Annotated in this window: 49 protein-coding genes, 1 other RNA gene, 2 pseudogenes and 1 riboswitch (1 of these 53 only partly in view); of the genes and pseudogenes, 21 read left to right on the forward strand and 31 right to left on the reverse strand. The window is 51.8% G+C overall.

What is annotated here, in order from left to right; genetic code table 11:
- Positions 1-168 precede the first annotated feature (168 nt).
- The 16 genes and pseudogenes from ACHHV8_RS31365 to rpoE all read right to left on the reverse strand — a co-directional run bounded on the left by ACHHV8_RS31365 (position 169) and on the right by rpoE (position 14,483).
- Entirely contained in the window at positions 169-438 is a 270-nt protein-coding gene (locus ACHHV8_RS31365; RefSeq protein WP_395163122.1) for a pro-sigmaK processing inhibitor BofA family protein, read from the reverse strand.
- Complete coding sequence (locus tag ACHHV8_RS31370; RefSeq protein WP_395163123.1) at positions 438-713, reverse strand: DUF2508 family protein; 276 nt, start codon at positions 711-713, stop codon at positions 438-440. The genes ACHHV8_RS31365 and ACHHV8_RS31370 overlap by 1 nt, the downstream gene beginning before the upstream one ends.
- A gap of 274 nt (positions 714-987) precedes the next feature.
- The gene (recR, locus tag ACHHV8_RS31375) at positions 988-1,584 is read right to left on the reverse strand and encodes a recombination mediator RecR (RefSeq protein ID WP_395163124.1); all 597 of its coding nucleotides are present in this window, start codon (positions 1,582-1,584) and stop codon (positions 988-990) included.
- A gap of 25 nt (positions 1,585-1,609) precedes the next feature.
- Positions 1,610-1,921, reverse strand: a complete 312-nt coding sequence (locus ACHHV8_RS31380) for a YbaB/EbfC family nucleoid-associated protein (protein ID WP_094017951.1) — start codon at positions 1,919-1,921, stop codon at positions 1,610-1,612.
- 20 nt (positions 1,922-1,941) lie between these two features.
- Positions 1,942-3,696, reverse strand: a complete 1,755-nt coding sequence (gene dnaX / locus ACHHV8_RS31385) for a DNA polymerase III subunit gamma/tau (protein WP_395163125.1) — start codon at positions 3,694-3,696, stop codon at positions 1,942-1,944.
- 66 nt (positions 3,697-3,762) lie between these two features.
- A pseudogene (locus tag ACHHV8_RS31390) lies at positions 3,763-4,825 on the reverse strand (ATP-binding protein).
- Between the two features lie 169 nt (positions 4,826-4,994).
- Positions 4,995-5,258: signal recognition particle sRNA large type (ffs, locus tag ACHHV8_RS31395), an RNA gene on the reverse strand.
- Positions 5,259-5,304: 46 nt separating this feature from the next.
- Positions 5,305-5,700 carry a hypothetical protein gene (locus ACHHV8_RS31400; RefSeq protein WP_395163126.1) on the reverse strand — a complete coding sequence of 132 codons (396 nt, stop codon included), beginning with the start codon at positions 5,698-5,700 and terminating at the stop codon, positions 5,305-5,307.
- 145 nt (positions 5,701-5,845) lie between these two features.
- Complete coding sequence (rpmE, locus tag ACHHV8_RS31405; RefSeq protein ID WP_094017955.1) at positions 5,846-6,043, reverse strand: 50S ribosomal protein L31; 198 nt, start codon at positions 6,041-6,043, stop codon at positions 5,846-5,848.
- 72 nt (positions 6,044-6,115) lie between these two features.
- Positions 6,116-7,402 carry a radical SAM family protein gene (locus ACHHV8_RS31410; protein ID WP_395163127.1) on the reverse strand — a complete coding sequence of 429 codons (1,287 nt, stop codon included), beginning with the start codon at positions 7,400-7,402 and terminating at the stop codon, positions 6,116-6,118.
- Positions 7,403-7,435: 33 nt separating this feature from the next.
- Entirely contained in the window at positions 7,436-8,782 is a 1,347-nt protein-coding gene (rho, locus tag ACHHV8_RS31415) for a transcription termination factor Rho (protein WP_395163128.1), read from the reverse strand.
- A gap of 88 nt (positions 8,783-8,870) precedes the next feature.
- On the reverse strand, positions 8,871-10,124 hold the full coding sequence (locus tag ACHHV8_RS31420) for a UDP-N-acetylglucosamine 1-carboxyvinyltransferase (protein ID WP_395163129.1): 1,254 nt from the start codon (positions 10,122-10,124) through the stop codon (positions 8,871-8,873).
- Between the two features lie 144 nt (positions 10,125-10,268).
- Positions 10,269-11,123 (reverse strand): class II fructose-1,6-bisphosphate aldolase, encoded by an 855-nt coding sequence (gene fba / locus ACHHV8_RS31425; protein WP_395163130.1) that lies wholly within the window; start codon positions 11,121-11,123, stop codon positions 10,269-10,271.
- A gap of 173 nt (positions 11,124-11,296) precedes the next feature.
- Complete coding sequence (locus ACHHV8_RS31430) at positions 11,297-11,689, reverse strand: response regulator (RefSeq protein WP_094018010.1); 393 nt, start codon at positions 11,687-11,689, stop codon at positions 11,297-11,299.
- A gap of 205 nt (positions 11,690-11,894) precedes the next feature.
- On the reverse strand, positions 11,895-13,499 hold the full coding sequence (locus ACHHV8_RS31435; protein ID WP_395163131.1) for a CTP synthase: 1,605 nt from the start codon (positions 13,497-13,499) through the stop codon (positions 11,895-11,897).
- Between the two features lie 402 nt (positions 13,500-13,901).
- Complete coding sequence (gene rpoE, locus ACHHV8_RS31440; RefSeq protein ID WP_395163132.1) at positions 13,902-14,483, reverse strand: DNA-directed RNA polymerase subunit delta; 582 nt, start codon at positions 14,481-14,483, stop codon at positions 13,902-13,904.
- A gap of 332 nt (positions 14,484-14,815) precedes the next feature.
- On the opposite strand from rpoE, the gene ACHHV8_RS31445 reads away from it, so the two are divergent.
- Complete coding sequence (locus ACHHV8_RS31445) at positions 14,816-16,021, forward strand: S8 family peptidase (RefSeq protein ID WP_395163133.1); 1,206 nt, start codon at positions 14,816-14,818, stop codon at positions 16,019-16,021.
- Positions 16,022-16,192: 171 nt separating this feature from the next.
- Here the strand turns inward: ACHHV8_RS31445 and ACHHV8_RS31450 are convergent, their stop codons facing one another.
- Positions 16,193-16,597: a YwiB family protein gene (locus ACHHV8_RS31450; RefSeq protein ID WP_395163135.1), complete on the reverse strand. Its 405-nt coding sequence runs from the start codon at positions 16,595-16,597 to the stop codon at positions 16,193-16,195.
- 169 nt (positions 16,598-16,766) lie between these two features.
- On the reverse strand, positions 16,767-18,800 hold the full coding sequence (locus ACHHV8_RS31455; RefSeq protein ID WP_395163136.1) for a beta-galactosidase: 2,034 nt from the start codon (positions 18,798-18,800) through the stop codon (positions 16,767-16,769).
- Positions 18,801-18,940: 140 nt separating this feature from the next.
- Between ACHHV8_RS31455 and ACHHV8_RS31460 the strand changes: the two genes are divergently transcribed.
- Together ACHHV8_RS31460 and ACHHV8_RS31465 are read left to right on the forward strand one after the other, a co-directional pair.
- Positions 18,941-19,771 carry a helix-turn-helix domain-containing protein gene (locus ACHHV8_RS31460; protein ID WP_395163137.1) on the forward strand — a complete coding sequence of 277 codons (831 nt, stop codon included), beginning with the start codon at positions 18,941-18,943 and terminating at the stop codon, positions 19,769-19,771.
- A 125-nt stretch (positions 19,772-19,896) separates the two neighbouring features.
- Positions 19,897-20,760 carry a metallophosphoesterase gene (locus ACHHV8_RS31465; RefSeq protein WP_395163138.1) on the forward strand — a complete coding sequence of 288 codons (864 nt, stop codon included), beginning with the start codon at positions 19,897-19,899 and terminating at the stop codon, positions 20,758-20,760.
- Positions 20,761-20,871: 111 nt separating this feature from the next.
- On the opposite strand, the gene ACHHV8_RS31470 is transcribed toward ACHHV8_RS31465, so the two are convergent.
- From ACHHV8_RS31470 to speE, 3 genes are all read right to left on the reverse strand, one after another.
- The gene (locus ACHHV8_RS31470) at positions 20,872-21,678 is read right to left on the reverse strand and encodes a YhfC family intramembrane metalloprotease (RefSeq protein WP_395163139.1); all 807 of its coding nucleotides are present in this window, start codon (positions 21,676-21,678) and stop codon (positions 20,872-20,874) included.
- Between the two features lie 125 nt (positions 21,679-21,803).
- Positions 21,804-22,673, reverse strand: a complete 870-nt coding sequence (gene speB / locus ACHHV8_RS31475; protein ID WP_395163140.1) for an agmatinase — start codon at positions 22,671-22,673, stop codon at positions 21,804-21,806.
- 21 nt (positions 22,674-22,694) lie between these two features.
- Positions 22,695-23,522, reverse strand: a complete 828-nt coding sequence (gene speE, locus ACHHV8_RS31480) for a polyamine aminopropyltransferase (RefSeq protein ID WP_395163141.1) — start codon at positions 23,520-23,522, stop codon at positions 22,695-22,697.
- A 400-nt stretch (positions 23,523-23,922) separates the two neighbouring features.
- On the opposite strand from speE, the pseudogene ACHHV8_RS31485 reads away from it, so the two are divergent.
- From ACHHV8_RS31485 to ACHHV8_RS31510, 6 genes and pseudogenes are all read left to right on the forward strand, one after another.
- A pseudogene (locus tag ACHHV8_RS31485) lies at positions 23,923-25,930 on the forward strand (transglycosylase domain-containing protein).
- A 172-nt stretch (positions 25,931-26,102) separates the two neighbouring features.
- Positions 26,103-26,666 (forward strand): hypothetical protein, encoded by a 564-nt coding sequence (locus ACHHV8_RS31490; protein WP_395163142.1) that lies wholly within the window; start codon positions 26,103-26,105, stop codon positions 26,664-26,666.
- Positions 26,667-26,806: 140 nt separating this feature from the next.
- Positions 26,807-27,481, forward strand: a complete 675-nt coding sequence (locus tag ACHHV8_RS31495) for a SanA/YdcF family protein (protein WP_395163143.1) — start codon at positions 26,807-26,809, stop codon at positions 27,479-27,481.
- A 103-nt stretch (positions 27,482-27,584) separates the two neighbouring features.
- Positions 27,585-28,163, forward strand: a complete 579-nt coding sequence (locus ACHHV8_RS31500) for a GNAT family N-acetyltransferase (RefSeq protein ID WP_395163144.1) — start codon at positions 27,585-27,587, stop codon at positions 28,161-28,163.
- 16 nt (positions 28,164-28,179) lie between these two features.
- Positions 28,180-28,548: a hypothetical protein gene (locus ACHHV8_RS31505; protein ID WP_395163145.1), complete on the forward strand. Its 369-nt coding sequence runs from the start codon at positions 28,180-28,182 to the stop codon at positions 28,546-28,548.
- 56 nt (positions 28,549-28,604) lie between these two features.
- Positions 28,605-29,363, forward strand: a complete 759-nt coding sequence (locus ACHHV8_RS31510; protein WP_395163675.1) for a metallophosphoesterase family protein — start codon at positions 28,605-28,607, stop codon at positions 29,361-29,363.
- Between the two features lie 235 nt (positions 29,364-29,598).
- Here ACHHV8_RS31510 and ACHHV8_RS31515 read toward each other — a convergent pair whose 3' ends face one another.
- Positions 29,599-30,114 (reverse strand): YwhD family protein, encoded by a 516-nt coding sequence (locus tag ACHHV8_RS31515; protein ID WP_395163146.1) that lies wholly within the window; start codon positions 30,112-30,114, stop codon positions 29,599-29,601.
- A 203-nt stretch (positions 30,115-30,317) separates the two neighbouring features.
- Between ACHHV8_RS31515 and ACHHV8_RS31520 the strand changes: the two genes are divergently transcribed.
- Both ACHHV8_RS31520 and ACHHV8_RS31525 read left to right on the forward strand, forming a co-directional pair.
- A complete protein-coding gene (locus tag ACHHV8_RS31520; protein WP_395163147.1) occupies positions 30,318-32,501 on the forward strand; it encodes a M1 family metallopeptidase in 2,184 nt (727 codons plus the stop codon).
- A 16-nt stretch (positions 32,502-32,517) separates the two neighbouring features.
- A complete protein-coding gene (locus tag ACHHV8_RS31525; RefSeq protein ID WP_395163148.1) occupies positions 32,518-33,333 on the forward strand; it encodes a hypothetical protein in 816 nt (271 codons plus the stop codon).
- 169 nt (positions 33,334-33,502) lie between these two features.
- Here ACHHV8_RS31525 and ACHHV8_RS31530 read toward each other — a convergent pair whose 3' ends face one another.
- Entirely contained in the window at positions 33,503-33,757 is a 255-nt protein-coding gene (locus tag ACHHV8_RS31530; protein WP_395163149.1) for a hypothetical protein, read from the reverse strand.
- 386 nt (positions 33,758-34,143) lie between these two features.
- Positions 34,144-34,282: riboswitch (cyclic di-AMP (ydaO/yuaA leader) on the forward strand.
- 4 nt (positions 34,283-34,286) lie between these two features.
- Between ACHHV8_RS31530 and ACHHV8_RS31535 the strand changes: the two genes are divergently transcribed.
- Entirely contained in the window at positions 34,287-34,757 is a 471-nt protein-coding gene (locus ACHHV8_RS31535) for a C40 family peptidase (RefSeq protein ID WP_395163150.1), read from the forward strand.
- 279 nt (positions 34,758-35,036) lie between these two features.
- Here the strand turns inward: ACHHV8_RS31535 and ACHHV8_RS31540 are convergent, their stop codons facing one another.
- Positions 35,037-36,809, reverse strand: coding sequence for a methyl-accepting chemotaxis protein (locus ACHHV8_RS31540; RefSeq protein WP_395163151.1), 1,773 nt, complete (start codon positions 36,807-36,809; stop codon positions 35,037-35,039).
- A gap of 249 nt (positions 36,810-37,058) precedes the next feature.
- Between ACHHV8_RS31540 and ACHHV8_RS31545 the strand changes: the two genes are divergently transcribed.
- Positions 37,059-37,391 (forward strand): antibiotic biosynthesis monooxygenase, encoded by a 333-nt coding sequence (locus ACHHV8_RS31545; RefSeq protein WP_395163152.1) that lies wholly within the window; start codon positions 37,059-37,061, stop codon positions 37,389-37,391.
- A gap of 149 nt (positions 37,392-37,540) precedes the next feature.
- On the opposite strand, the gene ACHHV8_RS31550 is transcribed toward ACHHV8_RS31545, so the two are convergent.
- From ACHHV8_RS31550 to ACHHV8_RS31565, 4 genes are all read right to left on the reverse strand, one after another.
- Positions 37,541-37,990 carry an SRPBCC family protein gene (locus tag ACHHV8_RS31550; protein ID WP_395163153.1) on the reverse strand — a complete coding sequence of 150 codons (450 nt, stop codon included), beginning with the start codon at positions 37,988-37,990 and terminating at the stop codon, positions 37,541-37,543.
- Between the two features lie 239 nt (positions 37,991-38,229).
- Entirely contained in the window at positions 38,230-38,766 is a 537-nt protein-coding gene (locus tag ACHHV8_RS31555; protein WP_395163154.1) for an S-layer homology domain-containing protein, read from the reverse strand.
- An 8-nt stretch (positions 38,767-38,774) separates the two neighbouring features.
- A complete protein-coding gene (locus ACHHV8_RS31560) occupies positions 38,775-42,731 on the reverse strand; it encodes an Ig-like domain-containing protein (protein ID WP_395163155.1) in 3,957 nt (1,318 codons plus the stop codon).
- Positions 42,640-43,914, reverse strand: a complete 1,275-nt coding sequence (locus ACHHV8_RS31565) for a hypothetical protein (RefSeq protein ID WP_395163156.1) — start codon at positions 43,912-43,914, stop codon at positions 42,640-42,642. Before ACHHV8_RS31565 ends, ACHHV8_RS31560 begins: the two co-directional genes overlap by 92 nt.
- Before the next feature lie 582 nt (positions 43,915-44,496).
- On the opposite strand from ACHHV8_RS31565, the gene ACHHV8_RS31570 reads away from it, so the two are divergent.
- From ACHHV8_RS31570 to ACHHV8_RS31595, 6 genes are all read left to right on the forward strand, one after another.
- Complete coding sequence (locus tag ACHHV8_RS31570; protein ID WP_395163157.1) at positions 44,497-45,774, forward strand: sensor histidine kinase; 1,278 nt, start codon at positions 44,497-44,499, stop codon at positions 45,772-45,774.
- Complete coding sequence (locus ACHHV8_RS31575) at positions 45,735-46,337, forward strand: response regulator (RefSeq protein WP_395163158.1); 603 nt, start codon at positions 45,735-45,737, stop codon at positions 46,335-46,337. Before ACHHV8_RS31570 ends, ACHHV8_RS31575 begins: the two co-directional genes overlap by 40 nt.
- A gap of 129 nt (positions 46,338-46,466) precedes the next feature.
- Entirely contained in the window at positions 46,467-47,918 is a 1,452-nt protein-coding gene (locus ACHHV8_RS31580) for an IS1182 family transposase (RefSeq protein ID WP_395163159.1), read from the forward strand.
- Positions 47,919-48,230: 312 nt separating this feature from the next.
- On the forward strand, positions 48,231-49,070 hold the full coding sequence (locus ACHHV8_RS31585; RefSeq protein WP_395163160.1) for an ion transporter: 840 nt from the start codon (positions 48,231-48,233) through the stop codon (positions 49,068-49,070).
- Between the two features lie 197 nt (positions 49,071-49,267).
- Complete coding sequence (locus ACHHV8_RS31590; protein ID WP_395163161.1) at positions 49,268-49,450, forward strand: hypothetical protein; 183 nt, start codon at positions 49,268-49,270, stop codon at positions 49,448-49,450.
- Between the two features lie 627 nt (positions 49,451-50,077).
- On the forward strand, positions 50,078-53,941 hold the full coding sequence (locus tag ACHHV8_RS31595; RefSeq protein ID WP_395163162.1) for an S-layer homology domain-containing protein: 3,864 nt from the start codon (positions 50,078-50,080) through the stop codon (positions 53,939-53,941).
- 176 nt (positions 53,942-54,117) lie between these two features.
- Here the strand turns inward: ACHHV8_RS31595 and ACHHV8_RS31600 are convergent, their stop codons facing one another.
- A complete protein-coding gene (locus ACHHV8_RS31600; RefSeq protein WP_395163676.1) occupies positions 54,118-54,960 on the reverse strand; it encodes a sulfurtransferase in 843 nt (280 codons plus the stop codon).
- Between the two features lie 172 nt (positions 54,961-55,132).
- Here ACHHV8_RS31600 and ACHHV8_RS31605 point away from each other — a divergent pair, with 172 nt between their 5' ends.
- Positions 55,133-55,615 carry a GNAT family N-acetyltransferase gene (locus ACHHV8_RS31605; RefSeq protein WP_395163163.1) on the forward strand — a complete coding sequence of 161 codons (483 nt, stop codon included), beginning with the start codon at positions 55,133-55,135 and terminating at the stop codon, positions 55,613-55,615.
- A gap of 269 nt (positions 55,616-55,884) precedes the next feature.
- Here the strand turns inward: ACHHV8_RS31605 and ACHHV8_RS31610 are convergent, their stop codons facing one another.
- Positions 55,885-56,205, reverse strand: a complete 321-nt coding sequence (locus tag ACHHV8_RS31610; protein WP_395163164.1) for a 4a-hydroxytetrahydrobiopterin dehydratase — start codon at positions 56,203-56,205, stop codon at positions 55,885-55,887.
- A gap of 13 nt (positions 56,206-56,218) precedes the next feature.
- Positions 56,219-56,512: a hypothetical protein gene (locus tag ACHHV8_RS31615; protein ID WP_395163165.1), complete on the reverse strand. Its 294-nt coding sequence runs from the start codon at positions 56,510-56,512 to the stop codon at positions 56,219-56,221.
- 357 nt (positions 56,513-56,869) lie between these two features.
- Here ACHHV8_RS31615 and ACHHV8_RS31620 point away from each other — a divergent pair, with 357 nt between their 5' ends.
- Positions 56,870-57,671, forward strand: the 5' portion of a protein-coding gene (locus tag ACHHV8_RS31620; RefSeq protein ID WP_395163166.1) for a hypothetical protein. It continues 800 nt past the right edge of the window; the window shows 802 of its 1,602 coding nt (coding positions 1-802); it begins with the start codon at positions 56,870-56,872; its stop codon lies beyond the right edge, outside the window.

The following is a 57,671-nucleotide window of genomic DNA, read 5'->3' on the forward strand; positions in this document are numbered from 1 at the left end:
TGCTAGCGAGAATTTGCATTCTCTTTATTTCACTCACTCGTTGTTCAGTTTTCAAAGGGCAATCATTTAATTGTTGTCGCTTAAAGCTTTAGGCCCCAGTGGCGACTTGATTAATATATCACAGCCCGCTATAAGATTGCAAGTTTTTTTTCAAAGTTATTTTCAACCCTAAATGACCCAAAGCTTCAAAGCGGCAAGCATCACAAGTCCGGGAATCCCCAATATGCTGACGGTCCCTACCGTGGTCGCATTCAGCGGCACCTCCACATGGGTGTAAGGAACAAACAGGTTTAAAAGGTAGAGCAGGAAAGCAGCAAAGGCAACGTTCAAGCACCAATACCCCATCCACTGAAAAGCGAATCGATGCCGCAGCAGCGTAATAATAAGAAGTAACGTTGAGAAGCCCAGCACGCCCCATAAGATATACGACTTGAGCATTATCCTTCCAAGGCCCTCCTTTTTGAAATATCGACTGCCGAAAGCTCCATTTGCTTGGCTTGTTTGATTAGCATTTCAAAGCGCTTCTCCGCCGCCTCCATCGCATAGACCGCGTAGTCGATCTGCTCTTTCTCCAATACATAATCCAGTCGGTGCTGTGCCGTCACCCATTCGGAATGGGCTTTATCGATTTCTTGCAGCAGCTGCAATCGTTCATTCTTCATTTCCTGCTGCCGTTTTTTGGACGAACGTTTTAGTTTATGCCACAGCTTCATTGCATTCCCTCCCCGTTAGCCGTTCTATACAGAAGTTTGTCCTACAGTACATTCATATGGAGCAACTGTCCGTAATAGAACCAAACTACTAGAGAGGACAAAAAAAAGAAGCCGCACGGTTCACGTGAGGCCACTAAAAAAGTCATCGCTACGCGTACGGAACATTCTTCTGATCAACGCTTTCGCCTCTACAGAACGTTTTCGTACTCTTCGCAAGTTTTCCAGCGGCCTCCGGGTCGTGTCGGCTTCATCTTATTTTGCATTAAGTCTGCTTTTATAGCTCTCGGCGCCCTTCAAGCGCCTTGGTCAAGGTTACTTCATCCGCATACTCCAAGTCCCCGCCTACCGGGAGACCGTGAGCGATTCGGGTCACCTTCAAGCCGAAGGGGCGGACCAGTCTGGACAAATACATGGCTGTCGCTTCCCCCTCGATATTCGGGTTCGTCGCCAAAATCAGCTCCTGTACCTGTTCGTCACCGAGCCGCTTTAACAGATCCGCAATCCGGATTTCATCCGGTCCAATGCCCTCCATAGGCGAGATAGCCCCATGCAGCACATGATAATAACCGTTAAATTCCTTGGTCCGCTCCATAGCAACCAGATCCTTGGGCTCCTGGACAACACAGATCACCGAGCGGTCCCTGGTTTTATCCTGACAAATCCGGCACGGATCGGTATCGGTGATATTGCAGCAGACCGAACAGTAATGCAAATTACGCTTGACATTAACTAGCGCTTTGGCAAAATCAATGCAATCGTCTTCCTTCATTCGAAGGACATGAAAAGCGAGTCGTGCCGCCGTTTTCGGTCCAATACCGGGCAAACGAGAGAACGAATCGATCAGTTTAGCTAACGGTTCGGGATAAAACAAAAGGGCAGCTCCTCAATATTAAAAGTTAAAACAAGCCGGGAATGTTCATTCCGCCGGTCAAACGGGACATTTCTTTATTGGCAAGCTCTTCGGCTTTGGTCATGGCATCGTTGATAGCTGTCAGAATCAAGTCCTGCAGCATTTCTACATCTTCCGGATCAACCGCTTCAGGCTTGATCGTGATGGCCGTTACTTTCTTTTGTCCGTTCACGCTGACGGTAACAACGCCGCCGCCCGCGGAGCCTTCAACGGATTTCTGCGCAAGCTCCTCTTGCGTTTTGAGCATTTGCTCCTGCATCTTTTTCACTTGCTTCATCATTTGGTTCATGTTGTTCATTACGAATCCACTCCTTGTCGTCAATCTTCTTTTATTTTCACCAAGTCTTCTCCAAACATTTGGATCGCTTCATGAATCCATTCTTCCTTCGGCGCTCCCGGTTCATCCTCCGGAACCAGCTTGAGCTCTTCAGGTCTGGATTCGACAGACGGCTTAGCCTGATCCGCCGCCGCTTTCCAGTCGCGCAGCATCATCGTCACAAGCCGAAGCGGTTTGCCGATGACCTCGGACATCACCTGCTCAATGAGCTGCTTGTTGACCGGTTTTTCCGTCGTTTCCCGGTGCATGGAGCTTTTGAAGGCAACCAGCAGGGCGCCGTCATACAAGGATACCGGTTCTCCGTCCACCAGCCAGGCATGAATCGTGATCTTCTGCTCCTTGACTCTCCCAAGCACCTGACTCCAACGCTGCAGCGCAGCCTTGAAGTCCGCTTCTTCCCGTGCCTGAAGATAAGCTTCCAGCTTCTCAATCTTCTTGATAGGCACCGAGGCGGAAGAGCTGGGCCGCGTGCTGGAGGAAGCCCTGGCGGAGCCTCCTCCGCCGTTATCGCCCGCAGGCGCAACGCCGTTTTTCAACAGCTGGGCGAGCTGCTCTTCCAGACGCTGGATGCGCCCGTTCAATTGAGCGACCAGTCCGTCCGGCGCACGCTCTGCGCTGCGCACTGCCTCAGGGGCTGAAGAGCCCGCCGCGTCTCCTCCGGAGCACAGCTTCATCAGAGCCACTTCCAGTAACGTTTGCGGCTGCATCGAATACTTCATTTCGGTCTGATAGTAATTCAATGTATCCATCATTGAAATCAGCTCTTGCGTCGTGAATGCCTCGGCCACTTCGGCAAACGGCTTGATATCGATAATCCGTTCGGTAACGGCCAGCGAACCGGGAACCATTTTGACCATAAGCAGATCACGGAAATAATACATCAAGCTTTCCATGCATTTATCCGCGCTCTTGCCTTCCTGCATGAACGAGTCGATCAGCTGGAGAACGGCGCTGACATCACGATCCCTCACAGCCCGGACCAGCTTCTCAAACTGCTCCGACGCCATCCCGCCGGTGATCGACACGACATCCTCATAGGTGACATGCTTACCCGAGAAAGCCATGATCTGATCCAGCAGGCTCAAGGCGTCCCGCATCCCGCCGTCGGACAGCCGCGCAATGAAGCGAATAGCATCCTCGTCGGCCTCAATCTGTTCCTCACGGCATACTTCCCGCAGCCGCTCGACCTGTTCATCCAGCGACACTCTGCGGAAATCGAACCGTTGGCAGCGGGAAATAATCGTAGCCGGCAGCCGGTGCGGCTCCGTCGTCGCGAGAATGAACATCACATGCGCCGGAGGCTCCTCCAGCGTCTTCAGCAGCGCGTTGAAGGCTTCCGTTGTCAGCATATGAACTTCATCGATAATATAAACCTTATGCCGAACCTCCGTTGGAGCATATTTCACTTTATCGCGAATATCGCGGATTTCTTCCACTCCGCGGTTGGACGCAGCATCAATCTCCACGACATCCATGACCGCGCCCGCCGTGATCCGCCGGCAGTTGTCGCACTCGTTGCACGGCTCTTCCGCCGGGCCCTTCAGGCAGTTGACGGCCTTGGCCAAAATTTTGGCAGCGCTCGTTTTCCCGGTTCCCCGGGGACCGCTAAATAAATAAGCATGCGTAAAACGCCCTTCACGGAGCGAATTTTGCAAAGTTTGAACGATATGTTTCTGACCCACAATTTCTTGGAAGGCCTGCGGTCTCCACGTACGGTATAAGGCGATATGTGACAATGGCATCCTCTCCAACAATTGTTTATCCCGTCTATTATACTATACATTGAGGTCCGAATGAAGTGCTTACGGGAAAGGGATGCTGACGGTAAACGTCGTGCCGAAGCCTTTGGACGAGACGCGGATATGACCTCCGATATCATGGATAATTCGCTGGCATACCGAAAGCCCAAGACCGGTTCCTTCCTCCTTGGTCGTAAAAAACGGATCGAATATTTTATCTACTACAAAGGTGGGAATGCCCGGTCACCGTATCATGGATCTCGATATTCACCCTGCGTTCATCCATATCCATGCGTTCCACCAAAGTCAAATGGCCGCCGTCCCCCATCGCTTCAATCCCGTTCTTACAAATGTTCAAAAACACCTGCTTCAACAGCTCCCGATCCGCTATAACCCGCGGCAGCTCAAAGGCGGCCTCATATTGGACAATGACCCCGTGAAGGATGGCCTCGTTATTTATAATCGGCAAAATTTCGCGTACGACCTGCGTAATATCGACTGCGTCATAAGATACGTTCTTGGGCTTGCCCAGCAAAAGAAATTCATTAACCAGCTCGTTGATCCGATTCATCTCGGTCAGCATAACATCGGTATATCCGCACTCGCGTTCCATCCCTTGCTCCTGCAGCGTCTTACGGAGTACCTGGAGAAAGCCTTTGATCGAGGTTAGAGGATTGCGAATTTCATGAGCCGTACCGGCTGCGATCTGCCCGATCATGGCTAACCGGTCACTGCGCTGCACCTGTTCCTCCAATGAACGAAGATTCGTGACATCCTTGAAGATGATATACGCTCCGACAATCTGAAAGTCTTCGTCCCTAAGCACGTTCGTATCTACTAGAAGCTCATACCGTTCTTTGTTGTTGGTCCAAGAGAGTGCGTGATTACGAACGACCATTCCGTCCAAAATGTTGCGCTGCACCAGTTGATGTTGGGCCGGGAGCTTGGCAAAAATCTGCTCCATCGACTGATTCACCGCATCTTCCTTGACAAGTCCGAGCACCCGGCACGCCATGTCGCTAATATCCATTAGCTTGAACTCCGTGTCGATTAACAGTACACCCAAGTTCACATCTTTTAAAAATGTACCGGCGAATTGCTGCAGCAAATTGAGACCACGTTGCACCGCGCCACCTCCTTAACCTTGCATGACCTTTTCACCTCATTAACTTTAGTATACAATTCTCCTAAATTTTTCATTTTCCTTCTCTAATACGCAAAAAAACACCGTCAGCTCTGCACTTTAGGCAAAGAGAACGATGTTCACGTGTTCATTGTTGTCAAAAAAAATTGTACCGTGCGCCTACCTTGATATTACGATCCAAGCGGAATTTTTAGCCCCAACTCAAGTTAGGCAACCCTCCGGCACATGGAACATCCTGCTTACGGCTGCTTCCTTCCGGACCTGACCGGATTCACAGGCATCCATTGCGGAGGACCCGACTCTCAACATCGGGACTAAAACCCAGACCTTACATCGTAATACCGCGAATAGGTGTTCAACCCCGCTACAGCGGATTGCGGGTTACAGGGCACCGCTACCTCCCCGTCTAGCACGGTAAGCATAAGTATAGACGATTCATAGCAAAATAGCAACCCGCGGAATTATTTGCGTTTAACGGCAACTTTCACCTTGTAACGCGGGACGGCTTTGGATATTTTGTCATAAGCATCCTGCCTTACCGCTTCGGCCTGCTGGTCCGTCAGTGCCGCCGGAACGGTAATGGTGACCGAGGCAACGGGACCATTCGTCGTAATCGTAGAGGACGTAACTTGCGGGACTTGCTTGATCGCTTCCTTCATCACATTGGTATCATCGCTGTAATGATGATAAGTGGGACTTAGCGGCATATTAGGGTTCACATCGGAAACCCCGAGCATGCCATCTTTGGAATAAGACTTGACTTGGTTCTGCTGTTTTTGACACGCGGAAGTGAATCCAACGGCTAAAGAACAGGCGATCAGAACCGAAACCCATTTGCGTTTAACTGTAAGGCTCATAACAAAAACACCTCCTGCAGCTAGACTAAGAAGCCGATTGCTGATTGAACCGATGACCCAAGGGATCAGCAGAGCAATTGCAAGTTGTTCTTAGGATAGCCACAGGAGGCTGCATTATGCGATAAGACGATTGGAAATCGACAAATTAGATGCCGTATTTCTTTTTAAACTTATCAACACGACCGCCAGCATCGATAAACTTCTGTTTACCAGTGAAGAACGGGTGGCATGCGGAGCAAATCTCAACGCGAAGATTTTGCTTCAGGGAACCTGTTTCAAAGGTATTACCGCAAGCGCATGTAACTGTTGTGTTGTGGTAAGTAGGATGAATTCCTTGTTTCATTACTTTCACCTCTTTTGCCCTGAAACACCATGTGAATCAGAGTTATCAATTCAAACACATAGCGAGATTATATCATGTTGTCCGCTGCAGTTGCAAGTCCTTTTCTCTTCTGCGCAGCAGCGAGTCCGGGGTATGAGTGTAGGAACCCAGCACCACGCCTGGGAGCTCTTGCCGGAAGATTTCCAGCATTTGCTTCATGCCGAGCAGCTCGCCCTGCGGCTTCGGAATCAGCTGCAGATAGCTTTCCGGATCGATATTCAAATTGCGCAGCTGAATCAGCTTCAAGTCGGTGCGGCGCACAAATTCGATCATGGCTTCGATTTCCTCCTCACGGTCGGTAACACCCGGGAAAATCAAATAGTTGATCGAAGTGACAACACCTTTATCCGCCGCATAGCGCAGCGATTTCTCGACATTCTTCAGCGTGTACCCGCGGGGCTTATAGTATGCATTGTAATGATCGTCCAGCGCACTGATGGTGCTTACCCGCATCAAATTCAACCCGGCATCCACGATCCCGCGGATGTGGTCGGTCAAGCCGGCATTGGTATTGATATTGATATAGCCGACATCCGTCTGCTCGCGTACCCGCCGAATCGCTTGAATGATGGTCGTAGCCTGCGTGGACGGCTCGCCTTCACAACCCTGGCCGAAGCTGATAATGCTGTCCGGCGTCTTCAGATGCTCCAGCATAACCTGCACAACTTCATCCACCGTCGGCTTGAAATTCATCCGCGTCTGCGGCGCAGGAAAGCCGCTGTCATCCGGCTGCTCGGAAATACAGCCGAAGCAGCCTGCATTACAGGAGAAAGAAACCGGAACCGCACCTTCCCACCGGTTCAAAAAGGTATTCGATGCCGTCAGGCATTCATATTCCAGCGCACAGTTGGACAGATGCTGATACAAGCGGTTATCGCTGTATTCGTTCAGCAAATGTTTAACCTGAAGCTCCAGCTCGTCGGGATTGCAGTTGCGCGGATTCCACAGTTCCGGATCGTCGCACTGCTCCGCGGCCACATAAAATGCGTCGTCCTTCCAGACGACCGCCGTGTAACCGAACAACGGCAGAAGCTTCGTTTTGTCCGCTTTGGCATAGCTCGGAATCAGCAGACGCGTAAAGCCTTGCGGCAGAAGCGCTCCGACCGCGCTGACTTCGCCGGGCACTACGCGCATTTCTCCCGTCTTGGCATGAATCCCGATCGGACGGGTGTCCGGCAGACTTACCAGAGTCGCGCCTTCCGGAAGCGGAATAAGCTCCTCTTCCATAATTTCCATCACCATATCGCCATTGCGACCGAGAGCCATATAATCCGGATGATCAAACAAATTACCGTCGCGGTCTGCATATACCAGATTCATTATATTCAAAGCTCCTAACTTGTTCGTTCTCTATTAAGATGCGGAATTCTTTACCCGCTTCGAAGTTGTCGGCGAAGAAGACGAGGCGGTGGAAGCAGACGAGCCATTGCCTCCGTTATTGCTGCCTTTGGCCACCCCGGTTTTCTCCAAAATGTCCAAAAACTCCTGGTTCGTCTTGGAATCCGCCAGCTTTTTAAGGAACGCCTCCACATACTCATGGGAATCGTTCATACTCTTGCGGATCGCCCACACTTTATCCAGCTCTTCCTTGGTCAGCAGCATTTCCTCGCGGCGCGTTCCGGACCGGCGAATATCGATAGCGGGGAAAATACGGCGCTCCGCCAATTTGCGGTCCAGATGCAGCTCCAGGTTCCCCGTTCCTTTAAATTCCTCATAAATGACATCATCCATCCGAGACCCCGTCTCGATCAGCGCCGTAGCAAGAATGGTCAGGCTTCCGCCTTCTTCAATATTGCGCGCCGCGCCAAAAAACCGCTTCGGCCGGTGAAACGCCCCAGGGTCGATACCGCCGGACAAGGTGCGTCCGGACGGCGGCACCACCAGGTTGTATGCACGTGCCAGCCGTGTAATGCTGTCCAGCAAAATAACGACATCCTTCTTATGCTCAACCAGACGCTGCGCCCTTTCCAAAACAAGCTCAGCTACCTTGATATGATTCTCCGGCAGCTCGTCGAAGGTGGAAGCCACCACTTCTCCTTTGACGGAACGCTGCATGTCGGTTACTTCTTCAGGACGCTCGTCGATCAGCAGAACAAACAATTCGATCTCGGGATAATTGGTAGAGATACTGTTAGCGATTTCCTTGAGCAGCAGCGTTTTACCCGCTTTCGGAGGTGCCACGATCAAACCGCGCTGGCCTAAGCCTACAGGAGCCAATAAATCCATGAGCCGGGTGGAATAGTGCTTTGGGGATGTTTCCAGAACGAGTTTCTTTTGCGGATAAAGAGGAGTCAGGGCCGGAAAATGAAGTCTTTCTGCAGCCGTTACAGGATCCAATCCATTGACGGCTTCCACATGAAGCAGTCCGAAGTACCTTTCGTTCTCTTTCGGAGGCCGGCACTTACCTGAAACCAAATCCCCGGAACGCAAGTCGAACTTGCGAATTTGCGAAGCGGAAATGTAAATATCCTCGGAGCTTGGCAGGTAATTAATCGGCCGAAGGAAGCCGAAGCCGTCCTGGAGAATTTCCAGAACGCCTTCCATAAACATCAGTCCGCTTTTTTCAGCCTGGGCCCGTAAAATGGCAAAAATAAGTTCTTTCTTTTTAAGCTGGCCGTAATAAGGAATTTGATGCTTCTTGGCCATCTGGTACAGCTCGGTTAATTTTAGCGCCTCTAGCTGAGCTAGTTGCATATCCATAATTTCGACCACCAAACTATTAAATTTTCAAGTCTGTGAAATATACTCTAGCATTACCCAATTCTGGCGCATCTATACCAGCGTTCAGTTACGTATCCTCACGCCACACTTCGGCTCCGAGATTTGATAGATTCATGACCAAATGATCATAGCCGCGGTCGATATATTCGACACCGGTAATTTCGGTTACGCCCTCAAGAACGGTAAGCCCCGCAATAACGAGCGCCGCTCCGGCACGCAGGTCGGTAGCCTTCACCTTAGCCGCACTCAGCGTGCTTCCCTCGATAATAGCGGAACGGCCTTCCACCTTGATTTTGGCGCCCATGCGCACAAGCTCCGGTATATGCTTGAAACGGTTGCTGTATACGTAATCGGTCAGAATGCTGACTCCCTTGCTCTGCGTCAGCAGGCTCGACATCGGCGACTGCAAGTCGGTTGCGAAGCCCGGATACACGAGCGCTTTCACATCGACGCTTTCGTAAAAAGGCTGTCCGACTACGCGGATCGATTCGTCCATCTCATAGATGTGGACACCCATCTCCTGCAGCTTGGCGGTAAGCGCCTCTAAATGCTTCGGAATGACATTATCCACTACAACGTCGCCGCGCGTTGCCGCTGCCGCGATCATGTAGGTCCCAGCCTGAATCCGGTCGGGAATAATCGAATGCCGGCAGCCGTGCATGGAATCGACACCTTCGATCCGAATCGTTTCCGTGCCTGCCCCTTTAATTTTGGCTCCCATGGAGTTCAATAATGTTGCTACATCTATGATTTCAGGCTCTTTGGCCGCATTTTCAATCAAAGTGACACCTTTGGCGCGAGAGGCTGCCAACATAATATTGATCGTTGCCCCTACACTAACGACATCCAAATAAATTTTGGCTCCGCGCAGCTCCTTGGCTTGGATGTGCAGCGAGCCGTTCTCCGTGCTTACACGGGCCCCCAGGGCTTCAAAGCCTTTAATATGCTGGTCGATCGGTCTCGGCTCAAAGTTACAGCCGCCCGGCAGCCCTATAACGGCTTCCCCGAAACGTCCCAGCAGCGCTCCCATCAGGTAATAGGAAGCTCTTAATTTTTTTACGTTGCCATTCGGCATCGGCTTGGAGCGAAGCTGACTCGGATCGATGATCATCTGGTCTTCTTTCCACTCGACGACAGCCCCTAATTCCTCTAACAACTCGGTATAAATAGCAACATCGCTCAAAATCGGCAAGTTATCCAGCGTTACCGTCGTTTCCGACAAAATGGCCGCTGGAATCAAAGCAATCGCACTATTCTTGGCACCGCTAATCTGAACTGTCCCCCGAAGCGGACGACCGCCGGCGACCATCAATTTCTCCATTCGTCACTCTTCCTCCCACATCACCACTTTAAAGCAATAAACAATTTATTGCAGAGCAAACTAACGTTACCCTTCCAGGCACTAAACGGAAATAAAAAGAATAGAAGGGAAATACATCTTATCGATGCATTTCCCATAAACCAATTAAGCTTGGTTGGCACTTCCGAACAATTGAATTTTGGATTTAACTACTTCAACCATGGCTTTGCGGGCAGGAGTGAGGTATTTACGGGGATCATACACTTTAGCATCTTTGTTCAATACTTCGCGAATCGCTTCCGTACACGCCACTTGGTTCTCCGTGTTCACGTTGATTTTGCCAACGCCTGCAGCGATCGACAGCTTGATCATTTCATCAGGTACGCCGGATCCGCCGTGAAGCACGACAGGCACTGGAATCGCCTTGGATACTTCTTCGATGATTTCATAACGAATGTTAGGCTCGCCTGCGTACATGCCGTGAGCTGTACCTACAGCGATCGCCAAGCAGTCTACGCCGGTTTCTTCGTAGAAGCGGATGGCTTCTTCCGGTTTCGCCAAGCTTGCGTTAGCTTCGTCTACGCTGATATCGTCTTCCACGCCGCCGATAGTTCCAAGCTCGCCTTCAACGGAAACGCCCATAGCATGAGCCGCTTTAACCACTTCTTTCGTCAAACGGATGTTTTCCTCGAAAGAATAGTGGGAGCCGTCGAACATTACGGAGCTGAAGCCCGCGCGGATACATTTCATAGCTACTTCGAAGCTGCTTCCGTGGTCAAGGTGCAACGCGATTGGCAAGCCGGATTTCTTAGCAGCCGCTTCAGCAATGGCTACCGTGAACTCGATGCCCATATACTTTAATGCCCCTTCACTCACACCGTAAATGAATGGGGACTTCAATTCTTCTGCTGCTTCCACAATAGCTTGGGCAAATTCAAGGTTGTTCATGTTGAACTGACCTACCGCAAACTTATTTGCTTTTGCCTTAGGCAAAAATTCATTCATCGAAACCAATGGCATGTGACTCTTCCTCCTAGTGTTTATTGACCATGTTCTGTGTAATGACCGCTCTTTTTGTCATACTGCGTTATTATATCATATAAAGAATGAAATGATAACCAAGCCCTCGCGTTTTTTCATGGCATTTTCATAATGCGCTGGAAAGTTTACGGCAAAAAAAAGAGACCCTAGAATCAGGATCCCACTGCATATGAATTGTTGTTCGGTGTACGCAGGTGACTGTTCACCGCATTGCGCAGCTCATCGATATCGAAGGGTTTGGTAAAGTGCATGATCGCGCCAAGGTCTGTCGCCTCTTTGATCATATCCAACTCGCCGTAAGCCGTCATCATGATTACCTTGATGGAGCTGTCGATGCTCTTGATATGCTTCAGAATGTCCAGCCCGTCCATGCCCGGAATCTTCATATCCAGGAGCACAAGATCAGGCGAAGCGTTCCTTACAATCTCCAGCGCCAGCTTCCCATTGGAAGCCTGATAGGTCTCATAGCCCTCGCTGCTGAATACTTCCATCAGCAAGATTCGAATACCGTTCTGATCATCCACAATGAGCAACTTTTTCTTCAAAATGGCAACCTCCTCGATCCCTTTTCTTCCTTGCAGGAATTTCCGAACTGTCCATCTCCCCGTCTTATCCAATTCGATGTCCATGCCGAGATTCCTTCTTGCACTTTACGAAAAAGTTGAAAAGTTTTACAAAAAAAGGAGTTTCTGAAGAATAGGGCTCGTATCGCGCTGTTATTGTAATATGCTGTCACAAGTCGAACTATGACTACTTGTTCAGCTGGAAAGCGGCTTGGACAAAATGCTTGAACAACGCTTGCGGACGGTTCGGACGCGACGTAAATTCCGGATGGAACTGAACCGCAAGGAACCACGGATGGTCAGGACACTCGATAATTTCGACCAGGCGCCCGTCCGGCGACGTACCCGTAATTTTCAAGCCGGCACGCTCGATCATTTCGCGGTATTCATTGTTGAACTCATACCGGTGGCGGTGTCTCTCATAAACCAGCTCGTCATTGTAGCAGCGGCTTGCCAAGGAGCCTTCCACCAGCTTGCACGGATACAATCCAAGACGCATCGTGCCGCCCAGATCCTCGATATCCTTCTGCTCAGGCAGCAGGTCGATCACCGGATACGGTGTCGTCGGGTTGATCTCGGAGCTGTTCGCGCCCTCAAGCTTCAGCACGGTACGCGCATACTCCACAACCGCAACCTGCATCCCCAGGCAAATGCCGAAGAACGGAATTTTGTTCTCGCGCGCATAACGGATGGCGGAAACCTTGCCCTCGATGCCGCGGTCTCCGAAGCCTCCTGGCACCAGCACGCCCTGCACGCCCGCCAGCAGCTCAGACACGTTATGGTCGTAGATCTCTTCGGCATTGACCCAACGGATTTTGATCTCCGTATTGCAGTCGATCCCTGCATGGCCCAATGCTTCGACAATGCTCAAATAAGCGTCATGCAAAGCAACATATTTTCCGACGATAGCAATCTCGGTAGTATGCTTTAACGATTTCACACGGTCTACCATGCTTTCCCACTCCGTCATGTCGGGAGCATTCGTAGCAGGCAGCTTCAAATGATTGACGACGATATCGTCAAGTCCCTGCTCGCGAAGCAGCATAGGCACTTCATACAGCGTATCGCAGTCCAGGTTCTCGATCACCGCATTCGCATCGATATCACAGAACAGCGCCAGCTTGCGCTTCATATCCTCGGTCAGAGGATGCTCGGAACGGCAGACCACGACATTCGGCTGAATGCCCAAGCCGCGAAGCTCTTTTACGCTGTGCTGGGTCGGTTTGGTCTTCACCTCGCCGGCCGCTTTCAGGTAAGGGATCAGCGTCACGTGAATGTACATCACATTGTCCCGGCCGATATCGCTCTTGATTTGACGGATCGCTTCGATGAAAGGCAAGCTCTCGATATCGCCGACCGTACCGCCGATTTCGGTAATGACCACATCGGATTGCGCTTCGCGTCCGGCGCGGAATACGCGGTCCTTGATTTCATTCGTAATATGCGGAATGACCTGAACGGTCCCGCCCAAATATTCGCCGCGGCGTTCTTTGGTAATGACGGACGAATAGATTTTCCCTGTCGTCACGTTGCTGTTTTTGGACAGGTTGATATCGATAAAACGCTCGTAATGCCCCAAATCCAAGTCGGTTTCCGCGCCGTCGTCGGTTACGAAAACTTCCCCGTGCTGGTATGGACTCATCGTTCCCGGGTCTACGTTAATATAAGGGTCAAACTTTTGAATCGTAACTTTCAGCCCCCGGTTCTTCAGCAGCCTTCCGAGTGATGCGGCCGTAATCCCCTTGCCCAATGAGGACACGACGCCCCCCGTGACAAAAATATACTTGGTCATGTATGTAACCCTCCAATATTTTAGTAGTATTGCGCGAAAATCGATTCCATAAACAAACGAAGGGGGAGCCGAAACTCTCACGTTTCCAGGCTCCCGCAGTTCCACCCCCGCATGAGGGTATGCACCGTCTTGTGAGGCGGCGTGTTTGTCCAGGCATTTTACCAAAACCGCTGCGGCTGCCATCCTAATGGCTTCCGCAAAGCTGCCAGCCCCTGGAAACGAGCCGACCAGGACAGGGGCATCCTGCGTTAAAATCCGTCCCTAAAAAAAGAAAAAGTCCCCCGGCATTAGCGGGGCACTTTATAGTTCAAGACCTAGGTCATGATTCGTTCTATTTCAAAAGCCCAAAAAATAGTTTACTCTGACGGCATACCCTTGTCAAGTAAAGGCGGGCGATTGGTTTTATTTATCTTCTTCGTCGTCTTCGTCTTCCGAATCCTCTTCCTCTTCGTCCTCGAAGTCGGACTCTTCCTCTCCAAGCTCGGCGTCATCGATCTCTTCTTCTTCTTCGATTTCTTCTTCTTCTTCGAAGAATTCCGTTTCTTCTTCCGCTTCTTCTTCGAGATCGTCCTCATCGCGGACCTTATCGTAGGAATCGTAATCCTCTTCCTCTACGAAGGTGTCTTCTTCCTCCGCGTACAGATCCTCTTCGTCCATATCGTCATCATCATCATTGATAATGCGAGGACGTTTGCCGCTGCCGACCGCATCTTCGGATTTCTCTACCGGATACCAGCGTTTCAGTCCCCATAGATTCGTCCCTACGCAAGCAAACCGGCCGTCAATGTTGATTTCCGTATATAGTTGAGCGATAACCTGCATGACTTGATCTTCAGAAAGACCTTTGATCTTCGCGATCTCGGCCATTAAATCCCGGTAATAAAAAGGCGTATTCGCCGCTTTCAGCAATTCAAAGGCAAGGTCCACCATTGGCATTTCTTTCGCCTGCTCGGCTCCGACCTTGAGAGTGTACTGTGCACTCATCCAAGCACATCCCTTCAACCATTTTACGAGAGTCCCTAACTACAATATCCATATACACCTAATAGTAAACCTTATTCTATGTAAAAAAGCAACTACCGCCCGCCCATAAATAGGAAGAAGCAGAGGAAAATTTTCCTCTGCTTTGACTGTACCCTCGGGAAGCGGGCCCTGAAACCGCTCCCCCGCCTTATAAATTAAGGAAGAGAATTGGATGATTCCCTCTATTTATCGTATGTACTTAAAGGCAATATGACACGGGTGCAGACCCAATTATTTTAATAAGGCCATGTGCACATGCCGCAGGACTTCCTCCCACATACGATACACAAACGATGTTTTTCCGATGCACGGGAGGGACGACCGAATTGAAACCATCCACGTTTGTCGAATGGCTGAATGAAGCCTTGGAGGGCGAAGATAATGCCCAGTGCAAGCACATTATCCGATTTAAAAGCCGCAAGGATTTTACTGCGTGCATCCATCTCATAAACCAGCAGCGCCAAAACCAACCGCGTCTAAACAACGTCCAGCCCTTGAAAATTATTCGCGCCCTGTCCTGTACGCTGCAAACGACAACCAAATTGCTATCCGTTCCTTTCATCGAATCGATTGAATCGGATACCCAAATCCAAGTTCATACCCCTAAAGCTGTCACGGCCATCCAGCCGTCAAGCGGTAAAACGACGACGGAAACACCGAACATCCCATGGGGCATCAAACATATCCGGGCACCGCAGGCTTGGGGCAAATCCAAAGGGGACCGCATCCGGATCGGCGTTATCGACACAGGCGCCGACTTTACGCACCCGGACTTAAGGCACTGCTTGTCCTACGGCATCAACCTCCTGAACCGGCATATGATGCCGAATGACGATAACGGGCACGGAACGCATATCGCGGGTACGATCGCCGCATCCAGCAAGCAGCGGGGCATTGTCGGTGTGGCTCCGCAAGCGATGATTCACCCGATCAAGGCGTTCGATCATCAAGGCAGCGCTTTCGTCTCGGACATTATCAGCGGAATCGATTGGTGCGTCAAAAACCAGATTCATATCATCAACATGAGCTTCGGCATGAAAACATACAGCCGTGCGCTGGAATCCGCCGTGCGCAACGCCTATCAGTCGGGAGTGATCATCGTGGCCTCCTCCGGCAACGAGGGCAAGCAGGCGACGATCGATTATCCGGCGCGGCTCCGGCAGGTCATTGCCGTCGGAGCCACCACCCGCAGGGGCCAGATTGCCAACTTCAGCAACAACAGTAAAAATATCGACATTTACGCCCCGGGCGAAAAAATTTATTCGACCTGGCTGCGCGGAAAGTACCACGAGCTCAGCGGAACCTCCATGGCCACTTCCCACGTCACCGGGGTTATTGCATTGATGCTCTCCCGCAGGCCCGGCCTCAAGCCGCTTCAGATCAAATCGCTGATCAAGAAAAACGCGAGGCTCATCCTCAAAAGCGGAAAGGGCGGCCTCGGCATCAAGGAAATTCACGCCCTGCGCGCCATCGGCGCCGTAGCCAAAGGCTCTCCCTAACCCAGGCTGAGCCGTTCGGCGCCTGAGGGCAGCGCCATGGGCCGCATTCTGCGCCACAGCAAAAAGGCCGGTCCCGGTTGGATAACTCCAATCCGGGATCGGCCTTCGTTGTGTTAGGACAGCCTCGCTGAAGCTTCCTCCGTCAAGATATATGCCCGCCAGCCGGCGGCACTACGCTTCGCGGATCAGAAAGCGAAGCCGGTACGTTCCGGCCGCATCGCCCATCACAAACAGATCGTAGCTCCACTCCACGGTTCCCAGACCGTCGATCCAATCGTACTGCATGGCGTGCGTGTGCGTCTCCAGACCCATGCGCCCTTGAGGGGTCTCGTAGACGCCCTGGCAAGGTCTGCCTACGGCGAACTCCTGCTCGGAGCGTACGGACCCATTCCGGACGACACGTATGCGCTCACGCTCCAGCTTAATGGTGGTAACGGTCCCCTGCATCTCCGGTTCCGTCTCGTCATAGCGCAAATAATAATGCTCGCCTTTCTTGTACAGATCGCCGTGCGCCTGCTGGACAATATGCTGTTCTTCCGCATAGCTGTCGATTTGGATATGAACCGCTCGTTTCATCCGTCCGCCTCCTGTCACTCTATAGTGTAGCAGGAGGCGGGGACCAGATCAATGCGACACCGCAGCGATGGAGATGTCGCGGAAATGGACGACAGCGGATACGGGTGTGCTAAACAACTTCTGAACCAGGCTGGACGGACGGCGGCACGCCAAGGCCTGTCAGCCCAGCCTAGCCCTCAGCGCTCAGAATCGCCACGCCGTTAGGCGCAAGCTGAAGCGAGCCGGTAAAGCGGCTGCCGCTGAGCAGGTCATTGAAGCTTCCCTCCGGAAGCTGCAGTTCCGCCTGTGCCGCCGAATGATTCAGCACGAAAATATACCGGCTGCCGTCACGGCCTGTCCGCACGGTAAGCTCGACACCGGACGGTGCGGATAGCGGCGCGGACAGATCCAACTCGTCAAGAATCGAGCCGACCAGCTTCGAGGTGAAGGCGGCTTCGCCTTGAGTGCCTACATAGTAAGCCTTCCCCTGCCCGAACGCATGTACGGTAACGGCAGGCGAACCGGCAAAAAAGTCCTGCTTGAAGCTTGCCAGCGCCTGAGCCCCTTCCAAGCGGATGATATCGGCCCACAGACTGCAGCTGTATTCGCCGTTCCCGGCTGCGCTAAGCCCGGAGACTTCAATCGCATTCCGCTGGCCCGGCAGCATCGGATCGAACTCTTCGACGCAAAGACCGAGCACCTTGCGCAGCGGCGCAGGGTAGCCCCCGGTATGGATGCGGTCGTTCTCGTCGACGATGCCGCTGAAGAAGGTCGTCAGCAGCGTGCCGCCGCCCTGTACATATTTCTCCAGGTTGTCGGCTTCGCCCGGCTTCATCATATAAAGGGCTGGTGCTAATACCAGCTTATAGCCGCTCAAATCTGCGTCGGGTTGCACGAAGTCCACGCCGATGTTACGCTCGAACAGAACGCTGTAATACTGTTTAATCTGATCCAGATACAGCACATCGCGGCTCGGCTTGGAGTCCAGCTCCAGCGCCCACCAGTTGTGCCAGTCGAATACGATCGCCACAGGAGCTTCCACCCGTGAATCGACAACCGCATCAAGCTTCTTCAGCTCGTTGCCAAGCTCAACGACTTCACGGTAAACCCGGGTGTTCTCATCGCCGGTCTGGTTGACCATCGCGCCGTGGAACTTCTCCGCGCCTGCCCACGATTGGCGCCATTGGAAGAACATCACGCCGTCGCCGCCGCGGGCTACGGTCTGGTAGCTCCACAGACGCATCACGCCGGGGCGTTTCAGCGGGTTCTGCTGGCGCCAGTTGACCTGGCTCGTGACCTGCTCCATCAGAATAAACGGCTCGCCGCCCTTCAGGCTGCGCATTAAGTCATGCTGCATCGCCGCGAAAACCGGGCCCCCTGCCGTCGGCTCGGGATAGCTGTCCCAGGTGACCACATCCATGTGCTTCGCCCATTCGAACTGATCGAGCGGCTTGAACGCGCCCATCAGATTCGTCATAATAGGGAGCCCCGGGGTGATTTCCTTCAGAATGTGCTGCTCGCCCAAATAAGCGTCAAGCAGACTGTCGGACATGAATCTCGCGTAATCGAGCTGCTGGCCCGGGTTTGGATAGGTCGGCGTTTTCCGCGGAAGCACGATTTCTTCCCAATCGTAATACTTCTGGCTCCAGAAGTTCGTGCCCCAGCGCGCGTTCAGCTCGTCCAGCGTGCCGTAACGGCGCTGCAGCCACAAGCGGAATTCCCGCGCGCATTCATCGCAGTAGCATTGCGAAATATGGCACGCATATTCATTGTTAATGTGCCACATAGCGAGCGCCGGGTGATCCTTGTACCGCTCGGCGAGCTTGCGGACCAGACGTTGCCCGTACAGGCGGAACGCCTTGCTGTTCGGACAGTAATGTTGTCTCGAGCCCTGCGAATAGCGGGCCCCGTTCTCGTCCACCGGCAGCGATTCGGGATGCAGTCTCGCCAGCCATGCCGGAGGCGAAGCGGTTGCCGTCGCCAGATCGGCCATAATGCCGTGCTCGGCCAGCAGGTCCATCAAGCGGTCCATCCAGGCAAAATCATACGTGTCGGGTCCCGGCTGCAGCACCGCCCAGCTGAAAATACCGATGCTGACGATATTGACGCCCGCTTGCTTCATCAGGCGCATGTCCTCCAGCCATACTTCTTCCGGCCATTGCTCCGGATTATAGTCACCGCCGTAAAACATGTGCGGAAGCTTCACATTCTTGGAAATGGACATATCCATATCCCCCTTTATAAAATAAGAGCATATGAGTATGATACGCCTTTCTTTTGCCGCTTTTCAATCAGAGTATTTTCTTTATAATAGGTGTATATTCATATGCAAACCAGATTTCATCCAAAGGATGGATTACAGTCATGGATTCGAATATTTTCGGCATTATTACGGAAATGGACTTAAAGCTTCCCCTCTATATAACAAGCGCCGGCTGCTGGCGCAATCAAGAACCGATGATCCGCGAAGCCGGCTTTCCCGACTACCAATGGATTCAAACGGTCAAAGGCACCGGACATTTGTCCGTCGGCGGAAAAACATTCCACGTTCACGAGGGGCAGGGCATGCTGCTGTTCCCCGACGAGCCACATGAATATGCGCCGTCCCGGGAGCCTTGGACGGTACAGTGGATCACATTCAACGGCAAGCATATGGCGGATATGCTCGCCTCCATACATTTCGATTGTTCTACGGTGCTGTATGTTACGAATCCCGTCATGATTTTAACAAAAATGCAATCCATTCTGACTATACTGCAAACAGAGGACCCGTTTCGCGGTGTAGAATGCTCCGCGCTCGGCTACCAGCTGCTGCTCGATTTGTTCCTCTATGCGTCCCGCTCCGAGGTACGCTCCAAGCAGCAGCACATAGAGCAGCTGGCACCGGTCTTCGCCTATATCGAAGATCATTACGCTCAGCCGATCAGTCTGCAGCAGCTGGCCGACCAGCTTCAGGTGTCCCCGCAGCACACGTGTCTGCTGTTCCAGCAAACGCTGGGACTTCGCCCCGTCGCCTATTTGACCAAATTCCGGCTGCGCAAAGCAAAGGAGCTGCTGCTGCAGCGCTGGGACCTGGAAGTGCGCGAGGTTGCGCGGCAGGTCGGCTACGAGGACAGCAGCTATTTTATCAAGCTGTTCAAAAAGCAGGAGGGCCTCACCCCGAGCAGCTTCCGCAAAGCGCATCGGCTGCCGTAGCATGGCAGCTGTCGCTCGGCACGGGCCGGCAACAATTGGCCGCCGTCCCGTGCAGGATATGCCTAATCCGTATAGTTCAAGATCGGCTTACTTAACCAGACACAACCGAAAGCAGGTGAATGCCTATGGCGCCCAAGATCAGCCGGCGGTCTTTTCTGTCCAACATTTTCAAGGTGCTCGCCGGACTTCTTCTCACGCCTGTTACCGGCTACAGCTACGCCCGTTATGCCGAGCCGGGATGGCTCGCCGTCAAACAGATTCCGCTAACGCTGAAACGGCTGCCCGCTTCCTTCGACGGCATGAGGATCGTCCAGTTCAGCGACGTGCATCTCGGCTTTCATTATACGGTGGAGCAGCTCGACACGCTGGTCGAGCGGATTCAGTCGCTGAAGCCCGACCTCATCTGCTTCACCGGTGACCTGTTCGACTCCACGACGGGCCAGGACGGCGAGCCCGCCGCTCAGGTGCTGTCCCGGCTGCAGGCCCCGCTCGGCAAAGCGGCCGTGCTGGGCAACCACGACTACTACGGTAAAGAGCAGGACAAAATTACCGCTATCCTGACCCAGGGCGGATTCAACGTGCTGAAGAACCGTTCGCTCCCGCTCAAGCGCGGGAAGGAGCGCATCTGGCTGAGCGGCGTTGACGATATGTGGGACGGGAAGCCCGATCTTGGCGAAGCGTTGAAAAAAACGGCCGCGAACGAAGAATGCGTCATTCTGCTGTCCCACTGCCCGGATTTTGCCGATACCGCCCTCAAGCACCCGGTCGATCTGCAGCTGTCCGGGCACAGTCACGGCGGCCAGGTCCGGCTTCCGTTCTACGGCCATATTATTACGCCCGAATACGGCAAAAAATATGTCGACGGCCTGTACCGGCTCGGAGACGGCAAGCTGCAGGTGTATACGAACCGGGGAATCGGCGTGTCCGTATACCCGATCCGCTTCTGGTGCCGCCCCGAGCTGACCGTATTCACGCTGCGGAAGGGATAGAGCCGTTTATTGGCCGGTTACCAACAACAAATAAACCAAATAAGCCTCCGCTTGACCAGGGTCCCTAATCCCTGATCGGCGAAGGCTTATTGTTATGATCCCTCACGGCGTTCAATCGGCGGGCCGTTCGTTCCAAGCAGAACCATACGTTCGCTTCACGTGCCGAATATAGAGCAGGCTGCCGATTCCGGCAGCAAGTAAAATGACTTCTACCGCGGCCAGCGAGAGCATCTGCTTCTGATACAGCGCCGGGAAAAAATCGACCAGGGCATGCACGGCGATCGCGTATCCGACATACCGGAAACGCGACGCTCTCACGCCCTGCAGGACAAGCAGCGACAGGGCCACGTGCAGCAGCATCGCCGGGATCCGCTCGAAGCCCGCCAGCAGGAAGCTGGACAGCGGCGTCCCGGTCAGCTGCCGGACCAGCGCATCCGCGGCCTCGGCGGGCAGCTTGCCGCCAAGCGACTGCTGCAGCGTCCCGGCATTGTACATCAGCGCCATCACCACCGATTGGATGCCGCCGACCACGCCGATCAGCAGCGCCTCGAAGCCGCCGTGGCCCAGGCCAAAGGCGATGCCGTCGCTAAAGCTCCGGCGCCGTTTCAGCCACCAGCGCAGGCCGACGTACCGGCCCAGCTCCTCGAAAATCCCCGCGGCCAATGCGCCGTAAACGGCATACATCCATCCGTTTTGAAGTAAGGCGGCCGAAGCCGGATTCAACTGCAGCATGTACACATGCAGCAGCTTCTCCAGCACTTGCGAGAACAGCAGAAACACGGCCGCGCCGACCAGTACCGGCTTCATGCCGATCCGCTCCCGCTTCCGCGCATAGACAAAGACGGCGATCAGCCAGATCAGTACGATACCGATTTGAAGAAACATACCGGCCAGAGTCGAACTGGATACCGTTGGCATATTGCATTCCTCCTTACAGGCTGTACGCTTTCTGCGCTTCGCCTAAACAAAAAAAGCAGTTCCTGCCGCCCGTAAGGAAGTAAGGAACTGCTTCGGTTGTATGAGCTTCTAAAAAGGATTACCCATTATTTAACAAGGCCAAGCAAAATCTCGCGAATGACTTTCGCCGCGACGATCTGCGTTTGCTCCGTCGGATCGTAGGCCGGAGCCACTTCCACCAGGTCGGCGCCGACTACGTTCAGATTCGCCGCCGCCATCGCATGAATGGCGCCCAGCAATTCCTTCGAAGTGATGCCGCCCGCCTCTGCAGTACCCGTACCCGGCGCGCAGGAAGGATCCAGCACGTCGATATCGATGGTCAGATAAACAGGGCGCCCCGCCAGCTCAGGAAGCACTTTGCGCAGCGGCTCAAGCACCTCGAACGGGTAAAAATTGATATTCTCGCGCGCATAGCTGAACTCCTCGCGGGAGCCCGAACGGATACCGAACTGGTATACGTTCTTGCCGCCGATCAGCTCGGCCGCTTTGCGCAGCGGCGTGGAGTGGGACAACGGCTCGCCTTCGTACTGCTCACGCAAATCCGCGTGGGCGTCGAAATGGACGATAGCCAGATCCGGATACTTCGCATACACTTCGCGGAAGATCGGCCAGGATACCAGATGCTCGCCGCCCATACCAAGCGGGAACTTGCCGTCGTTCAGCAGGCCGCGCACATAGTCGCCGATGATGTCCAGACTGCGTGCCGCATTACCGAACGGCAGCAGCAGATCGCCGGCGTCGAAATATTTGATCTCATCCAGGCTTTTGTCCAAATACGGGCTGTACTCCTCCAGTCCGATAGACACCTCGCGAATACGAGGCGAACCGAAACGGGAGCCGGGACGGAAGCTGACGGTAAAGTCCATCGGCATTCCGTAAATAACCGCGCGGGACGCTTCATAGTCGTCAGAGCTTAAAATAAACACGTTGCCGGAATAGGCTTGATCCAAACGCATGCTTACACTTCCTTCATTAGATTACTTACACAGATCCTCAACGAATTTCGGCAGCACGAAAGCCGCTTTATGCAGACGCGGGGAATAGTATTTCGTATTGATTTCCGGAATTTTCGTTTCGTCCACTTGCAGCGGATCGTATTTCTTACTGCCCATGTGGAACGTCCACAGTCCGCTCGGGTACGTAGGAATATTAGCGCAGTATACGCGAACGATCGGGAAGATCTCCTTCACGTCACGGTTGACGTTCTGGATCAGGTCGGCTTTGAACCAAGGATTGTCGGTTTGGGCAACGAAGATGCCGTCGTCCTTCAACGCCTCGTAGATGCCTTGGTAAAAACCGCGGGTGAACAGCTCGACCGCAGGACCGACCGGCTCTGTGGAGTCAACCATGATCACGTCGTATGTATTTTTGTGGTCATGAATGTGCATATAGCCGTCGTTCACGATGACTTCAACGCGGGGGTTGTCCAGCTCGCCTGCAATCGAAGGCAGAAATTTCTTCGAATACTCGATGACTTTGCCGTCGATGTCGACAAGCACGGCTTTCTCCACTTCAGGATGCTTCATAACTTCGCGGATCACACCGCCGTCGCCGCCGCCGACAACCAGCACGTGCTTCGGATTCGGATGCGTATACAATGCAGGATGAGCTACCATCTCATGGTAAACGAACTCGTCCTTCTCCGTCGTCATAACCATACCGTCCAGCACAAGCAGGCGGCCGAATTCTACTGTATCTACAATGGCGAGATCTTGAAAATCGGTTTTCTCCGTTACAAGCGTCTCGCGAATTTTTGCCGTGATTCCAAAGTTCTCCGTTTGTTTCTCTGTGTACCATAATTCCATTACAAATCACCCTACTTTCTCCAAATATCCTACCTCAATCAGGGACTCGGTGTTTGCACGAATGAACGGGCAGTAACGCGTCAAGTTGTATTATAGTGTATCTACCTGAAAATGCAAATATAATGAAAAGCAAAATCCCCTTGTTCAAAAAAAATTAACGTGTTTCGCCATGAAGCCTGAATACAGTCTTCTACATTTTTCCATAATGGTAAGTAAGGCCGATGCAGCCGGGAAGTACCGGCGGTTGGCACAAGCTCGGCTTTAAGCCGACAAACACTATGCCGCTAAGCTTTGCAGTGCTATTCCGATCACGAGGAAAAGAGGGATGACCATGTCCAATCCGCGCAACAGCAGCGCCTCCCGGCCTTCTGCTCCAGAAGCCGAACCGAAGGGATTCCGTATGTTTCGTCGCTTGAAATCGGTCGCTTCCTTCAGCTTTTCCATGCTGGTCATCGGCGCAGCCGTCCTGTTCGTGCTGCTCTTATATATGCGCTCTCAAGCTCTGCCTGTGTCCCAAATGGGCCCCTCGACGGAAATTTACGATGTGCACGGCGAGGTGTTGGAGACTATGAACGGCGGGAAAAACCGCCAGGAAATTCCGCTCGACGAAATTTCCCCGATTCTGGTCCAGGCGACGCTCGCCGTCGAGTGACCGTAACTTTTACAATCACTACGGCTTCGATCTTCGCGGCATCGCCCGGGCGGCCGTCGTCAATCTGCAGCATATGGCCAAAGTACAGGGAGCCGGGACGATTACCCAGCAGCTGGCGAGAAATCTGTACTTATCCCATGAGCGTACTTGGACAAGAAAGATCAAGGAAACGTACTACGCTGTGCAGATGGAGCTGCAGATGACCAAGGATGACATTCTCGATGAATATTTGAACCAAATTTATTACGGCCATTCCACTTACGGCATTCAAGCCGCTTCCAAGCTGTTTTTCGGCAAGGACGCCAAAGACCTCACCCTGGCCGAGAGCGCGATGCTCGCGGGCATTCCGAAAGGTCCGCGCTACTATTCGCCCTACTACGATATGCAGGGGGCCAAGGACCGCCAGGAAACTGTACTGCAAACGATGGTCGACTCCGGCATCATTACGCAGCAGGCGGCGGATCAAGCGAAGCGGGAGCAGCTGAAAATTTTGCCTCTCGAGCCCAAAAAACCTGCGATTGCGGGTTATTTCCGCGATTACGTGCGGAGCCTGGCGACCGAAAAGCTCGGCATTACCGAGGACCAGCTCGAGGACGGCGGATACAAGGTGTACACCACTCTGGATTCAGCCTCGCAAAAAATCGCCGAGGAAGCCGTGACCACCCAGCTTGCGGGATACAGCGAGATGCAGGCGGCGCTGGTTGCAATCGATCCGCGCAACGGCTATGTGAAGGCCATGGTCGGCGGGCGCGACTATAACCAGAACCAATATAACCGCGCTTTATCGAATACGCGGCAGCCAGGTTACTCCTTCAAGCCGATCGTCTATGTAACGGCGCTCCAGCAAAAGCAGTATACGCCTGTAACCAAGTTCAAAAGCGAGCCGACGACGTTCACCTATGACAACGGTCGTCAGACGTATACGCCGGGCAACTTCGGCAATACGTATTACGACTGGATCGATCTGCGGCAGGCGATCGCCAAGTCGGACAACATTTTTGCGGTGCATACGATTCTCGATGTCGGACCGGAGAACGTCATTGCCATGGCCCGCAAAATGGGCATCGACAGCCCGATGAAGCCGCTGCCGTCGCTTGCGCTCGGCACTTATCCGGTCAGCCCTTATGAGATGGCATCCGCGTTCGGTATCTTCGCCAACCAAGGCGTACGCGTCGAACCGACGGCTATTGTGCGCATAGAGGATAACCGCGGCAAGGTTGTCTATGAAGCGGCTCCGGTTCAAGAGAAGGTCATCGATCCGGCGTACACCTATGTGATGACACAGCTGATGGAAGGCGTGTTCGAGACCGGCGGCACAGGCAACCGGGTTTCGAGCGTGCTGAAGCGTCCGGTGGCCGGCAAAACCGGCACGACGAATACCGACGCCTGGCTCGTAGGCTACACGCCGGAGCTGTCCACCGCCGTCTGGGTCGGCTACGACAAAGACCGCACCATCAACGCGGTGGAGTCCCATGTGGCGGCGCCGATTTTCGCCGATTTCACGGAGCGTTCGCTCGAATCGGTACCGCCGAAGCTGTTCGAAGCGCCGGCCAACGTGGTCAGCGTCTACATTGATCCCGCTACCGGCAAGCTGGCGAATGACAGCTGCCCGAATTCCCGGCTGGAGGCTTTCGTGCAGGGAACCGAGCCTACAGAGTATTGCACGGCCGAGCCGACCAAAAACAGCGACAAGCCATCCGCGCCGAAGGGCAACGGCACTTGGTGGCAGGACTTGAAGCGCTGGTGGAACGAGTAACTGCAGCGATCACCCCTCGATACCACAGAATTCCGAGTGGATAAGAGGGGTGATGCTTTTTTTCAGCCATACACCATATCGCCGCCCCGCTCCTTCCTCTATAATAGAGCCACAGGTTTCGTCCCCAGCCATTTATCCGTTCCTATACTTATTATTGTAAGGAGATGTGCTTATGCTCTCTTCCCTGCACCACATCCGCCGAACGATGCGTCAGCTCGAAGACGCAGGCATCCGCTGCGCCTTGGGCGGCAGCGCGCTGCTGTACAGCCTCTCACTCGCCGCCCAAGTGCGCGATTGGGACCTCACCACCGACGCTCCCTTGGAAGCGGCTGTCCGCGCCTTAGAGCAGGCAGGCCTGGCCTGGGAGGCCGAACCCTCCGGCGATTATCCGTTTGCCAGCAGCTATCGGTTATCGCTTCGGGCCGGAGAAGCGGACGGGGCCCTGCCCGTCGATCTGATCGGGGGCTTCGCGATTCATAGCGATACCGGCTTATGCCGGCTGCCGAGCAGCCCGGCCTTCGAATGGGAGGGGCTGCCCATGGCCGCCAAGGAGACATGGGCAGCAGCCTATGCCCTCATGGGCCGGCAAGCGAAGGCGGAGCTTCTGTTCGCTTACCTGCGCCGTCATGGCGCCCATGCGGAGCGCATGCGGTCTTTGCTCGCCCAACCGCTTCCCGCCTCTATTCGCGCGGAGCTGGAGCGGATTCCGGCGGTGAATGCGAAGCCGTCGATGTAACAAACCAGGGAGCAATAAAGTAAAAAACCTGCGCGAACATTCGCCCGCAAGAAACTTCTCCGCCTTATACCGCGTTTATATACTAGCCCAACTTTTTCCATGATTGGGCAGACAGGTTATTAAAGGAAGGCGAGGCCGTTATGCTGAAAAAACGAACACGGAAACAAATGATCGTCGGCTTCCTGCTGGCGGTGCCTATAGCTGCGCTGGGATTATTCGGGATTAACGCGGCGGTTAAATCCGAAGCGTCCAAATATATTACAAGCGTAGAGGATGCGCCCCGTGCGGATGCCATCTTGGTGCTCGGAGCAAGGGTCTACCCGAACGGCTCCGTCTCCAGCATATTAAACGACCGGCTGGAGACCGCCTTGGAGCTTGAGCGGGCCGGCAAGTCGGACCGGTTTATCGTCAGCGGCGACCATGGACAGGTTGAATACGACGAAGTCAACACGATGCGCAGCTTCCTGGAGGAGCGCCATATTCCGAGGCAGCATATTTTCATGGACCACGCCGGGTTCAGCACCTACGAGAGCATGTACCGGGCGAGAGATATTTTTCAAGTGCGCAAGGTGCTGATTGTGACCCAGCAGTACCACCTGATGCGCGCCGTCTATGCCGCCCGCCGCATGGGCTTGGACGCCTACGGCATCGCTTCCGATAAGCAGAGCTACCGGGGCATGGCCCGTTTTGAAGCCCGGGAGGTGCTGGCCCGCGCCAAGGACTTTGCGCTCGTCAACGTATTCAAGCCCAAGCCGACTTATCTGGGGGATACGATCCCGATTTCAGGGGATGGACGCCTGACGGCCGACCGCTGACCCATTCCCTCTTTTTAACAAAATGTCCAATAACGCCGCTTGAAGCCAGCCCCGCTTTAGGCATACAATAGAAGAATAACCCGAAAGCAGGAAGGCCGCGCCCATGAAATTGACATTGGATCGAGTTCATATCCGTCCCTTCGCTTTATCCGACGCAGAGCCGCTCAGAGAGCTGAGGGTTCATAACCGCGAATATTTTCGTCCTTACGAGCCGGCGCGGCCGGACAGTCATTTTACATTGGAGTTCCAAAAGAACCTGATCCGTTCCTGCTGGCGCGACGCCCAGAAGGATGCAGGCTACATATTCGGCATTTTCCTTAACGATAACGACCGGCTGATCGGACGCGTATCGCTTACCGCCGTATTCCGCGGGCCTTGGCAGAACGCCAACATCGGCTATTACCTTGACCGGCGTTATACCGGCCGCGGCTTCATGACGGAGGCGGTCCGTCTGGCAGCCCAATTCGCGTTTACGGACGCCGGACTGCATCGCCTTCAAGGCGCTGTCATGCCTCGCAATACCGCTTCCATCCGGGTGCTGGAAAAGACCGGCTTCCGCTACGAAGGGCTGGCGCGTTATTACCTTCATATTCATGAAATATGGGATGACCATAACATTTATGCGATGACAAGCGAAGAATGGGACACCGAGGCAAGACGGAGAATTGGAATGATTCCTTAGCAAGGAGAACGCCATCATGTTGATTGAATTAGGAGTTTACGCAATTCTTTCTTTTGTCTTATTAAAAATCATTCTGAAAAAGCCCCAGCTTTGGGCAGGCTATGCCGCAAGCTCGCTCGTCTTTTTTTCGACTACGCTTTGGTTCGTTACTTTTTTCAGCAAGGCCCCTGTCGAGCTGTTCCACATCGGAGATTCGCTGTGGCCGGTTCACGATCTGATCAATCTGCTGACGTATGCGGTCATTTCCTTGATTGCATCCGTCGTCTCTTACTTGTTTCCCGAACCAACCACGAAACAAATCTGGCGCCGCGGCGTTGTCCTTGGAGCTGTCTGCTCCTTCTTTTACACGCTGCTGACAACCGGCTTGGGCTTTTTCATTGTATAATGCCGGCTGGCTGGAAAAGATAGTTGGGGAACGATGAAAGGAGGAGGGCTGTAATGATGGATAAAATAGCTGTCCTATCGGACATACACGGCAATATTCCGGCACTTGACGCGGTGCTCGAGGATGTCCGCCTGCGGGGACTGACCAAGGTGCTGTGTCTCGGCGATCTGGTCGGCAAAGGCCCTCAGCCGGAAGCGGCGGTAGACCGGATCCGGGCATTATGCGATACGGTTGTGATGGGCAACTGGGATCACCTTGTAGCTCAGCCTACCGAGCACGAGGATCTGCTGTGGCATCAGCGCCGCCTTGGGGCGGAGCGGCTGCATTGGCTGGGCACCCTCCCCTTCTCGCACGAGCTGCTGATGAGCGGCAGAACCATCCGCTTGTTCCATGCCTCTCCTGTCAGCGTGTATACAAGGGTGCAGCCGTGGGCGCCGATGGAAGACCGCCTGGCCATGTTCGACCATACGGAGCAGACGGGCACGCCCGATGGAGGGCGGCTTCCCGACGTCGTCGGCTATGGGGACATCCATAACGCCTATGTGCAGAACCTGGAGGGCCGAACCCTGTTCAATACGGGGAGCGTCGGCAATCCGCTCGATATGCCTCAAGCCTCCTATGCCGTACTGGAGGGGGTTGAGGGAAGCGCAGCGCCCGCGGCTTTCTCCATCCAGCTGATCCGCGTGCCGTACGACATCGAGCTTGCCGTCCGCCTTGCGGAGCAGGCGCAGATGCCTGCGTTAGCTCCCTACGTTCAAGAGCTGCGGACCGGAAGGTACCGCGGTCTGAAGGATAAAAATAACCCCACAAAGTGAGATTTATGCTTCGAGGCGGACTCAGGTACTTTGCGGGGACCCCGAAAAGTTATAAATTGTATCATGTTAAGAACGGGCAGTCCGGTTAAGCCGGACCGCCCTTCTCAGACCAACACAAAAAGGCAGACCTCGGGGTCTGCCTTTTTGCTGTCCTAGTATATGTTGCATATACTAGGCATTAGTATACATCCTAGCCACGGAATTGTACAATGGACGTCACATAATATACATATTTTTACGCCAAAGCCTCTTTCAAATCGTCGTTGGAGTTTTCCCACATCGCCGGGTTATGCTCCATAAGCAGATTCTTCAAGACCGCCTTCTCGTGCGCTCCCAGGTTCTCCACCATAATGCGGCGCTTCAGCGCGTAATCCATCCGGTTCACATGGTCGGCAAGAATTTTCCAGCCGCGCCGCGCCTCAGGATCGACCTGCATCTCGCAGGAGGTCACCCCCGCGTAATACATGCCGCTTTCCTTCCGGTCCGCTGCTACCCATACGATAAAGCAGGTGCGGCCGTTCGGCACGTCTTCCTTGTTCACGGAAAATTTAATCCCCTTCTCGACCTTGCTCTTCGCGTGCAGCGCCCCCATATCGAGGTACGCCTCATCTCCGTCTATAATGACGCTGGACAGCTGGCTTAAATCGATCGAGCCTGCGCCGAATCCCTTATGCTCTACTTTCCCGCTGACAATATTCAGCGCGTTCAGCTTCTTCGGCTTGTCTGCCGGTTGGTTGTTATTTATATCCATCGAGGGCACCATCCAATTTATTAAATTTATGCGTTCATCCTTTTTATTGTAGCGAATACCGGCAGGTCATTTCCAGTCATAACGAAAAAAATTTCGGGTGCGGCCCTCCCGCCGCCTCCAACTCTTTTTGGACAGGACAGAAATAATCCTCGGACAGGCGACATATACATGCTGTAGATGCTTGTCAACGGGGTGAAAAATAGATGAAAAAAGTATTCGGCAACCGACTTGCGCAATGGTGTTTCTTATTTGTACTAGCCGGCGGAGCCACGTTTGTCAGCCAAGCCCTGCTTGGCGCAGGCACCGCATCGGAGGATGCCTTGGAGCCAGCCGGCCCACGGGCCGAGTCCGCCCCCTATTCCACCCTGGGCTCCATTCCGCTCCGGCCCGTCACCATGACATCGCCCTCCCTCAAAGGGGAACCGAGCTTTCAAAACTTTGCCACAGATTTATCGTTTGCCGACGGCTCTTCGCTGGGACTCCAGCTGGCCAAGCCCGCTTCTGCGCGTGTCATCGCTCCGAACGCTCCGGCCCAGCCGCCTGCGCCGCCCAGTCTGCCGGCCAAGCCCGTAGAGAAGCCCGCTCCCCAGCCGCTCAGCAACCGCATTGTGGAATACCATTTGAATGTGGAGCTCGACGCCGAGGGCAAGCTGCTGAACGGAACCTCTTCGCTGACCTGGAAAAACCCCGGAAGCCTTCCGGTGCAGGAGCTGTATTTCCACCTGTACCCGAACGCCTTCGAGTCGAAGAAATCTACCTTTATGGAGGAATCGGGCGGCAGGCTTCGCAACGACAAGAGCCCGGACGGCAGCTTCGGCAATATGACGGTCAGCAGCATCAAGACGCTCGACGGTGAGGAGCTCGCAGGCAAGATGGAATATGTCCAGCCGGATGATGCCAATAAAAACGACCATACGCTGATCAAGGTGCCTCTTCCCAAGGCCGTCAATCCGGGAGAGAAAATTACGCTCAACTCTTCGTTTCAGGTCAAGCTGCCCGCGGTGTTTGCCCGGATGGGATATGCGGGGGATTTCGTCATGGCCGGCCAATGGTTCCCCAAGGTGGCTGTCTATGAGCCTGTAGGCGTCAGAGGACGCACGGTCGAAGGCTGGAATCTGCATCAGTACCACGGCAATTCGGAGTTTTACGCCGATTTCGGCATCTACGATGTGCGGATCAAGGTACCGACGAATTATACGGTGGCAGCCACCGGCTTTCCCCTGAAGCCGCCCGCCGATGACGGCAAGATCAAGACATACGCTTTTTACTCCGATGACGTGCATGATTTCGCTTGGGCCGCATCGCCCAACTTCATCTATTATGAAGAGCCTTATGCGACCCAGCAAATCCCCGGCGTCAGAATCAAGCTGTATCTCGATCCGAAGCATGAGCAGCTGAAGAACCGCTATATGACCGCCGCCAAAAAAGCGCTCGCCCGCTATGCCCAGTGGTACGGCAGTTATCCGTACTCGACGCTGTCCATCGTGATTCCTCCGGATAACGGGAACGGCGCCGGGGGGATGGAATATCCGACCCTGATTACGGGCTGGGGAGCTTCCGAGGAAAATCCGGATTTGGAGCTGGAACGGGTCATTGTCCACGAAATCGGCCATCAATTCTGGTACGGTATGGTCGCCAGCAACGAGTTCGAGGAAGCTTGGCTCGACGAAGGCTTCACCTCCTATGCCGAAGACCGGCTGATGGAGCTCGAATACGGAGTGAAATCGAACCTGACGGTCGAATCCAGCTATATTACATCGCCGGAGGCGCTGAAGCAGGACTCCTGGAATTACGGACCGGACGGCCAATATGCGGAGAACGTATATACCCGCGCCAAGCTGGTGCTGAAATCGATCGAGCGCCAGATCGGCACCGAGATGATGGACCGCGTCATGAAAACATATTTTCAGAGATGGAAGTTCAAGCATCCGACGACGACCGATTTTCAAAAGGTGCTTGAGGATACGACGAAGACGAGCTGGCAGGAGTTTTTCGAACAGTATGTGTACAGCGGTCTCATGGTAGATTACGGGGTGACGAGCATTCAGTCGAAGAAAGTGGTGTCCGATGGGCAGAGCCTGTTTGAGAATACCGTGCGTATTCAAAAGCATGGCGGCACGTACCATACGGTGCCGATCCGGTTCCATTTCGCCGACGGCTCGCAAATCGATAAAACCTGGGACGGTATAGATGCGGACGTCCAGTTCAAGCTGATGCATCAATCGCCTATCGATTGGGTGGCCATAGATCCGCAGCATACTATCGTGCTTGAGAATAAACGGATTAACAGCTTTATGAAAACAAACATCGATCCGAAGCTGTCCGTACGCTGGAATCTCGGCGTCGTTAAATTCATGGAGACCTTGTTCGAATGGGTCGCTTGGTGAGGGAGGGAAGCTCGCTATGTGGAAGTTAGTCAAAACCGGCCTGGCTATGGCCTGGTACCAGCCTTTTGCAGTCTGCACGCTGTTTATCTACAATTTGCTGTGGGGCCTTCTGCTGTATAAACTGATCCGCTCTGTCGCCGTCCCTCTGCTTCACCGGTACCCCGGGCAAGAGCTCTCCCGCGAAGCTGTGCAGCTATTCTGGATCGAAGGGCAGTTCCAATTGACGAAGACCGATCTTATTCATTCCTATCTATGGTGGGGGCTGGGCCTGCTCGCTGCACGCATGCTGTTCTCCCCCCTGCTCAATGCCGGAGTCTACTACTCTCTCCATCACCAGGAGCTGAATGCCGGCTACCGGTTTGTACGCGGAATACGCAAGCTCACGCTTCCCTTTTTGGTGCTGTACACTGTCCAGATCGCTCTTACGCTGGCGCCGCTTTACTTCCTCTATGCCAAAGTCGTCAGCAGCTATCAGAGCCATACGTCGCTTGAAGGGTTTGCTTGGACCGTGCTGCCTCTGCTCGGCGGCTTTCTGCTCTATAATTTTGTGCTGCAGACGTTGTTCATGTACCTGCAGTTCGGTGTTGTGAGCGGCAGGCCCTTATCCTACTCTATCCTGCTCCTGATTCGCAATACGCCGACCGCGCTGCCGCTCGCCGCCTTCATCCTTCTGGCTACGCTTCTTATTTCTGCGGCGGTCATGACCTCGGCCATGATCTGGGCGGGCTTCGCCACGCTGCTCGGGTACCAGGTGTATCGTTTGATTCATATGTTTTGCAAAATGTGGGCCATCACAACACAGTACGCCCTCTGGGACGTCAAAAGCAATTGAGCCCCGCCTCAAAAAGAGGAAGGCCTCCGGGCCGCACATCCATCCACATCAAAAAGACTCCTAGTCCCTTTATTGGGGCCTCCGAGTCTTTTTTGGGTTCGTAACGGATCACCGACTATATGCTGTCCTGCGGATGAAGCGTACATGGGCGGACTAAATACCGGGCCATTTAGCCCGGAGGCTCCGTCGCATCGCCGCGTCTGCCGATAATCCACAGAATCAGGAACAGCACAGCCAGCATACCGAAGAAGCCCATCAGCGCCACGCGGAGCCAAGCCTGCAGCGTTGTACCCCAGACCATCAGCAATGCCATCACCGACAATCCAAAATGCTCCATATTGTATCGCCGCAGCCGATATCTTCCTAACCGGTAGATAAATAACAGCGTAATAAATCCGGCAATCGCCAGCCGCACTATATTCACAGCGTGCTCAGCCCCTTCCTCCGCTTCATGCGCCGTCTCTTGCGGCAGAAGGATCGAACGTTCCCCGCCTCTACAGAACAGGATACGACATCCTCCGCCAATGTCCAGAGTCCGCACATTCGGTCTTACCGCTTACGGTATGTATGCTCCTCATTTCCCTCTCTTCCCTATGTCAAATCTCGAAAAATTTTGTCGAAAATGCAGTCCGTGCTTCCCTACCGTCAATGGCCTTTCCAGCCCCGACCGCTGAAGAAAGCCTTATTATGGTGCGGTTTCGCACTATTTCTTCAAAAGGTTTCAATTTTTCACTTATACTTGTGAATTTTGTGTGACAACGGAAGGAAAAATGCGGTAAAGCTCGAATTATTGTATTCGACACACAAAAAACGTATATATTGCCGAATTTCCACAGATTGGAAAACGGGGGATCCACATCCCGGGTGAATTGATCTCGCAACAGAGTGATCATAGGGAACCTTCAACCGAACCCTTAAGCTAACCTCGTAGGCACCGGAAGGGGAAAATTTCATTGAAAAGGTTTTTTGGTTTTGCCGTATCTTTGGCATTGTTTTGCAGCGTTCAAGTAGGAAGCGCCTTCGCCGAGACGCCTTTAAGCCAAGCCGTCAACGAAGAGCTCGGAGCGCCATACAAATGGGCGGGGACAACCACCAAAGGCTTCGACTGCTCCGGTTATACTTCCTATGTGTACGACAAGTTTGGCATTGATCTGCCTCATACTTCGGCAGGACAAGCTACACTTGGCACAACAATCAGCCAGGATCAGCTTCGCCCGGGCGATCTCGTATTCTTCAATACGAGCGGCAAAGGAATTTCGCATGTGGGCATCTATGTAGGGGACGGAAAGATGTATCATTCCGCCACCAACCAAGGGGTTACGATTACGAGCCTTAGTGAATCTTACTATGCGAAGCGTTACGTAACCGCAAAACGGATCTTGTCGGACGATCAGTACGATCAGCTGATGACCGACAATTCCTAATGGGAGCCTGCAAGCCGATTCATATATCTCGGTTCCGACTGACTCTCTAGAACGACAACTCAATGGAATGGTCCTTATCTCATTGGCCTTCAGCGCTCAAGCTCCGCGACCCGTCACGTCCGGACAAGCTGAAGGTCTTCTTTCTGTACAGGACTCTCTAGTGGATAATTACCCGCGGAGAGACCGGTATGAATCAATTAACATATAAAAAATCCCGTTCCTGTTGGAGTAACATGGAACGGGATTTTTTCGTGCCTTGCCTTTGTTAGCCAAGCTGCGCTAGGCAATCTTGAACTGCGACAGCAGACGCTGCATTTCATCGGCCATCTCGGAAAGCGACTCTGCGGAGGATTGAACCTCTCCGGTCGTTTGCAATTGGCCCTCCGCCGATGTGGACACCTGTTGTGAGGAAACCGCCGTTTCCTTCGCTATGTAAGCAACCTGCTGGACGGCCGCAGTGATCTGCTCGGCGCCTGCCGAAATTTCTTCGGAGGTAGCGGCCATTTCCTGGATTTGAGACGCAATATGCGAAGTCGACTTCAGAATTTGTTCGAAGTTTTGCTCCGTTTCCTTCACCAGCTCGATGCCCGTGCTGACTTCCGTTTTCACTCTGCTCATCGCTTCGCCAGAATCCCGAATGTTCGACTGAATTTCGTGCAGCAGCTGGCCGATTTCCTCCGAGGAGCTGTTCGACTGCTCTGCCAGTTTCCGGACCTCTGCCGCTACAACGGCAAAGCCCCGGCCCTGCTCACCGGCACGCGCCGCTTCAATCGCCGCATTCAGCGCCAACAGGTTCGTCTGGTGAGCGACTTCCTGGATCGCTTGGACAATGCTGCCGATCTGGTTCGATTTGCTCTCCAGCTGAGAGATGACCTCGTCCGTTTGATGGACCGAGGAGTGAATCGAACTCATCTGCTGCACCGTGTTCTGCACGAACGCTTCGCCGCTTTCGGCCTGCTGCTTCGTCCATTCTACCGACTCTGCAATCGTCGATGCGCTCTCCGCCATGCGGCTGATCCCGGCGCCTACCTCTTCCATGGAACGGGATGTCTCTTCCATGGTCATCGTTTGCTGATCCGCGCCTGTCGCCACCTCTTTGACGGTGGAAGCAATTTGCGCCGACGCCTCCTGCATCTCGCCCGAGCTCGCCTTCAGCTGTTCTGCAGATACCGTAACCAGCTGGGCATGTCCGTTAATATTCTCGATCATTTGACGCATATGCTCACTCATTCGCGCGAAGGCGGCGCTCAGCTGCCCGATCTCATCCTGACGGTGCAGCACTTGGCTGCGTACCGAAAGATCGCCTGCCGAAATCCGGTTGGCCACAGCGCTCATTTCATTGAGCGGCTTGGAAACATTACGTGCCATGAGGAAGGAAACCGTCAGCCCGACCAGGATCGCAATAATACTCAGAACGACCACCCAAATCATGCCCATGCGATTCGATTCGGTCAGCTCCGCCGCCCATTGGTCCGCATGCCCCTGCAGATTACGGGTAAACACGTCGATCACGAAGCTGCACCCGCTCAAATATTCGTCAGCCTGCTGAATCTGCTGCATTCCTTCCGGCCCATGCTTCTGAGCCGCCGCTAAAATACCGGGATACAGCTTGCTGTAAGCATCCCATTTATCTTGAAACAATTTGACCAGCTTTGCATCACTCTCTGTATAAGCCATCTCTTCGAGCTGTTTCGTCTTGCTCTGGATTCCATCGAATAAAGCGTTCGCTTTATCCGGCTGAGTCACCGCCTGTCCGACGTCTGTAGATGAAACAGCGTCATCCTGCGATTTGTCCTGAAGATTAAGCTGAATGCGCAGCATCAAATCATCAAGTTCCTTTAAGTCGTGGTTCAAATTACCCAGCAGGATGACGCTGGGCAGGCCTTTCTCCGTCGTTTGCTTCGACTTCTCGCCCATCGTGGTCATCTTCACCATTGCCGTCCCGCTGATTACAGACAGCAGCAGCAGGACCAGAACAAAGCTTGCCAGCAGCTTTTTAAACAGCGTCAGTTTAAAGCTCCATTTTGCGTTTTGCTTCAATGTCAGTTTCATCTCCAAGCCTCCGAATTTTTTTGTCTAGTGTCATGCGGTTAATAGCGAACTTCCTTTCATTGGATATTCATTCCTTTCTTTATGTCGACAAAAACCGAGAAAAAGTTAATATTTATGTCGAATTTCCTATTTATGTCACCTTTTTGCCACATATTCAACTAGGACCACAGAATCACATTTGACAATGAAAATCATTATCAAATAAAATGGAAGCAGTTGTTTTTATCCCCTATGCAGGAGGCGTTATCCATGTTTATTCAAACCCGCACTATCGTCGTAGAAAAGGGCAATGCCGATAAAGTCGTTGAGCGGTTCAGCAAAGAAGGCCCGATCGATTCCATGGATGGCCTCATCGATATTAGCGTGATGGTCAACAAATCGGCGAAGGAGTCGGAGGAAGTGGTGGTCCTTATCCGCTGGGAGTCCGAAGAAGCCTGGAAAGGCTGGGAGAGAAGCGACGCCCATTTTCAGGGCCATAAGAACAGCAGAGGTCAATCCAAGCCGGAATACGTGATTAGCACCCAGGTAAGCATGTATGAAGTCCGCGCGGTAAAAACGGGTAAAGCGGGTACCCCGAGTTAAGAGTGCCACAAAGCAGTCTAGGCTGTAACTCCCTTTACAGCCAGCCTCGAAAATGGCATCTTTTTTAAAATTCAAACAAAGAAGAGCCAGGCCGAACGGACCGTGATCCGTTAGGTCTGACTCTCTTTCACTGCCGCATAGACGGCGGCCTACCAGCCAAAATCCAATGTTTTTCCTGTCTCTATATAAGACTTGATATTGCTCAGGATCATCGGCCAGCTGTTCTTCGTATTCTCGTAGGACGGATGATTCTCCGGCCATTGATCATTGACCAGCGTCAGCTTGGTGCAGGCGCCTACCGTATCCAGTGTCAGCGTAACTCTCGTTACCAGCTCGGCATGATTGTCGCGGTACGACGGCCCGGGATGCTCGGTAAAGCTCATCAGCCGGCAGGGCTCGAATGCCAGCACCTCCCCGTAAACATGAACCGTCTCCTCTCCGTCATTGCCCGGTCCGACATATTCATAGGGACTGCCGATTTCAAAAGTAGACTTAAGCACACTCCCGAAAAATATCGCTTTCGTCGCTTCCGGTACCGTGAAAATTTCCCACACCTTTTCTGGCTGCGCTCCGATATACAACTCATACTTAAGATCCAAGCGGATTCCTCCATTCAGTATAATATGTTGAAAGTTTGAGTAACTCCTTGCCCTGTTCGACTGCTTGTCTTCATTATAATGATGTCCCGCTTTTCCGTATTGTAAAAACGCGACACGTATGCCGGAGCATACGGCAGCTTGGTAACCGCCCTTACGCTCAACTATCGCAGGTATGCTGAGGATCAAAAAACAAGCCAAGCCGCGATAAGACAATCGCTGCGGCCTGGCTTGTTTTTTACTTACCTTACTTTATCTTCGATGTTCTTCTGCCATGTTTCGCTTCCATCTGCATTGCGATTCGCTTCATGGGAAATCGTCGCTTCCTGTACGTCTCCGAATGCCCAATGGCTGGCATTTACGTCCGGGAACAGCGGATTCAGGCCCTTCAGCGGCCCGCGGTAAAGCATGCGGTTCACAAGCGTCACCGCTTCAGAGCGGATAATATTATTTTGCGGCTTGAACGATCCGTCCGGATAGCCTGCAAGATATTTGCTGCGGTATAGCTCCTCGATGGATGCAGCAGCCCAGTGCCCTTCGATATCATTGAAGTGCAGCTCGTTCGGTGTGCTGACGTTCAGCTTAAGGAAACGGGCCATAACGGCTACCAGTTCTCCTCTTGTGACCGGTGCCTCCGGACGGAAGGTGCCGTCCTCAAAGCCGTTAAAGTAACCGTGCTTCGTTACAATCCGAATGTAGTTGGCCGCCCAGTGGTCCGCCTTCACATCCGTGTAGTTCAATGAATCCGTCAGCTCATCGTTCTCCGTCAAACGGGCCACAATCGCCGCTAACTCAGCGCGGGAGAGGAGCCAGCCGGTTTGAACATACCATCCGGGTAACCAAGAATATAACGCTGGTGGCTCAGTTCGCCGAAGCGGTCCGAGAATACCTGTACCTTCACTTCGGATTGCGCCTGTACCGGAGCAGCCGCATTGTTACCGGCCACAAATTCGCCTGACACGTTAAAGGATTTACCCTGCGCATCGATTTGAGGCCACTTGATAATGACGGTGCGGCTGCCCGACTGGCCTCCGCCTAAGTCGGTGACAGACCATGTAATGACATTGCCGTTCACTTTCCCGCCGGCTGCATCAACAATGGTTATGCCGTCCGGAAGTGTCACCTTAATCTCGCCCGACGGTAACGTATTCGCCGATCCGTTCTTGTAATCTATGTTAAGCGTGGAGTTGTCTCCTTCTTTAACCAGATTTTTGTCCGTAGAAATATTCAGCGATACCGCAGGGTCCGAAGCAGGTGTGGAGGATGAGCCGCCTCCGGACGATTTTTTTACCCGGTTCATCTTGATATCGTGCTTTACAATATCCGTTTCGACCGGAATGGTCGGGCTTGTGTAAGCCTGATAGCCATCCTTGGTTACCACTAGATAGTAATCGGCATGAGGGAATACCATGTAGGCATATAAACCGCCGTTATTCGTAAGCTGGACAGGGCTGGCATTGTTATTCGGCTCGAAATCAGCGATAGCAGGCAGGACGACACCTGCATACGGCGTTCTGCCGTTATCCTTATTTCTTTGCGTATCCGCATAATACAGAGTAACCTTCGCGCCTTCAATAGTTGCATTCGTAGCCGCATCGGTAACCGTACCGTAAGGGTCGACCAGTTCCTCGGAAATATTCATCTCTCCGTTCGCCTTTACCGATACATTACCACGGCTGATAACAAGCTCTTGCCCTGGCGCTACCTCATAGCTGATTTCCAGCGTATAATCACCAAGCGCCAAGCCGGTTGCGCTGAAGGCTCCGCTATCTTGAAGCTCAAACGCCTTCTTGCTGCCGTTCTCCATAATATAATTGCCGGCCGCATCTTTTAAGTAAACTTTCGTTTTGCTGACCATAGCGTTGTCGATCATTTTGGACTGGCCATCTGCCTGCTTGAATAGGACGATACCGGAAACTGTCTTTTCGGAATCGAAATCCTCATTGCCTACACCGGTTACTTCGCCTACATACGCCTTCTGCTTATAGGTCACAGGAGCCTGAACATTACCGACCGTTACGGTCTGCGTAACTTCCAGCTCGTACTGGACGTCCCCCTTCGGCACAATAATCGAGTAGGCGCCGTCGGCATCCGTTTGCACCGTTTCGTCGAAATCGACACCAGGCTCAATCTTGCCATCGTTGTTCAAATCCAGTGTAATCCTGACCGTTGCATTCGGGACAGGCTCATTAGAGCCCCCCTTCGTGATGATCCCGGATACCGAAGCCGGCTGGAACGTAACCATAATTTGATCCTGTGCGTACAGCCCTCGTGCAGGATCGTTTACCGTAGCCGTTACCGGAATTTTCTTTTCCGCTGTTCCTGTAATTTTGGACGATTGGTACAGTACTGTGGCCTTCCCTTGAGCATCTGTCACAGCGCGGTCGGAATCAGGGAAGGAGCCGTTGCCTGCCCCTGCCGGTACCGAAAATACAACCTCTACCCCTGCAATTGGCTTGCCGTCCTTATCAGTCAGAACTGCGGTCAAGCTGGTTGTCGACTTTCCGTCGCCAATAATTTTGGCAGGGTTGGCCGATAGGTTCAGACCGACGCCTATAACTTCAAACCGGTTATCTCCAAGCTTGGTTTGTTCCTCGGTCTGCAAAGAATTGCCTTCCCGCTTCGCTTCGAACGTCACTTGATACGTTTGAGGCGCTGTCGTTAATGGAAGCACAAACTCCACAGCCTCCCACCGCTTAAATCCATCGGTTTGATAGGTCAGCCCATTTGTCAGACTCAACGGAACGGTTGTTCCATCCACCGCCGCAACAACTTCATCTGCCTCTACCGAACTAACGGCGGACAATTTCAGCGGCTGTCCCGGCATTCCTTTAATCACTGTAGGGTCACCTTGCGCCTTATCCCCTACCCAACCGTCAAGCTGCTTGATGACATGAATGGTCACGTTAACGGGTAAGCTCACTTGATGATCTCCGTCTGTTACCGTAAACGAAAAGCTGTCTTCGCCGGTAAAGCCCGGATCGGGAGTATAGATCCAAGTATCCCCTCCGGCAGGGCTCAAGCTTCCCTTGGATGGTTGAGACTGAATACCGTATACCAGTCCGGTTACCGTCTCTGCATCCATACCTTTTAGAACGATTGAAATCGATGCCGTTCCTTCATTTAACTTTACGGTTTGAGGAATAGCAATCGGTTTACCGTTGTAAGTAATTGTAATGTTACCCTGATTCTCAGAGTACTGCCTGCCATCTTGCCCTTCCCACTTGAAGGAAACCAAAGTTTCGGCCGGCAAATTCTCAACCGGTTCGAATTTCAGACTGGCCAGATCAGCCGCATCTATCTCAGCAAAGCTTCCCGGATTCACATAAACTGCTGTAGTCACAGGGGTATACCATAATTTCCCCTTGCTCGCAAAATCGCCGGGCAAAGAAATTTTTACCTTCTCCAGTGTGTTCCCGGGATCCGTATCCGTGAACGCTCCTGTAAAGTCAGCCGGAGCAAAAGGAATCACGGCTCCTGCCAGCCCGGTCTTTTGAATATCGCCAACTACAGGCGGATTATTAATCTTTATCGTCACATGATTGCCCGCCGCAGCATACTGCAGACCGTCGTAACCGTTCCATGTAAAAGTAACCGTGCCGGTCTGGCCTGGCTCCGGAACAAACGTTAACTGTCCCAGATTGGCAGCATCGATTTCATCCCCTTCTGAAACCGGAATATTGTTCAGAAGAAGTAAGCCTTGTACCGGCAAATCACTAATTTTCACTTTAATCAATCCTGCAGAATTGTGCTGCGAGTCGGTGAATTGGCCTGTAAAGTCGGCCTGGGTAAAGCTGACTTCCTGTCCTTTGTCGGCGCTTTTCTCAACCCCATTCGCAATAGGTGCGGCAGCCACGTCAAAATCGTTGTTCGCCAGCTTGCTCACGGGCTCATCCGGCAGCGAAATATTGTCCTTCTCTGCTGTAAACGACACATGATAGGAAGCCGCTGGGGTATCCGCCGGGATTGTAAAACCGGTATTCGCCCACTGCTTAAACCCGTCGGTAATATAAGTACCCGCATTCACCAACGTGAGCGGTATAGCAGGAATGACGGTACTATCTACCTTTGCCGTCACCTCGTCTGCTTCTACGGAGCTTACAGCGGAGATTTTAAGCAGCTGTCCTGCTGCCGCCTTAACCGGCTGGGTGATTCCCTGGCTGTTCCCAACCCACCCGTCTAGCGATTTATTCACTTTAATCGTTACTGTAGCCGGAGCACTCACATTGTCATCGCTATCGGTTACCGTAAAGGTAAAGCTGTCCGTCACGCTCTCCGTATTGGCGGTGTACCTCCACTGCATGTTGTCGCTTCCTACCACAGGAGTTAATGTTCCATACTGCACGTTGGCAGCACCCTTGGTATAAACCAGCTGCGTGACGGGAAGATCTTCATCGGATCCCGTTAATGTGATTGTTACCGGAACATCTGCATAAGCTTGTACGGTCTGTGCGTCAGCAACTGGCTTCTTCGTTACTTTGATGCCCGGGCTGGTCACTGCTGCGCCAGGGTTTAAGCCGGCTGCCGCCTTTGGAGTTACTTCGAAGAATAAGTACTGGCCAAAATCATCATTCTGGATCGTATAGGTTTTCCCCGTTTGACCGTTAATCAGAACTTTGTCCGATCCGTCTTGAACACTGCCCAAATACCATTTATACGTAGACAGGTCTTGAGCAGAGCCTGTACCGGTGCCAGCATCGTTTTCCGCATCGGTAAGGGTATACTGGCCGGTGATGGTGCCCACCGACGACAGCATTGCCTTGGATGGAAACTATACTTGCAACTGGCACGTTATTAACGGCAGTCGTGGCCTTGGCCGTTCCCGGATTGCCCAGCGAATCGATGACGCTTGCCGTAGCTGTCACTGTGCCTGTAAAGGAAGACAGGTCGGCCTGTACCGTATAGCTACCGCCCTCGCCAACGGTAACCATATAATCTGCCAAATGAGGGGTTCCCTGTGCGTTGTCCTTTAAGGAAATAAATACGAGTTGCTCTTGTGGAGCGTCTGTCTGCCCGGAAACAGTCACGCTTCCAAGCTCGCTGCTTGTCAGATAGCCGTCTCCGCCGTCTGCTATTTGCACGTCAATGTCCACGGTAGCAGAATTCGGCACCGGAGGCTTAGGGTCAGTGTACACGCCGCCCGGTTCCCCGAAGTTAAGGGAAAACTGTCTATCACCTAGATTCCGCGTGTTCCCTATAACCAACTTCATTGAATGAACTGGAACCGTATAATTAGCTATGAAGGAAGCCGTATTATCAAATTCCGGTCCGCCGCTGGGGCTGACTAAGGATGTATTAATTCCTGTAAACCGGGTTCGTCCTGTTGTCTGGCTATAAACCCCTTTATCTTTTAAAGCATTATCTTTATGAATAGTGAAGCTCTCATATCCCGAAATTTCAACAAACTCCGTATTGGTGGCACTACTGCCGTCAATATCAATGACTGTTAAATAAAAATCTTTTATATACACATCGTCATTAGAGTACTCTTCCCCATCAATAGAGCCACTCTTAAATTCAACCGTATATTCAACCGAATTATTGCCGGATAACTCATCTGCTTGGGCTGTACCTGTTGTCGTTAACACAGGCTGGAACCGGTTCGAATTTGATCCCTCATCATCGAATTTACCAAGCGATGCCTTACTGCCCAATTTGGAGATAGTAACAATTGCATCTACAGGGGTAGCACTGTCCGGAATTACATTGTGATATCGGTATGCAGTCCCCTCGTCCTTTCCCGATCCCGTTAGTAAATCAGCTTTATTAAGATTAAAATTCATAGCCTTTGCATTCGCATCAACCAAATATGGTCCCCCAGCCGCATGAACGGATGGCAGCGGAGCAACCATACCACACAACAAAACAATAACTAAAACCAAAGACAAGATTCGCTTCTGAAGAGCGAAGGTCAGGTTTAATGACATTAGGTTGCTTCCTCCTAAAATAAGTACGATATTTCTTACCCAGTCAGAATCTTAAAAATTCTGCTAGCCCCCTGCAGAAAACGAAAATATCAGTTCCAAGCTAATGAAGTAATCAATAATTACCCGCGTCCCCCCTTAAGGTACCCTTGTCAACAAAATTAGGACCAACGTTCTAATAATGACCCGAAATAATTAGGTCTTTAGATTCATTCTGCCATGCTTTCCTTTGGATATCAAGCAAATTAATAAAATCTAATGTCCGGATTGTAACATGATTCGACACGCTTCATACAAGCGGGTGTTGGTTGCATTCTTAAACAAAAAAGTGTGCCGTAAAGTCTAGCCTATGCCCTTGTGATAAAATCAACCATCGGTAAGCGTTATAAACTGAACTCAGAATAGTAAACCGTTACAGGAGGGATTGTTGACGTGACTCCTCCATGAGGGGTTGGCGGAGCAATGTACGAAGAAAAGTATACGCTACAGGAAAATCGTCGATCCTCACTATATTTTGCAGGATAATGTCGGGAAATGTAGAATTTATCCTTGATTTCTACCTATTATTCAAAGGGTGAATTTCGCATGACGATGAATATTATAAAAGATTTTGCGCTGCAATTAGCGCTTATCGCAATGATAGTATTCGCCTATCAGCTTTTATCCGCGGGACGGTTTAATAGAGACCGCGACAAAAACATCATTTTATCCGTTTTATTCGGAGGATCGATCCTGCTATGCATGTCCTTTCCGGCTTGGTTTGCCTCCGATTACCGCGTCGATATTAGAATCATTCCTCTGCTCTTAGGAGCGTTATATGGCAGCTGGGGGATAGGGCTATTCCTCGCTGCGCTTATCGTGGTGTACCGCGTATTCATTGGAGTCGATTTAGGATTATACACTTCCGTTCTAACCCTTTTACTCACCATGCCGGTGATTCTGTTTTGCCAAAGATTTTTTGCAAGAGCCAAGAAAAGCGGGAGGATACAAATCGCTCTTCTGTTATTGCTCTTCTATTGTCTTGTCGGCATAACAACGGAATATCTTGTTAGAGGCATTTCCTTTCTTGCGGCTTTTCAAGTGCATTTCATCCATATCATTATTAATATCGTGGCCGTGTTATTCTTCACCGCTTTAAATGAAACGATCAAGGACATCATCAGTAAAAACCAGCAGCTGCAGCTGGAAGCCAAGGATGCGGAAATCGCCTTCCTGCGTTCCCAAATCAAACCTCACTTTTTGTATAACGCCCTCAATTCAATTGCCGCCCTATGCCATGATGAACCCCGAAGGGCGGAGGCGCTGACGATCGATCTTTCGAAGTATTTGAAGAGCGGTTTTGATTTCGAACAGCTCGCAACACTAACCACGCTAGAGTATGAGCTGGAGCTAGTCCAGGCATATGTCAACATTGAAAAGGCGCGTTTTGGCTCCAAATTGTCCGTAGAGTACGATATAAGGGCCAATCTGGAAGCCCCCATTCCCCCGCTGATTTTACAGCCGCTTGTGGAAAACGCCATCCGGCACGGTTTGATGACCGATTGGCAAGGGGGAACGGTTAAAATTTGCGTACGACAGAAGACGGACTCCACCATCAGCTTTGCCGTTGAAGATAATGGGTGCGGCATGAGCGAAGTTAAACAGCAGGAGATTTTTAATCCGGATATAAAAAAGAAGGGGATCGGGCTGCGGAACACCAGCCAGCGCCTCCAGCTGCTTTACGGAAAAGGGTTGAAGGTGGAAAGCACGGAAGGACAAGGGACGAAGGTTTTTTTCGATATTCCCGTCGGACCGATCAAGCAAAGCGAGGAGGTTGAAGCCTGGTGCGAGCCGTTATCGTCGATGATGAAGAATTATCCGTAAAGCGATTGAAACAAATTTTGTCCGAGTACGGCGAAATTGAAGTGTGCGACACGTTTTTGAACCCGCTGGAAGCTTACGAATTTGTAAAAGAGCATCCGGTGCAGCTCGCATTTCTGGATATTTCCATGCCGAAAATTAACGGAATGGGCCTCGCCAGCCTGCTGCTTGAGCTTGACGCTTCCATCCATATCGTCTTTGTCACCGGACATGATAATTATGCGGTGCAAGCTTTCGATATAAGTGCCCTGGATTATATCATGAAGCCTGTCTCCGCACAGCGGATCTCAAAGACCCTGGACAGACTCAGAAACAAACCTTCAAGCCCCCCTGTTGTTCATTCCATGGAGTCCCTCCAAAAGGGGCAAGCGTCACTGACCGAGCAGGAAACGAGGATTGTCCGATTGATTTCCGATGGATTGACGAACAAAGATATCGCTCATCGGTTGAACATTACGGCTGAGACCGTAAAGTCCCATGTCAAAAATTTGTACAGAAAGCTTAAGGTGAAAAATCGGGTGCAAGCGCTGCAGCAGACCAAGCATTTAGAGATACCAGGAGAATAGGCACCTCCATCCCCCGTTGAGGCCACTGAAAAAGTCCGTTAATGAAAAGGTACAGACTCTCAATATTTTGAGGGCGCTGTGCCTTTTTTCTTGTATACTTTAAAGTAATACGTCGGAAGGGTGAAGACCATGTTCCAGCCTCAACTTTCTTTTGCATTAAGCCCATACACAGCGCTATATGACCTCATCGTGCCGAAAGACAACATGCTACGCCAGATAAATGAGCTGGTTGACTTCTCCTTCGTCTACGACGAATTGAAAGCTAACTACTGTTTGGACAACGGCCGTAACGCCATCGATCCGTTGCGGATGTTTAAATATCTGCTTCTGAAAGCTATTTTCGAGGTGTCGGACGTGGATCTGGTCGAGCGCTCCCGGTACGATATGTCTTTTAAATACTTCCTTCAGATGGCTCCGGAAGAAGCCGTCATCGACCCGAGCTCCCTTACGAAGTTCCGCAAGTTGCGGTTAAAAAACATGGATCTGCTGGATCTGCTCATCGGCAAGACAGTTGAACTAGCTACTGCGCAAGGGATTTTAACGAGCACCTCCATCATCGTGGACGCGACGCATACAAAAGCCCGTTATAACCAGAAATCACCGAGGGAGATTTTACAGGACCGTTCCCGCAAATTGCGAAAAGCCATCTACTCTATCGACGAATCGCTGAAGGGGAAGCTACCTGCCAAGAACGCCGTGGATACGCTCGAGGCCGAGATCGACTATTGCCAGAAGCTCATCAAGGTTACCGAAACCGGGCTTGGTATCGCCCAACTGCCTAAGATTACAGAACCGTTGAATCTGCTAAAAGAGACCGTCGAGGATGACATAGAACAACTGCGCATCTCGCAAGATCAGGATGCGCGCGTCGGCCACAAGAGTGCAGATTCCTCGTTTTTTGGCTATAAGACGCATATTGCCATGAGTGAGGAACGAATCATTACGGCGGCAATTGTAACGACCGGAGAGAAGAACGATGGCAAGCAGTTGCAATCGCTCATCGAGAAAAGCAAGGCTGCGGGCATGGATGTAAAGACGGTAATTGGCGATATGGCCTATTCGGAAAAAGAAAACATCGCATACAGCAAGGAAAATCAGATTGAACTCGTCTCCCGGCTTAACCCACAAATCACCCAGGGTATGCGCAAAAAGGAAGATGAATTCGAATTCAATAAAGATGCAGGCATGTATGTATGCAAGGCAGGCCATATGGCGATTCGGAAAGCGCGGACAGGAAAAAAGGGAATCAGCAAAAACCAAAAGGACACTTACTATTTCGATGTGGAGCTATGCAAACGATGCCCCTTCAAAGAAGGATGCTACAAGGAGGGCTCTAAAAGTAAAACGTACTCGGTGAGCATTAAATCCGGGGAGCACGCCGAGCAGATGGCATTCCAGGAAACGGAGTATTTCAAAGAGAAGGCGAAAGAACGGTACAAGATCGAGGCCAAAAACAGCGAACTTAAGCACCGGCACGGGTACGACGTAGCCACGTCCTCGGGTCTGTTAGGCATGCAGATACAAGGAGCTATGGCCATATTCGCAGTAAACTTAAAGCGGATATTGAAACTGGCTGACTAAAAAATAGCGTAAAGCCCTATGAAAAATGCGGTACCCTCCGAGAAAATCGGAACAGGTGCCGCATTTTTTTCGCCTAACGCCTGGACTCACCGAAAAAACGTAAGTTCTTCAGTGGCCTCTCCCCCGTTCGGGGGATTTTTTTTCGGCCTAAATAGGCTTAAAGTAATATACGCGTATCCAAAGCTGGGCGGAATTTCGACATTTACGGGTTACTCTCATCAGGAGTTTAGATGGAAAGGAGGATAAACGAATTATTGTTGGAAGGTTGGAACGCAATTCGATTCAAATGGAAAAGAGGGCTATTGGGGAACCATGGAAAACACATCATCAATCCGTTTCAGTGCGTTTGTTCACGGCAAATCGTTTGCCAACTTTATATTGACCGTTGTCTTCATGAATGCGATCGTAATTGGTTTTCAAAGCTATCCCGATATAGGCCAAGCCTACGATTCATTGTTCAGCAAGCTCGATGTATTATTCTTGTCCATATTCACCATTGAAGTCATTCTGAAGCTCATTGTGGACCGGACGGCATATTTCAAGGACGGCTGGAATTTGTTTGACTTTCTTGTCGTTGCGGCAAGCTTGGCTTTTATGGGCTCCCAATTCGTCAGTGTGCTACGAATCCTGAGGGTGCTGCGAATTCTTAAGACCATCTCTTCGATCCATTCGCTGCGCAGAATTATTACATCGCTATTCATGGCCATTCCGACCATCGGCAGTATCTCCTTGTTAATGCTCATCGTCTTTTATATTTACGGAGTTGTCGGTGCTACCTTCTTTGCGGAAGCTTCTCCCGTCTATTTCGGCGACCTGTCCAAATCCCTCATAACGTTATTCCAGATCGCCACCTTCGATGACTGGGCCAATATATACCGTCCTATTGCCGAGTATAGTCCCCTGTCCTTCGTTTATTTTTTAACATTCATTTTCATTGCTGTATTCGTTATGCTCAATCTGGTCGTCGGGGAAATTGTCAATAACGCAGCTAACATTCCAAGTGAGGTCAAGGAGGATATTGCTGAGATCGAGAAAGGTGTTCACGAGATCAAGGAGGACTCCTCGGAAATTGCTCTGCTGCGCAAAGAGGTTCGGGACTTGAAGTTCTTACTGATGGAAGAAAGAGAAGGACGGAAAATCAAATCCAGTTAAACGGGCCATTTCAATTTCCATATAAATATTGTTTTGTAGCAAAATAGTAAAAATAAGGGGCGAATCTACTCATGCATGTACGACTTAAAAATGCCGAGGGCGGCATAAAAGATGTAAAGGTCGGATTTAGTTGGACTACCTTCTTTTTCGGTTTTTTCCCAGCGCTGTTCAGAGGCGATTTGAAATGGGCGGCAATCATGTTTATTGCTGCAGCCGCGGTCGGAATATTTACATTAGGCGTTGGGGCATGGGTTCCGGGCATTATTTTTTCGTTTATTTACAACAAAATGTACATTAAAGAATTATTAGAAAAAGGTTACCATCCCGCCGATGAGCAAGCTCAAGCCGCACTGCAAATGAACGGGATTATTGCCGCTTAAAATAGAGTGAGGAACAGCAATGAATCTGCTGTTCCTTTTTGCTGTACCAGAGTGACTAAGGAACCCAGCTAAGTACAGGAGAGACTTATGGTTAGATAAGCCTCACAGTTTAAAATACCATGTGCCGATCCCACTTTGATAAAAGGCTGTTTGTTGGCGCATCCGGGAGCATGTCCATGCCGCGCTTGACGTAGACATTCGGCTGCTCCACCGTGGAGCATATGCCATTCAGCTTCACTTTGAACTGCCCTGAATCGAGCTCGAAGATCGTGCTGTTGAGTCCACCAAGACTGCTCGGTCAGCCGTCGGTTCACCAGCTCTTAACACAGCCTTTTGTCCTATTCCCGCACATTTTAACCCAAAAGTTATGCTCGTATTTGTGAATAAAAGTAAAAATTTGTTGTAAAATGACAAATACCGCGCTATAATCTTCAATGTTCTTCCAGTTTATTCAGGAAATTCTCAGTAATATTTCAGCGAATTTTCAGTTAAACGCCGTTTTCTGGTATCTCTGGCCTAAATCGCATCAAACTCCGGGCCCTAAGAACCAGATGAAGAGAAGAACCGCTGCAGGTTAATACCGCAGCAACCGAGGTTCTTTGAAAAATACATAGAGGAGAGTGAACCATGTTTCAAGCGATGAAATCAAATATCGCCAAATTACTGGTCGGATGCATGATGGTATCGACCTTTGCTTCAGGCAGCTTGGGGATAGCTTCTGCTTCTGCGGCAACAACACTGTCGGATGTATCCGACTCATACGCAAGTAAGGAAATTCAAGCTCTAGTGGATGCGGGAGTCGTATCCGGGTTTGACGACGGAACGTTCAAGCCTCGCCAATCCATGACTCGAGCCGAGCTCGCGAAAATTATTGTACTTTCCAACGGTTTAAAGGAAGACTTGGAAGCGGCCGCGTCCTTTCAAGATGTCAATCCAACTGCATGGTACAGCGGCTATGTGGGGGCATTGGTAAAAGCCGGCATAACCTCTGGAACGTCCGATACGACTTTTTCCCCGGATGCTAAAGTCACCCGCGAAGAGCTTGTCGTCTTCTTCATTCGGGCACTTGGCCTTAATGAAGCCGCGGCAAATACTCCGGTAGAAGCGATATTCACCGATATGGATTCCGTATCTGTATGGGCAAAAGGTGCTGTATCCTTGGCCTACAAAATCGGTTTCATTAATGGGGTAGACAATGGCAGTGGAGGCCTTCGTTTTGGACCGAAAGAAAGTGCGGAACGACAAGCGTTGGCGAAGCTTGCGTACGAGTTCAAATCAAATAAGGACAAGCTCGTAGAGAAAGCCAAGGAAGCTGCAAAGGTTTCCCAACCTGACTCGACGACTACCCCAAGCCAGACTCCTGCAGCTACTAGCGACAGTGGTAGTGGTTCTTCTAGCGGTTCTTCCAAGAGAGACCATAAACATTCGGTTGCAACGATAGCAAGCATTGCAGATATCGTAGCTACGGTTGCCGTTAACGGCAGTTATACGCTGCCAGCCACAATCCAGGTAACACTTAGCAATGGTGAAACAAGACAGGATGCTGTTACATGGAATCCTTCGATAGCCCCTGATACTAGCAGATCCGGTATCTATACATATGAGGGTACGGTCAGCGGCTATGCACAGACGGTTAAGCTGACGCTTCATGTTGAAGCACCTCTCGCTGTATCAACCCCTGTAGCAACAGATAAGGCTCTGGCCTTTGCTGGCGGTATTACTCTAGACTTAACGGCACTAGCAGGAATGCTTACTGAAGGTACGGTAACCGTCACCTCGATTGACGCGAGTACGACACCGACCGTTTCTGGGATTTCTGTTGCAGGTCAAATTATCAACTTCGATTTTGGCAGCACAGATATTAATTCGCTCATCGCTAGCAGCGCCAACGGTTATGTAGAAATTGCCCTCCCGATAGCTGAAGGAGTGGATCCCGCAACAGTAGCTGCATATTACTGGAACGGCGAAACTTGGGAGTATCAACCTTCGACAGTCATTAACGGCGTTGTGATTGCAAAGGTCAGCCACTTCTCAACATATGGTGTATTGAAGGATACGACGGCTCCAACAAAACCAAGTGTGGAGTTTGCGATCGATTCTAATACGGTAAAAATCCATATGAATTCCGAAGACGCTTCCGGAATTAAAAAGTATGTCATTTACAGAGATGGCATCGTGATTGCTGAACCAAGCGAAGATAGCTTTACTGATAGCGGCTTAACTAAAGGCCAAACATACAATTACTCCGTCAAAGCTGTGGACCCGCTTGGCAATACGTCCGAAAGCAGCGATACCGCAAAAGCAATCATTATTCTTACAGTTGATTCAATCTCGCTGGATAAAACAACCGTAACCTTCAATAAAGTCGGGGACACCGAAACGTTGAACGCAATAATTCAACCAGCAAATTCGAACGAAGGTATCGTGTGGAACTCTACTAACCCGTACGTAGCCAAAGTTGATGAGAATGGACTTGTTACTGCGGTTGCTCCGGGATCGGCGACAATTTCGACGCGTGCGGCAACGAACGGTACGGTTCGTGCGGAAGCGATTGTTACCGTGCTTGGCGAGAACGGTTTTACAGTAACACCTACTAATGTGGATTACATCCTTGCTCCGACTGAAGAACGAAAATTCGACATGGATGTCAACATCAAGCCTGACGCAAAGATATCGAAGCTGGATGTCGTTTTTGCCTTTGATACAACCGGCAGCATGGGCGGCTCTATTGATACTGTAAAGTCAAATGCCATTAAAATCATGAACGAAATCCGTGAAACGGTCCCGGATGCAAATTTCGGCGTAGTAAGCTTTAGGGATTATCCGAATATTTACACTGGTAGTACGGACCAGCCGTTTTACTTGAATCAAACCGTAACGGGTGATCCGGAATTAGTTACATCTTCGGTTAATAAGCTCTATGCCTACGACGGTGGCGATTGGCCGGAATCTTATACCCGCGCCCTGTATGAGCTCTCAGACATGGCAGAGCGTTCCGACTTTGTTGGCTGGCGGACAGACGCCAAAAAGCTGGTCGTCTTGTTCGGCGACGCGCCGACACATGACACCGATTTTGCAGGATTTAACTTTGGTGCTGACCCTGGCCGTGACGGCGTCATTGGAACAGCAGACGATTTAGATTTTGAGATGGTTGTACAAAAAGTAAGAGATGCCGGCACTATCGTTCTTGCCGTACAAAGCGGTAATGATACAACAGCGGCAGCAACCATGAAAGGCATGTCCATTGGATATGCTGGCGCAGCTGGCACAAATGGATCTTACTCTTTACTGGAAAGCGTGGAGGACATCCCAGCTATTATCAGAAAATTCGCTGCGACCGAAGGAAACGTCATTCATACCTTGTCGGTCAATGTGTCCAGCCCGGTATACGACAGTTGGGTACATGTCGTAACACAGGCGGTATATACCAACGTCCCTGTTACAGCGGCAACATATCAATTCGGTATTCAAATTGTTCCTCCGTCTGGAACGGCAGCAGGCAATTATGAATTTAATATTCAGGCGCTGGCCGACGGCATAATATTGGGCCAAACCGTTGTCAAGCTGACCGTGCAGGAGGTTGCCGTTTCATCGGTGACTATCGATTCGAACAGTGTAACGCTGGATCCTGAACAAACCCAACTATTGAATGCAACCATTCATCCGGCTACGGCCAATAATCAGAAAGTCAGCTGGACATCCAGCAATCCGGAGGTCGCTTCGGTAACTTCCGATCCAACGAACAGTCTTCAGGCTACCGTTCATGCAAAAAATGCAGGTACAGCGATGATTACGGTAACAACGGATGACGGCGGCAAATTTGAAACAAGTATTGTCACTGTTCGCGATATCGTTGCTCCGACAGTGACCGGCGTAACTTATTCGCTGATCGCAAACGGTGTTATCCTGAGTTGGGATGCAGCAGTGGATAATGTCGCTACCGTCGGTTATGCAGTTTATAAAAACGGCACGTCAGTCGGTACAACCGATAACTTATCCCTTGAAGTAGGCAGCTTGGCTCCAGGCACATATAGCTTCGGAGTAAAAGCATTCGATGCGGCAGGGAATTACTCCGCATTAGCTGCTAAAGATGCAGTGATCTTGGCTCCTCTTTCCGTAACACTGAGTGTTTATAATGTATCTACCGCAACGAATGAGTCCGTGACTGGTACCGTATACGGTTCACTTGATAAAGTCAGCGGATCCTACGTAATTCCGAGCGACAAAGACAGCCAATATTTTGTTGTGAAGTTTAGCGACTCACTTTCTATTGACCATCTGGCGGGCAAACTTCAAGTGAGCCATGCGGCATTCAATGTTACAGATGTAACTTACTCCGTATATAATGATGTGTACCTTGTCATTAAGCCATCGGCTCCGATCGGTCATGGAGATAATCTGGATTTCGTAATCAACGGCCTCTTCGTGACAGATGACGACGGGCAAGTGTATGAGGCAGATCCGGTTACGATTAGCTTACATCAAGAATAACCGGCCCTCACTTCAGCAATTCTATGAAAAGAGTTGACCCTCCAGGTCGACTCTTTTTTCTTTTTAGCGAATCCGCTCACGCCGCCACACAAAATAAGAGTCAATTGAAAACAACAAAAAAAGCGTACAGCTCCAAACACTCTGTACGCCCATCACCCATCCGACATGGTCTCTCTTTATTCCTTCCCCGTCGCCACCGGGTTGTCCTTGTAAGACACCCAATCGCTCCAGCTTCCGGAATACAGCCTCACATTCTGAAATCCGGCCTCTTGCAGCGCGATAACGTTCGGGCAAGCAGTAACGCCGGAGCCGCAGTAGACGATGATCTCGTCGGCAGACTGCAGGTCGGCGAATCGCCGCTGCTGCTCTTCCGCGTCACGCCAGCTTCCTTGCTCGTTCAAGCTGTCCTTCCAGAAGCGGTTGCGAGCACTAGGAATATGCCCTGCCACCGGATCAATGGCTTCCTCCAGTCCCTCATATCGGCGCTCTTCTCTCGAATCGATCAGTACGGTTCCCGGCCGCCCGATCCGGCTCTTCACGTCCTCCATACTCACCAGCATGGAAGGCTGAGGGTTCGGCTCGAATACAGCCTCATGCACAACCGGCGGCTCGTCAGTCACCGGGTAGCCCGCCGCCTTCCACTGACTGTAGACGCCGTCCAGCACATATACCTGCTTATGCCCTAGATATTGCAGCAGCCACCAGAAGCGCGAAGCCATCGCCCCGCCCTGATCGTCATATGCAATGACTGTCGAGTTATTGCTGATGCCCGCACTGCCCAGCTTACGAGCCAAAGCTTCCACATCGGGAAGCGGATGGCGCCCGCCGTGCTCGCTTTTGGCTGCGGACAAGTCCTGTTCCAGATCAAAATATACCGCTCCGGGTATATGGTCTGCCGCATAAGCTTCACGGCCTGCGCTCTCATTCCCGTGCCCTAACAAAAACCTGCAGTCGGCTATCACAATATTTTCTGCGGTTCCGTGCTCAAACAGCCAGTTTTGGCTTACAATATGCTTCAGCACCATCATTCACTTCCTTTACAGGGAGATAGGATATTTCTTCTAGTATACAACGGAACCGAAGCGGTGCAAAATGCGCAATCGCGCCGTTCCTCTTGGAATCCTGCAATCTTAGCCGTTAGACAACGGAAATAGGCCCGGGTACAATAAATAAAAAAAGGAGGTGAGCCGCATGCGAACTACACCTGTTTTTCAGCTGGTGCCCTTTACGGAGATGCACGGCCAGCTGATCTGCAGCTGGTCTTACCCTCCCCCGTACGACCTGTATAACTGGCGGCCGTGGGATACGATGCTCGCAGCCCAGGAGGAATTCGCAGACCCGCAGCTCCGCGAGGAGCAGTACAGAGCCGTGATAGACCAGGACGCGACGCTATGGGGCTTTGCACAGCTGTTTCCGATGGCTGGAGTGACGCGGCTGGGCCTCGGGATGCGACCCGATTTATGCGGACTCGGATACGGAGCGGATTTTGTAAGAGCGATTGCTCTGGCAGCCAAACAAAAAGCACCTGCCCATGAAATTGATCTGGAGGTGCTTGCCTGGAACCGGCGCGCATACCGAGTCTACGAAAAAGCCGGCTTTCAGGAAACGGATACCTATGAGCGCATGACGCCAGCCGGCCAGGCGGAATTTCACTGTATGGTGTGGTACGGCTGAATACCCCTGCCGCTATCCGGAGCTCCTAGCAGCGGAGAGTCCTACAACTGCAGGAGGGTTCTGCACTGTGAAGACCTCTGCAGCTGCGAGGAGTTCTGCCCTGCGAAGAGTCCTACAACTGCGGAGACCTCTGCAGCTGCAGGGAGAACCGCAGCCCGTTCCTGTTCGCGTACAACAATCGAAGAGTCTGAACGTACTTTTCGCACAGACAGCTCAAGGATTCCCATGCCCGTCGTTTCCCCAGCTCTCCAGAAAAATTGTATGCGCATTCAATTCGGAGGAGCAGAAGCCTCCGATTTCCAATATATTTGATCGAACCTGTGTGCCGCTTCAAAATCGAGTTCAGTCAGTCCTCCCGCATGCCAAGTCGTGAGGCGCAGCCGAACAATCCTATAATCAATGGCGATGAAAGGGTGATGGTTCAGCTCCTGCTCCGCAACGGAAGCAATGCTCTGCACGAAGGCCACCGCCTCGGGAAACGTTCGAAACCGATACGATTTAAAGATCCACTTGTCCTCCTCCAAGCGCCATCCTTCCGCCCGCTCCAGCCGATGCCCCAAGCTTTCTACCGGCAGCCTGTCAAGCTTCATACGTATCCCTTCCCTACACCAAATAGATGATGCTGATCAGCTTGCCGTCGTGGTGAACCACAATGACGTGCTTTTCTTTGTCGTGGCTCAGCGTGCAGCCGCCGACCCGCATTTTGGGTGAGGTGCCGAGTCCGTAGAACAGATCGTCCGCCAGCGTCTTCATACATTCCTGCTGCTCCTCGCGCTCCAGCCCGTTCCATTCCTCGGAGGTCATCTCCAAAAAGGTATAGCATTCATTGATACTGTGTAAAGCCTGGGTGAAATCGTCAATAATGTCATTGTATTCTCTACCGAACTTAATCCCCATCGACAGTCAGTCCTTCCGGGTGGGTATGAAATGGAAATACTTACTAAGCATTGTAACCTGAAAAAAGCTATCCATGCAACCGATGCCGCAATAACTTTCAAACGGCCCGTCCCGGTCTGCAGAAGCGCCGCGCATTTCCTGTGGAGCGATTGTGGATACCCTCGCTGCACAAGCCATGAAGGCCGGGTTTCACGGGCATTTGGGTTCCGATAACAATTTCATGAAGCTAAACAGACAGACTATAGGGCTGGAGTATGAAGGAAATTTCGTTTTCAATCAGCGCCATCCCAAGCATTTATACCCAAAATCTGTTACACTATAAGGATACCTACAGAGTTCGGAGGCGGAGTGTTTTCCATGCTGAAGCTGCATATTCCCAAAAACCGAATGAATTACCTGATCGACCGGATGCAGCACCAGTTCACCCTTTCCATGGTCGAGCAAGGCTGGGAGCATTACCATAAAGGACATGTCAAAGGAATGGAATTGGTCCATGGCGTGGAAATTCACGCGCTGGTTCGCGATACCAAGTCGCACGAGGTTCATGTGGAGCTGGGCCAATTCGACAAGAGCGAATGCAGCTGCCAAGAAGCGGATTTCTGCATGCATATGACCGCGGTTATTTTTGCCCTGTATGCCTCCTTTGCGCGGCCTGAGCTGTTATATCAGCAGTTGAGGCAGGCACTTATGGTGAAAAGCCGGCAGGCTCATAGCCGCACCGCAGCCGGTCCAAAGACGGAGAAAAAGCAGGATCGCCTTGATCCGCCCCGGCCGGAGCAGCTCCCCGCCCTATGGCACCGGTATTTCGATCAGCAGTTTTATGGATATTCCTTGTCGCAGCAGCATTCCATCGAGCAATTTTACAGTACGGCCAAGGAAACCCTCGGGACCCTGGCGGCCGATTGGAAGGAGCCGCTTCAATCACTTTACCAGCTGCATGTGCTGTTGTTTGTGATGCGCAAAATGGAGCAGTTTTACAGCGATACGAAAACGTCGTATTTATCCTATTACATCGAAACCGGATGCAAAACGGTTGCCAAGCAGTGCATGGAGCAGCTCAGTCTGATGCTGCCCGAGCTCGATGTCCCCGCCTTGATCAAAAGCAGCAGCGCAGCCTTGGACGATACGCTCGGCATGCTGGGAGAGGCAGCGCTGAACG

The sequence above is a fragment of the Paenibacillus sp. TAB_01 genome, from assembly GCF_043945595.1.
GTDB lineage: Bacteria > Bacillota > Bacilli > Paenibacillales > NBRC-103111 > Paenibacillus_S.

Coding starts and splice junctions, on each gene's coding strand:
- ACHHV8_RS31365 (WP_395163122.1), bottom strand. CDS start 438: ATGCTCAAGTCGTATATCTTATGGGGCGTGCTGGGCTTCTCAACGTTA.
- ACHHV8_RS31370 (WP_395163123.1), bottom strand. CDS start 713: ATGAAGCTGTGGCATAAACTAAAACGTTCGTCCAAAAAACGGCAGCAG.
- ACHHV8_RS31380 (WP_094017951.1), bottom strand. CDS start 1,921: ATGAACAACATGAACCAAATGATGAAGCAAGTGAAAAAGATGCAGGAG.
- ACHHV8_RS31400 (WP_395163126.1), bottom strand. CDS start 5,700: ATGAGCCTTACAGTTAAACGCAAATGGGTTTCGGTTCTGATCGCCTGT.
- rpmE (WP_094017955.1), bottom strand. CDS start 6,043: ATGAAACAAGGAATTCATCCTACTTACCACAACACAACAGTTACATGC.
- ACHHV8_RS31410 (WP_395163127.1), bottom strand. CDS start 7,402: ATGAATCTGGTATATGCAGACCGCGACGGTAATTTGTTTGATCATCCG.
- rho (WP_395163128.1), bottom strand. CDS start 8,782: ATGGATATGCAACTAGCTCAGCTAGAGGCGCTAAAATTAACCGAGCTG.
- ACHHV8_RS31420 (WP_395163129.1), bottom strand. CDS start 10,124: ATGGAGAAATTGATGGTCGCCGGCGGTCGTCCGCTTCGGGGGACAGTT.
- fba (WP_395163130.1), bottom strand. CDS start 11,123: ATGCCATTGGTTTCGATGAATGAATTTTTGCCTAAGGCAAAAGCAAAT.
- ACHHV8_RS31435 (WP_395163131.1), bottom strand. CDS start 13,499: ATGACCAAGTATATTTTTGTCACGGGGGGCGTCGTGTCCTCATTGGGC.
- rpoE (WP_395163132.1), bottom strand. CDS start 14,483: ATGAGTGCACAGTACACTCTCAAGGTCGGAGCCGAGCAGGCGAAAGAA.
- ACHHV8_RS31445 (WP_395163133.1), top strand. CDS start 14,816: ATGTTTTTCCGATGCACGGGAGGGACGACCGAATTGAAACCATCCACG.
- ACHHV8_RS31450 (WP_395163135.1), bottom strand. CDS start 16,597: ATGAAACGAGCGGTTCATATCCAAATCGACAGCTATGCGGAAGAACAG.
- ACHHV8_RS31455 (WP_395163136.1), bottom strand. CDS start 18,800: ATGTCCATTTCCAAGAATGTGAAGCTTCCGCACATGTTTTACGGCGGT.
- ACHHV8_RS31460 (WP_395163137.1), top strand. CDS start 18,941: ATGGATTCGAATATTTTCGGCATTATTACGGAAATGGACTTAAAGCTT.
- ACHHV8_RS31465 (WP_395163138.1), top strand. CDS start 19,897: ATGGCGCCCAAGATCAGCCGGCGGTCTTTTCTGTCCAACATTTTCAAG.
- ACHHV8_RS31470 (WP_395163139.1), bottom strand. CDS start 21,678: ATGCCAACGGTATCCAGTTCGACTCTGGCCGGTATGTTTCTTCAAATC.
- speB (WP_395163140.1), bottom strand. CDS start 22,673: ATGCGTTTGGATCAAGCCTATTCCGGCAACGTGTTTATTTTAAGCTCT.
- speE (WP_395163141.1), bottom strand. CDS start 23,522: ATGGAATTATGGTACACAGAGAAACAAACGGAGAACTTTGGAATCACG.
- ACHHV8_RS31490 (WP_395163142.1), top strand. CDS start 26,103: ATGCTCTCTTCCCTGCACCACATCCGCCGAACGATGCGTCAGCTCGAA.
- ACHHV8_RS31495 (WP_395163143.1), top strand. CDS start 26,807: ATGCTGAAAAAACGAACACGGAAACAAATGATCGTCGGCTTCCTGCTG.
- ACHHV8_RS31500 (WP_395163144.1), top strand. CDS start 27,585: ATGAAATTGACATTGGATCGAGTTCATATCCGTCCCTTCGCTTTATCC.
- ACHHV8_RS31505 (WP_395163145.1), top strand. CDS start 28,180: ATGTTGATTGAATTAGGAGTTTACGCAATTCTTTCTTTTGTCTTATTA.
- ACHHV8_RS31510 (WP_395163675.1), top strand. CDS start 28,605: ATGGATAAAATAGCTGTCCTATCGGACATACACGGCAATATTCCGGCA.
- ACHHV8_RS31515 (WP_395163146.1), bottom strand. CDS start 30,114: ATGGATATAAATAACAACCAACCGGCAGACAAGCCGAAGAAGCTGAAC.
- ACHHV8_RS31520 (WP_395163147.1), top strand. CDS start 30,318: ATGAAAAAAGTATTCGGCAACCGACTTGCGCAATGGTGTTTCTTATTT.
- ACHHV8_RS31525 (WP_395163148.1), top strand. CDS start 32,518: ATGTGGAAGTTAGTCAAAACCGGCCTGGCTATGGCCTGGTACCAGCCT.
- ACHHV8_RS31540 (WP_395163151.1), bottom strand. CDS start 36,809: ATGAAACTGACATTGAAGCAAAACGCAAAATGGAGCTTTAAACTGACG.
- ACHHV8_RS31545 (WP_395163152.1), top strand. CDS start 37,059: ATGTTTATTCAAACCCGCACTATCGTCGTAGAAAAGGGCAATGCCGAT.
- ACHHV8_RS31565 (WP_395163156.1), bottom strand. CDS start 43,914: ATGTCATTAAACCTGACCTTCGCTCTTCAGAAGCGAATCTTGTCTTTG.
- ACHHV8_RS31570 (WP_395163157.1), top strand. CDS start 44,497: ATGACGATGAATATTATAAAAGATTTTGCGCTGCAATTAGCGCTTATC.
- ACHHV8_RS31580 (WP_395163159.1), top strand. CDS start 46,467: ATGTTCCAGCCTCAACTTTCTTTTGCATTAAGCCCATACACAGCGCTA.
- ACHHV8_RS31585 (WP_395163160.1), top strand. CDS start 48,231: ATGGAAAACACATCATCAATCCGTTTCAGTGCGTTTGTTCACGGCAAA.
- ACHHV8_RS31590 (WP_395163161.1), top strand. CDS start 49,268: ATGTTTATTGCTGCAGCCGCGGTCGGAATATTTACATTAGGCGTTGGG.
- ACHHV8_RS31595 (WP_395163162.1), top strand. CDS start 50,078: ATGTTTCAAGCGATGAAATCAAATATCGCCAAATTACTGGTCGGATGC.
- ACHHV8_RS31605 (WP_395163163.1), top strand. CDS start 55,133: ATGCGAACTACACCTGTTTTTCAGCTGGTGCCCTTTACGGAGATGCAC.
- ACHHV8_RS31610 (WP_395163164.1), bottom strand. CDS start 56,205: ATGAAGCTTGACAGGCTGCCGGTAGAAAGCTTGGGGCATCGGCTGGAG.
- ACHHV8_RS31615 (WP_395163165.1), bottom strand. CDS start 56,512: ATGGGGATTAAGTTCGGTAGAGAATACAATGACATTATTGACGATTTC.